Here is a 52,165-nt window from a genome sequence, read left to right as displayed (position 1 = left end):
AGCAGCGGGTCGAAGCCATCTTGGCGCAGATGCAGATCGCCCACCGACGCGATCATCTGCCGCAGCAACTGTCCGGCGGTCAGCAGCAGCGGGTCGCCGTGGCCCGCGCGCTGATCATCCAGCCCGCGCTGATCCTCGCCGATGAGCCCACCGGCAATCTCGACTCAGAAAACTCCGATGCGGTGATGAACCTGTTGTGCGAACTGAACCGCGCCGGCACCACCATCATCATGGTGACCCACTCAGACGAGGACGCCAGCTACGCCAGCCGCACCGTGCGCATGCGCGATGGCCAGATCGTCGCTGATCTGCCGGCGGAGGTGAAGCAGTATGCCTAATGCGAGCCTCTCTGCCCGCTTTGCCATGCTGGGCAACTACCTGCGCACTGCCGTGCGGGCGCTGTGGAAGCAGAAGCTGCATACTGGATTGAATCTAATGGGGTTGTCGGTGGGCTTAGCTGCCACCCTGTTGATCGTTCTGTGGGTCCGGTTTGAGCTGAGCTACGATCAGATGCATCCCAATGCCGATAGCAGCTACCGCTTGAGCTCAACCATTACCGAATATGGAATTTCACTGGCCATCGCTCCACCGGGTCTGATGGGACACTTCACTGACTGGCCTGAAATAGACCAAGCCACCTACCTCTATAAAACGATGGCCCCTATCAACCTATTCCTGTTGGATGAGCAGCCGCTCCAGCTTGAGCACTTTTATGGTGCCGATGTCCATCTCACCGATCTCTTTGCACTCTCACCTATCGCTGGCGATCTCCATCGCGTATTAACCGAGCCGAATCTACTCGCTCTGTCCCAGCAGCAGGCGCTGCGCCTATTTGGCCGTACCGATGTCATCGGTGAGACGCTGGACTGGCGCATCGGGCAGCCAATGACAGTAACCGCCGTGTTTGCTGATCTACCTGCCAACACCCATCTGGCAATTGAAGCTATTACCTACAAAGAGACGCTCCGCGCGCCCTATGGGGATCAACTCGAAACGTTGAAAACCAACCTCGGCTACCTGTATGTGCGACCCAATGCTGAAACCGACTTCAAACACTTAACAAGCAAAATGCTCGACCTATTTACTGAGCGTAAATACAACATCCAATTTGAGCTACAACCCCTCACCCACATCCACCTAAACTCCAACCGAATGCATGAGATGAAGGCCAATGGCTCGGCACAAGCGGTTTTTCTCGCTTCCGGGTTGGCGCTGTTTATCTTGCTGATAGCTAGCTTTAATTTCATCAATCTGAGCACCGCCCGTGCCGGACTGCGTGCCAAGGAGGTGGGTATACGCAAGGCGTTAGGAGTCAATCGCAGCCAATTGATTGGTCAGTTTCTGCTGGAGACCCTTTTGCTCACCGCCCTCGCCAGCTTGCTGGCCTGCATCTGGTTAGAACTGGCCCAGCCTCAGTTCAATCAAATGATGAACAGCACATTGACCATTCACTACTTCAGCGAGCTGGGTGTGATTTTGCTGGGTCAGTTCCTGCTGGTTGGCCTGCTTGCCGGCGCTTACCCCGCCTTCTATCTTTCCGCCTTCCAGCCTGCCCGCGTACTGTCTGGCGATCTCAATCGTGGCTTTGGTGCAGCGCGTTTGCGCAAGCTGCTGATTGGTCTACAAGGTGCCGTCAGTATCGGCTTGTTGATCACATCATGCGGCTTCTTTTCCCAGCTACAACTGATGCAAAACCAACCTTTGGGCTACGCCAAGGATGGCCGTCTACTGGTCAAGCAACTATCCAGAGAAGTGCTCCGTCAACAAGATGAGATCCACCGCACCATGGAGGGACTCGACAGTGTGAACAGTGCAACCATCCTCAACTCAGCTCCCACGGAGACCTACAATTCACGACCCACCATCCAAACCCAGGGGCTGGAGCTTGAAGGGATCGGGATGAAAATGGGCACCGCCAATCTGGCCGAGACACTGGGGCTGACCCTGCTGGCAGGACGGGACTTTAGCCACGAGTTTCGAGCCGACAGGTTTAATTTCCAGACTAAGACCTGCGGGGTGATCATCAGCCGTGAAGCCAGCCAATTGGCCGGATTTGCCGAGCCACGAGACGCCGTTGGCCAAACGTGGCAGTGGCAAGGCATGAACGATACCATCAAAGGCACCATCGTCGGCGTGGTCGAGCAATTCAAGATAGGTCCCGCGCAGGTGGACAGCGGCCCGATGTTTTTCACCCACAGCCAGAGCAATAGCCCACGCGCCGAGCTCTTGCTGCATCTTAATGAAAGTTTCAGCATGGCTGATCTGGATGAGATCCAGACTCGTCTGCAACAGCTCATGCCGATACATCCGATTGAGCTTAGCTTTCTCGACGCCGAGTTTCAGGCACTGTTCGATGCCCAGCGTCGCGAGCAAAACCTACTATTCAGCTTTACTATGCTGGCCATCGGCCTTACCTGTATCGGTCTCTTTGGCCTTGCTGCCTTCAGCTGTGAACGCCGCAGCAAGGAGATCGCCATGCGTAAGGTACTCGGCGGCAGTTACGCCAGAATCATCACGCTGATCAACAAAGAGTTTGTCGCTCTGGTGGCGCTGGGCAGTTTGCTGGCCTGGCCGCTGGCTCATTGGGGCCTGAGTCGTTGGCTGGAGCACTTTATCCATCGCGTAGATCTAGCCTGGTGGTGGTTCCCCGCGGCGACCGCAGTGGTACTGGCCATCACCGTCGCCACCGTCTCAGCACTGGCACTCAATACCGCTCGCCAGCGCCCGGCGCTGACGTTGCGGGATGAGTAGGGATTTAGGCAACGCCATTCCATTGAGATGCTGGGCACTGAGGCGCACAGCACGCTTTGCTGGAAATAGAGGCGTCACCTTTAGGACCGGGCTTCGATCAACACCGTAAGAAGCGATGGCCGAGATCCCGATGAGTTTTTTCGACAATAGAAACGACAATAAAAACAACAAGGAAGATGAATGATAAAAAGAAGAACTATGGCAGCGCTACTGACACTGCTCTGCCTTATCACTCCCGTCGCTGCGGCGGATGATCTGACCCAGCAAGAAAAGCTCTTTGGCCTGTCGCTGCTATGGAAGGAGCTGAGCTACAACTTTCCCTTCTTTGATCAGGTGCCGGATCTGGATATTGATCAGGCTTACCAAACGTTCATTCCCAAAGTTCTGGCGACGGAGTCGACGGCCGAGTATTACCGCGAGCTGGTGAAATTCGTTGCCCAGTTCGACGATGGCCATACGCAGGTGATCCCGCCCAGATCTTATCAGCGCCAATACCGTGCCAATGTGCCCATCCAGTTAACCGCAGTGCAGGGACAGGCGATCGTTACCGCCGTCTCCGGCGATCTCAGTGAACAGCTGCCCTTGGGCGCGGCCATCACCGCGGTCAATGGCTTGGCTCTGCAGTCCCACTTGGATAAGCACATTCTTCCCTACATCGCGAGCTCGGCCAGCCATGTTCGACAGAACATGGCGATCCGCTCGGCCTTCGAAGGGAGACCCGATACCGCTCTTGAGATCACCTTTCGCACGGTTGAGGGTGAGACAGGATCCGTCAGCGTCACGCGCCGTCACAAACTGGCCTGGGGAACGGCCTCCGTGTTGCAACAACCCAAGCGCAGCAAGGATCGCTTGGACTTTCGCATGCTCGACAATGACATCGGCTACCTGTCGCTCAGCACCTTCCGTGACAAGGCGATCGTCGACGATTTCCTGGCGATCTTTGCTGAGCTGAAAACCACCCAGGGACTGCTCATCGATCTGCGATTTAATGGCGGGGGCAACTCTCGACATGCCGATGAGATCATCCGTTATCTGGCCGACCGCAATACGACGGGCCGAGGCTGGAAGAGCCGGATCCACTCCGCCGCCTATAAGTCTTGGGGCGTGTATGGCGGTCAGTACGCGGAATATGGACAAGATAACGCTTGGCACCAAGGTAAACCCAGCACCTTAACAGCGAGATCGAATAATCACATTGTCCCGACCTATGTGCTGATCGGCCCAGGAACCGCCTCCTCCTCCGAGAACTTTTTGATCCACGCCAGTCAGCTTCAGCACATGACCACCATTGGCGAGAACACCTTTGGCAGTACCGGCAATCCGCTCATCTACGACTTACCCGGCGGTGGCAAAGCGCGCATTGTGTCGCTGCGCGCGACCTTTCACGATGGCCGTGAGTTTGTCGGCAGTGGGATCGCACCGGACATAGAAATAAAGCCAACGCTTGCCGATCTCTTAGCCGAGGAAGATGTGGTCTTGAATGAGGCGATCCGCCGCCTATCAGAACAACTGTGACTGACCGCTAAGCGCCCAACAGCGCCGGGCGCTGCTCCTGCGGGACAATCGTGCGCAGGAGCAGCGCACCTCATGAAGCCCTCACTGCGAGGGCTTCCCCATAACGGCCGCCCCACTTGCGCTTCGTTTGCACCAGTGACACTATCCCCCCCCAAACAAAGGCATTTATATTTAGGGATTTACATGAAAAGGACTTTCATCCTCACTGCAATGGCAGCCGTGCTGCTGTCGGCCTGCGGCGGCTCGGACAGCAAGGACACAAGTGTGCCACCGATCGACAAGGAAGCGGCACCGCTTGAAAGCCAATATCTGGGCCAGTGGTACTTGGCTGACAGCCCAGGGGAGGCGTTCATCTCCTTGGGCAAAGAGGCCATGGTGCTTTACCAATGGACGGAGACCGGCTGCTTCCAAGCCGATCCCTACACCTATCTGCAAAGCTATGGCGACGGATTTAATGCCCGCCACATCGATGGCAGCGATACCACCTACTCGGCTTTGGAATTGATCGATGAGAATACACTCGAGATCACCCAGGAGGGCGAGACGCTTCAATTTTGGAAAGATGAGCAGTTCTACATGGATACCGAGGGCTGCGATAACAAAACCATCACGGTGCAGCTGGAGTTGGCGGAGATCCCACGGCAGTTGAAGATCAACCGCGCAGCCACCGACGATCACTATGTTGAGCTCAGGATGGGGCTTGAGCTGGACATCAATCATGATGGCATGGCCTCGGTGGGCGATCTCGACATGCTCATTCAACACGTGAAGCGGCCGGACAACGCCGAAGCGTTTATTGATTATGAGGATCTCGCCGCCCACGTCTGGCACATCGGCTTTTCTCTGTTTCGCGACGGAGATGAACCGGTGAAGGTGATCACCCGCAGTCGCTTTGAGGGCAGCATCGAGCTGACCGGCAACACCCTAACCCTCACATTCAACCAGCAACATCACCCCTTGCTGTCTTGGCTCGATGAGCAAACCCCGATCCGAGCCTCCACCATGCTGTACTACCCGGAGCCACAAACGGAAAGCGTTTGGAATGGCGCCATCGATGGCCCCTGGAATTGGAGCAGCGATCTGCACCATGACAACTTGCCCGATGAGGGATATCAGGCGATCGACTACCTGAGAACTCAGCGCGATCCCGAGGGCGATCAGGAGGGCGAAAGTCGGTGGGTCGATATCCTGGCGGTGGACGTTCGGCTCGACTGAGTGCGCCCCTCCTCCCGCTCCACAGCAAAACGCCGCGACTTAGGTCGCGGCGTTTTTTCTCACTTTCGCAGCCAGACTCAGTCGTCAAACCCGGTATCTGCCACCAGTCGCTGGGCGTCAGCTTCAAAGCCGGCCCAGTCGGCGATCATCACCGAGTCCGGCTTAAAGCGACCCCAAGAGGCCACCAACTCGGACGCGGCCAGCGCTGCTCGGATGGGATATTCATCGTTCAGCGCCGGGTACAGTGCCTGGGCCGCATCACTGGCCAAATACTCGATAAAGGCCTGCGCCCCTTCGGGGTTGGGGGCGGAGTTGAGCACCACGGCACCGGACAGGTTCATATGGGCGCCACGGTCCTGCTGGTTGGCAAAGTTAATGTGCACCCGTTTGGCCAGCTCACGCTCCGTGTCATCTTTGTCCATGTAGCCAAAGTAGTAGCTGTTGGCCACGGCGTAATCGCACACGCCTTCGGCCACGGCGATGATCTGCTTCTTATCGGTGCCCTGCGGCTGGCGCACCAGATTGGCTTTGAGATCGATCAGCCACTGACGGGTGGCGGCTTCGCCGTTGGCGGCGATCATCTGGGCGATCATCCCGGTATTAAACGGGCTGCTGCCGGAGCGCATGCACACCTTGCCCTGAAACTCGGGCTTGGCCAGATCTTCCATGCGCAGCGCCACCGCGCCGACGCCGCCAAATTCGGTTTTGCGGGTGTAGATCGCCCGGGTGCGCAAGGTCAGGCCGAACCAGTGATGTTCGGGATCGCGGTACTGGGCCGGGATCCCGAACATCACTGGGCTGTTGATGGGCTGGGTTAGCCCCAGATCCACCAAAGCGGTCAGGCGGGAGACGTTATTGAGCAGCACCAGATCGCCCTGACCGGTGCCTTTCTCTTGCTCCGCTTGCAGCATGGCTTCCAGGCCGATGCGGGGCACATAGACGGCCTGGATAGCAACGCCGGTCTGCTCGGAATACAGGGATAAGATCGGCTCGATCATATGGGCCTGACGGGAGGTGTAAACGGTAAGCGGCGCAGGCGCGGCCAAGCTAGCGGTACTGGCAAGCAGCAGTAGCGCCGTAAACAGCGAACGCAACATGGGCACTCCGAAGTGAACAAATGAGTAAGGTTCAGAGCATACGGCCTCCCTTTGCCCGCCACCACTCAAGAAAAGTAAAGGCGTTGCGGAGTGTGATATCGAGGGGGCAGAGCCCAGCCGCAGGGCCGAGCCGGCGCACGCCGTGGCCTCGGTACCAGCTACTGCGCCAGCTCCAACAAGCTGCGGTTGCCGTTGTGGATGTAGAGCAGCGCGGTGAGGATCACCCCATTGGTGTTCAGGTTACGGCTGGTATTGATGCTACCGTCCGCCATCAACCCAGTCAGCCAACCTTTGGGCCGATGCAGCGCTTGCGCTTCTTGCCACAGCGCGCGGGCAAAGTCGTCATCCGCCAGCACCGCCCAAGCCAGGGCACACTTACTGCTGATCCGCTGACCCAGCTCGACCGCCTTGCCCTGATGATCCGTGCTGTGCCAGGGCTGCTGCAGATAGTGCAGGTTGTTGTAGATAAACCAGGGCGCCAGATTGACGGCATCTTCCCCATAGCAACGCACCTCGCCCGTTTGCTGCCAGTGCTGACGATGCGCTTGGTAGATCGCGCTGGCCGCCGGATACAGGCTCTTGGCCGCCGGGCCAAACTCCAATAGGGCCAAATAGTAGGGATCGCTGGTCAGAAATGGCCGCGGGCGGGGATCGGACGGCAGCGCGATCCCCGCCACCTCAAACTGCGCCTCAGCCTGACGGAAACGGGCCGCCGACACCGACTCTCCCCATAGGGCGATCGCCACCGCGGCGTATTGCTCGTATCCCAGTCGCCCCTCCTGATAGCGCCGCTCACTGCGCAGTCCGTGGCGCGCGCCCTGCAGCTCGCCGTCATTGGCCAACCACTGGGTTTGCCAGTGGGCCCGCACCATCGCCACCGCATCGGTATAACCCGGATAGCGCAACTGCAGTATGGTTAGCCAACCTAAGGTCCGACCGACATCCAGCACCGACCAGCCATTGCCATTGAGCGCCCGGTAGCGCTCCGTCGAGTGGGTGGGCAACACCGGCGTGGCCCGATCCGTGCTGTAGTTGCGGTTAGGCAGACGCTGACGATACAGCGGCAGCGTCACTAAGGTCTGCAGCAAACGTTCGATACGCCGATCAAACTCCGCCGCATCGATCAGGCCCAGTTCGTGCGCGGCGACCGTGCCCGCCATCACGCTGGCCACATCCCACAAGGTGGTCCGGCGATAGCCGGCAACCGAGTTGACCAGGCCGGTGAGCGGTTGGTATTCCCGGACAAAATAGCTCCAAGCGGTTTGTGCCATCGCCATGTGCTCAGCGCTCAAGTTGCGAAACTGACCTGCCGTCGGCCATAGTGGCTCGGGCGGTGGTGGCGGTGCCAAGTCATCCTCGCTCGTCACCTTGCTGCTTTCAGCGCGCACGGCCGAGTCGCTCGGCTCACGCTCAGCGACATTGATGCCATCGCCAGCGGAGATCTGAGAACGATTGCCCAGCCGCATTTCGACGGGCTCAGGCGCTTCGCTAGGCTCAGGCGCTTCGCTGGGCAGTGCCAACATCGGCAGGAGCAGCCCTAGCAAGACGCCGCCCCCAAACCTTTGTGCCCTTTTCCTTACGTCGCCTGTATCCACCGCAACCCGCCCCTGATGTTATGCCGTCCAATATCGGCAAATAGCCATATGACGCCACGCCATTGCCCTTTATGATAATAGCCAAATAGAAAAGGAGTTCACCTTATGAAACAGTTATTTGCTTATTTCATTCTCTGCTTCAGTATTGGCGCTTATGGCGCAGAGGGGGCCATCGCCTCACCGGAGCGTCACGCCAGGGACGCCGCGGTACAGGTGTTGGCGCAGGGCGGCAACGCCGTGGATGCGGCGATCACCACCGCCTTCGTCCTCGCAGTGACCTACCCCGAGGCCGGCAACATCGGCGGCGGGGGCTTTATGACCCTTTGGTTTGACGGTCAGCCCTACTTCCTCGACTACCGCGAGGTGGCCCCCGCTCAGGCCCATCGCGATCTCTACCTTGATGAGGATGGCGACGTGGTCGCCGAGGCCAGCACCGTCGGCCATCTGGCCGTGGGCGTGCCCGGCTCCGTCGCCGGTCTTTGGGCCGCGCACCAGCGCTTTGGCTCGCGGCCTTGGCCTGAGCTGGTCGCGCCCGCCATTGCCCTCGCCCGCGATGGCTTTCAGCCCGAACCACAACTGTTAGCGCGCCAACAACAAGCACTCAAACACTTCGCCGGCCGCACCAATTTCGCCGACTACTTCAGCCCCATGCACGCCGATCAGCGCTTCGTTCAGACCGAATTAGCCCAGACCCTGCAGCGCATCGCCGAGCAGGGCCGAGCGGGCTTCTACCAAGGCACCACAGCCAAGCTGTTGGCCGAGCAGATGAAGGCGCAGGGCGGGCTGATCAGCCAGGCCGATCTCAGCGACTATCGGGTCAAATGGCGAACCCCGTTGCAACACTCTTGGCAGGAGATGACCTTGATCTCCGCGCCGCCGCCGAGCTCCGGCGGCTTTGCCTTAGCGCAGTTGCTGAGCCTCAAACACCGACGCCAGGCCGACTTTGCCGATCATCCCATCGATTCTGCCGCTTACGTCCACTTGGTGGCCGAGATCGAAAAGCGTGTCTTTGCCGATCGAGCCGAATACCTGGGCGATCCGGACTTCACTCAAGTCCCTCTCGAACAACTGCTGGCTAAAGACTATCTGGCGCGGCGGGCGGCTGAGATCGATCCCAGCCAGATCAGTCCAACCCAAGGCATCGAGCCGGGCCTGGAGTCACCGCAAACCACCCACTTCTCCGTAGTGGATCAATGGGGCAATGCGGTTTCCAACACCACCACCTTGAACCTGAACTTTGGCAGCGGCGTGGTCGTGGCCGGGGCCGGCTTCCTGCTCAACAATGAGATGGACGACTTTTCCGCCAAGCCCGGCGTGCCCAACGCCTTCGGCGTGATCGGCGGGGACGCCAACGCCATCGCCCCCGGCAAGCGCATGCTCTCCTCCATGAGCCCCAGCCTGCTGCTGCGTGACGACAAGGTTGAGATGGTGATCGGCACCCCCGGCGGCTCCACCATCTTCACTTCGGTCTTTCAGGTGCTGGCCAACGTCTATGACGCCGGCATGCCGTTGCCACAGGCCGTCGCAGCTCCCCGCTTTCATCATCAACTCTGGCCCAGAGATGAGATCCGCCTGGAGCCCTATGGGACGCTACCGCAAGCCACGCAGCAGGCGTTGCAACAACAGGGCTACCGGCTGAGACAGCAAAGCTGGGACCTGGGCGATATCCAGGCGATCCAGCGCAATGGTACGAGCTGGTCGGCGGTATCGGATCCCCGCGGCCGGGGCGCCAGCGCGGTGGTGTCGTCCCAACCTTAAAGCGGTTGCCGCCAGCCATCGAACCACACTTTCACGCGTGCGGGGTTCTCCGTGGCACAAGCGATTGATCGTCGCCGGCCGTCACGGTTGGCCCTATACTCAAGGCAGATAAAGGCTGCGAGAATGATCCCATGAAATACCAGTGTCAGGTGCTGATCGCCCTACCGCGCAAACGGGTGATCGCCCTGTTTGATGATCCGGATAACCTGCCACGCTGGCAGCCGGAACTGCTCAGCTTCGAGCCCCTAGAGGGGATCCTAGGACAACCGGGCTCAACCAGTCGATTGCTCTATCGCATGGGCAAGAAAGAGGTGGTGATGCTCGAGACCGTTATCGAGCGTGCCCTGCCCGACCGTTTTTGCGCGCGCTACCAAGCCGACGGCGTCGACAACCGCTGTGATAATCGCTTCTTTGAGCAGGACAATGGCACCCTCTGGCAGATGGAGACCGAGTTTCGTTTTCATGGCTGGATGCGATTGATGTGCTGCGTCCCTTGGCTGTTTAAGCGCCAGACCCTAGCCAGCATGCAGAGCTTTAAAACCTTTGCCGAGCAGCAGGGCCGCTAGCCCTGCATCCCCGTGGCTCAGCGCTTACGCGCTCACCAGCGCGTCGCTTTCCAGCTCGTGATAGAGCGCCAGCAACTGCTCGGTCAATTTGTGCTTGGGCGCCAGTTGGATCAACGGCTGTTGCAACTGGTGCGACTCGCGCATCTTCACCGAGCTGGTCAACATCGCCTCAAACACCGGCAGCTCTCGCTGCTTTAGTTCATCCACCAAAGCTCTGGGCAAGCGCGCCTGGGGATTAAACTGATTCACGATGATCCCCTCCAACTGCAGCTTGGGGTTGTGATCGCTTTTGAGCTCCAACACATTGTCCAGCAAGCGCTCGATCGCCTGAGCAGAGAAGCTGTCGCAGTCGAATGGGATCAGCACCGAATCGGCGGCGATCAGCGCGGATTTCGAGTAGAAATTGAAATTGGGCGGGGTATCGATGTAGATCCGCTCAAACTCCTGCGACAAAGTATCGAGCGCGTCGCGCAGCTTGAAGATCTTATACCGGCTCTCCAAGTCCCGCTCTATCGCGGCCAGCGCACTTGAGGCCGGCAGCAAGCAAAGCCCCTCGACCTCGGTTTCATAGACAAACTCCTGCGGCGAGGCCCCCCGATTGAGCCAGCCGACGCTTTGCTTAAACAGATCCGCCACCGTGGGTTGATCCTGCCCCTCCTCGAAGCCGAGATAGTGACTGCTGTTACCCTGCACATCGAGATCGACCAGCAGGGTTTTATACCCCTGTTGCGCACTGATCGCCGCCAGATTGACGCTGATACTGGATTTGCCAACGCCGCCCTTCTGGTTAAATACCACCCGTTTCATCGCCCACTCCCTGGTGAAAATATCGCCAGGTAACGGTACGGGATCTGCGCGCCGCTGACCAGCATAAAAAAACGCGGCCGAAGCCGCGTTTATCACTGAATACCTAAGGCTTAACCAAACGCCCGATGCGCCAGACGATGGCGCCCCCACAGGGCAAACCACACCAGGGTCACGGCCAGCACATACAACCACATGCCGCCGATGGCCAGATGCGCCATGCCTTGCATCATCAAGATGGGCACCAGCGAGATGATCACCATGTCGGTGATTGAGCCGGGCACGTAGGCAATGGCGTAATCGTCCAATACCTTAGCCCGCATCTTAGGATCGATGATCCGCAACAGGGCGATCCCCATGCCTACGGTGCCGGTCAGCCAGCCCCAAGAAAACACCGCTTTCTCAAACCAGTTGTCACCGAAGATCCGCGGTGCCACCACCAGTACCAGAAACAGGTTGAACAACACGCCGATCAGCACCATCACGATCAACGGCAGGGCATAGTTCAGCAAGATGGTGATCTGAATGGCGCCAATACCGAACACGATCAGAAAATCGGTTGAGGCACTGGTGCCGTGTTGAAACAGCCGATCGTCAAAATATTCATTGCCGCCGCTGCGCTTAAGCAGTGCACGCACCGCCAACCCAAGCACAAAGGCCGTCACAAACGCCGGCACCTGCACCATCTCGTGAAAGCTGGACAGATAGACGGCGGAGTGCTGGCCGATCACCGTAACCAGCAAGATCAGTGAGCCATGCAAAGCCAGGGTATCCACCGAGATGGAGGACACACTGCTGCGCCCGACGCTGTCCTGCTCCTCCAGCGGCACCAGACCGCGACGCTGGATCGGGCTCATCTTGTCAAAGCTGCTGAAACCTTTGATCCAGCCACGCTTCAACCCAAAGTGCAGCAACATCATGCCGATCAAGATGGAAGCGAAGATCCCCACCGTGGCGGTGGTCAGCGCCAGCGTCAAGGCATCGGCCCAGCCCTGCCCCTGCAGCGCTTCACCCACCACCACGCCGGTACCGTGTCCGCCCATGAAGCCAGCCGAGAGCACCAGACCAAAGGCAGGCGGCAGATCCGGCCAGACAAACATCATCAGTCCCAGTCCGACCATGGCGACAAAGGCCCACTGACTGACGGTGGCGATCTGATTAAACGCCCACAGGGTGCCGGCACGACGCATCAATACCTGCATAGAAGGAAAGTCGGTGGACAGACCCAAGGTGCCGAACAGGGCCACGGTTAACACCGAGGCATTGCTGGCAAAGCCGGCACTCCAGGGCAGTAGATCGACGCCCGAGGGCCCCAACGCGAGCGCCAACAGGCCGGCGATTAAAGCCGCCGGCAGATACAGTCGCTGTAGTAGCACGACATTGGCACGCAGCCATTTCCCGGTCAGCAGTAAGCCGCCAGCGATCCCGAAATCGGTGAATAAGTCCCAATTGCTGAGCATTCAGACCCCTTTTCTTTTGTCCCGAACAGGCGAAAACCTGCTCAGTTTTAAGTGCAAAAGGGGCCGATCCTATCGCTTATCGATGAATCTGTCAGATTTCAGCTCACAGTTTTTCGCTGGTGCCATGGGTGTAAATAACCCATGCACCTTAATTTCATTACAAGGCAGTTACTTACATTCTTGCTAAGGCGCGATGCTTGGCGTTGCGGATCGCTTCCAGATCCACCCCTTTGCGAGGCGTGTCCAGCAACACCTGCCAATGTTCAACAGCGGTTTGATAGTTGCCCGCCAGATAGTTCTGGGTGGCCAAGAACAGACGCGTGGTGGGATCAGCATTGTCCAGACTCAGCGCACGTTGCGCCACGCTCATCACGTCCGCTGTCATTTGCTGATCCGACAGGTAATACATGGCGGTAGCACGGTGGCCGAGCAGCTCAGGATGCGGCCCAACGATCTCCATCAGTTTATCGAGACTGGTGATAGCGTGAGCATACTGGCCGTTGTTGAGGGTCGCTTGACCGAGCGAATACCACGCCATCACGTTCTCCGGCTCGCGTCGCAACACCTCCACCAACTGCTGGATCTCCCGTTGCGCCTCCATATTTTGCGAGTCCACTACCTGAGCAAACTGCCATTGTACGGGCTCGCCATACTGACTGTAGAGTGACATCGCCCCCACCAGGATGGTGGCGCTGAGCAAAAATGGCCACCCCTTCGCGGCCGCACCAAAGCGCAGAGTTTGGGTCTGACCCGAAACGTCCTGCAGCAAGGCCACCTCCAGCTCCTGGCGCTGACGTTGCATCTCAGACGCATCCATCTCGCCGTGCCGCTGGGCTAACTCCAACTCATCGAGACGCAACTGGAACAGCGCCAAGTTGGTGGACTGGCGCAATTGGCTTTCATCCCGATGCTGTTGTCGGTGATAGCGCACGTGGTGAAGCCACAGCAGGCTAAGAAGGGCGAGTGCAGCGCAAAGAGTGATAGACCAGATCAAATTCATGACGATTTTCCTGTCAGCGTAAGACGGTTTAGCGGCCATACGCTAAGCAATTGACTCAAATAAAAACGTGACTGCAGCAGCGTTTTATATTTTTACCAAGCATAAAAAACCACATTCGAACTCTTATATTAAAGCCTTGAAAAATAGCTTCAGTTGATCCCAATTACTAATTTGGCAATTCTGCCATTGGAAATAAAAAACGGGCGCTTGCTAATATGATCCCGCGTCGCAATAGGGTTATATGGCAGACCGAGTTTCGCCCCTATTCACTGCGTTAAGGAAGAGGACAATGATCCCTGAGATAGGCCATTTCTTTCTAATATTAGGATTCTTATTTTCGGTCGCGCTGGCGATCGTGCCAATGATCGGCGCGGTCCGTCAAGATCACTACCTGATCAGCTACGCCAAGCCACTCACCTATGCCATGTTTACCGGCTTTGCCGTGGCCACCGTGAGCTTGGGCTACTGCTTCTATTTCGATGACTTCTCGGTGGCCTACGTCGCCGGCCACTCCAATACCCAACTGCCGGTGATCTTTAAGATCGCCGCACTCTGGGGCGGCCACGAGGGCTCACTGCTGTTTTGGGTCTTCTCCCTGGCGATCTGGGCCCTGGCGATCGCCTGCTTCAGTCGCCGCCTGGAGGCGATCTACGTCGCCCGCGTACTGTCGGTGATCGGGATCATCACCGCCGGCTTTGCCCTGTTCGCGTTGATGACCTCCAATCCGTTCGACCGCCTGCTGCCGGAGTTTCCGCTGGACGGCCAAGATCTCAACCCCATGCTGCAGGACATCGGCCTGGTGTTCCACCCGCCCACCCTCTATCTGGGCTACGTTGGTTTCTCGGTCACCTTTGCCTTTGCCATCGCCGCGCTGCTCAGTGGTCGCCTCGACGCTGCCTGGGCGCGCTGGAGCCGTCCTTGGACTCTGGCCGCTTGGATCTTCCTCACCGCCGGCAATGCACTGGGCTCTTGGTGGGCGTATTACGAGCTGGGCTGGGGTGGCTGGTGGTTCTGGGATCCGGTGGAAAACGCGTCCTTTATGCCCTGGATCGTCGGTACCGCACTGCTGCACTCGCTGATCGTTACCGAGAAGCGCGCCACCTTCCGCAACTGGACCATCCTGCTGGCGATCTGCGCCTTCTCTCTGACCCTGCTGGGGACCTTTATCGTCCGCTCGGGGATCATCACCTCGGTCCACGCCTTTGCGGCCGATCCCTCCCGTGGCATGTTCATTCTGGTGCTACTGGGGATCACCATCGGCAGCTCGCTGCTGCTGTTTGCCCTGCGCGCCAGCGATCTCATGAGTCCGGCCCGGTTTGAGCTGCTATCGCGCGAAAGCGCGCTGCTGATGGGCAATGTGCTGCTGATGATCGCCACCGCCTCTGTGCTGCTCGGCACCCTATACCCGGTGCTGCTTGATGCCTTGGGCGGCGGCCAAGTCTCGGTCGGCCCCCCTTACTTCAATACCGTGTTTAACCCCATCGCGTTGCTGCTGTTTGTGCTGATGGGCGTCACCCTGTTTCTGCGCTGGCGCCGTACTGATGCGGCCACCCTCAAGCCTTTGCTGTTGCCTGGGCTGGTGTCGCTGCTGCTGGGGGGCTTTGTCGCCACCAAACCCATCGGCGGCTTCAACCTGTGGGTGATGGCCGGGATCGCCACCGCCTGTTGGCTGGTGCTGACCCACGGTTGGCATCTGTGGACCCAGCTGCGCGACGAAAAAGGGTGGAACCTCAACCGCATCAATCGCAGCTATGTCGGCATGTTGATCGCCCACTTCGGGGTGGCCGCCAGCGTGTTTGGCGCCACCATGGTGTCCCACTTTGAAACCGAGCGTTCAGTGCAGATGGGTCCAGGCTATGGCTCGGAGTTGGCCGGCTACACCTTTGTCTATGAGAAAACCCGTGAGGTGCAAGGCAGCAACTATGTCGCCGAGCAGGCTCAGATCCGCGTTACCGACGACAAAGATCGACTGGTGGCCGTACTCTATCCCGAGCGCCAGACCTATAACGTGCGCGGCATGACCATGACCGAGCCGGGGATCGACTGGGGCTTTAGCCGCGATCTGTATGTGGCGTTAGGGGATCCCATCGACGATGAGATGTACGCCGTTCGTATCAGCTACAAGCCGTTTGTGCGCTGGATCTGGATCGGCTCTCTACTGATGATGGGCGGTGCCACCCTCGCCGCCAGCGGCCACAGCTTCGCCCGGGCTCGCCGCCGTTCAGCGCAGCTCAAGCCCGCCACCGCCTGATCCGCGACCCTCACCTTTAAGCCGCCCTCGGGCGGCTTTTTATTTTCCCCTGCCACGCACAGCACCAGGCGCATCCCCTGCGCATCCCCTGCGTATGGCTGCCATCACAGCCTCGTCCCTATCGTCAGAACGAGTCGGCGCCCTGCACTTGCGCGCCTTGGCATGGCCCAGGCGGCCACTCCAGCTCGCCAGCGATGACCGTGACCGCGGCGCAAACCATGCAGCGACAGAAAGCGGCCCGTGTTGAGCCGTGCCCAGTATCCGGCGTCAAAGTCGGCCGATGGAAGAGCGAAGGGGCTAGTTAGCAGGAAGCTGAAGGCTGAAGGCTAATAGCTGGAAACTGAAAGCTGGAAGGCGGAAGGTGGAAGGTGGAAGGTGGAAGGTGGAAGGTGGAAGGTGGAAGGTGGAAGGTGGAAGCTGATAGCTGATAACTATTTGCTAATCCCTGATAGCTGATAGCTGATAGCTGATAGCTGAAAAAGAAGGGCTGAACCAAGTGGGATAATGGTTCAGCCCTTCGCGACTTGGAACAGCCGGCGCAGCTAAGGCGCCGGCCATTGGCATTACAACTTCATCAGCGCGGCGGCTTCATCGGCGTAGATCACCGCTTCGTTGATCAGGCCTTGAGTGTAGCGAGCGCCGTGCGCCCCCCAAGCCCCATCCTTCTCAACCTTATCCGCCAACTCACGCGCTTTACGCGCCAGACTCAGCACCTGAGCCTTCTCTGAGTTGCTCAGCTTGGACTTGCCGATGCCCCGGTCGATCTTCTTGACCGTGTCACGGACGTGCTGGTAGCCCTCTTTCACAGGCGTCTGCCACTTCACCACCTTGCCGTACACCTGCTCTTGGTCTTTAAAGTGCAGCGACTTGGGCAACTTCGACTGGATAGGCGAGTGACAGCCATTGCCATCCAGCAAGGAAGCGTCAGCAAACGCGGTACGACCACAGGTCCACATCAGATCCAGATAGCCCCGGTTTTCATCATCACGCGCGATGGTCCAACCTTTACTTGGCTCACGTGGCTTACCTTCCGGCGGATTCAGGGTCTTGGCGTCTTTATCGACCTTAATGTTCCAGATATGCGCCGCACGGACGTTATCGAAACCGGCCTGATCGGTAAATTGGATCTCAGCGAAGTTTTCACAAGAGCCCATATTCGGCATGTGACAACCGCGACAGCCGCCCGCCTGGTGGCCCTTACCGGAGTTAGCAAAGATCTCCCCTTGCACCTCGTGGCAGTCCTTACACTCCTTCTTCTGACGGGTGTAAGTGACGCTTGAGGTCCAATCATTACGGGTCACCTCGTGCGGATCGTGACAGGTAGCGCAGCGCATGCCCTTCTCATAGTGCGCAGAGAAGTACATTTGCGACCCTTCAGTACCGCAAGAGGGGCAAGCGGACTTAAAGTAGGAGTTGAACGGGTTACGCTCATCCGCATCTGCCGCCACTTCGTTCCAGACGAAACGTTGGTGACAGCGCTCACAGTTGGACGGCATGCCGCCGCCGTTGCCATCGACCATGTGGCCGCCAGCGCCGTGACACTCTTCACAGGAGATCCCGCGGGAGATGGTGGCGTCTTGCAGCTTCTTAGCATCGCCCAGCGCGTCGAAGAACTCTTCGGAGGAGGCGAAGTTAAACTTCATGGTGTGGCACACTTCGCAATATGAGGAAGCGGGCTGGAACATAAACTTGCCTTCGTTGCTCGAGCCATAGGAGGTCATCCCCCAAACATCCGAGCCTCGTCCGCCAACCGCGTTGAAGTCATCGATACTGGTGGGGAAACCCTCGACGTATTCCGCGATCTGCTTCGCCACCTCAGGGGTGATGTCCTCAGCCCAAGCGCGCGAGAACTGGTTGGTGCCCGCCACGATGGTGCCTGTGCCTTCCGACAGCAGACCGTCACGAACATGGTAGGTACCGCGCACCAGATAGGAATCGAGGAAGCCGTACTTGGTCCGCGGAGTACCGATGATGGCGTAGACCGACTTGGCATCCACGCCCTGAGGCAGGATCGAAGCTTGACTGGTTTCTGGGAATAACGGCGAGTTCAGATCCTTTAGACCGAACTTTTCGATCTCGATCATCTCATCCGGAAAGCGCAGCACATTGGCATGGCGCGAACGGGTCCACTTCTCATACTGGGCTGGGTGACATTCACCACAGGTTTTCGGGCCAACGTACTTATTGGGGAAATCCAGGAAGGTTTCCTTACCGAGACGGTAGGTCACCGCCACCCGCTCAAGTTCGGTTTGGTTCTCTGCGTATTGATCACCATTCCCAAAGTCAATGAACTCCTCCTGACGATCACTCAGATGGATCTTACCGACCAAACGTCCCTCTTTTTCGTATTGAAAAATAGGGTGGTTCTCCAACAAGAACTCCCAGTAGTCCTTTTCATACACCACATTCTCCGCCAGATCACGGGGGGCCTCTGCGGTAATATTTTTAGCCTGCGTATTCGCCAAGACACTGGCCGGCAACAGCAAGGCTGCCGACACAATGGCGGATACTGTCAATTTCATCAATCTCATCATTCATCCCTTTTACGATAACCGTATCACGCCCTCCTCCGCTAATTGTGAAACAAATTACAGAAGCGAACGCTAAGGTGAATATCATCGAACAGAAGATAAAAAAAGGTGATTGCCATCACGGCAAATGTGCCGTTAATAAAATTTTTATATAAATGTAGAGGATTAATCCGTGACCAAGATTCTTAATTGCCCAGACCAAAACACTCGGCGCGACGATTGTGGCATCTGTAATTAACGCACTCAGAATACTGCCCAAGACATAACCGGCTCAAGGACAAACAATCTCGGGATAAAAAGGAACAATTTTCACAATGTCGCCGCTGGCGAAGCCCTCTCCATGTCCCTGCCTTCGCCATAAAGAAAGCGAACCATTCAACCAGAACAACAAGAGACAAAAAAGCCCCGGCACTATCCATGCCGGGGCTTAGTGAGCGCAACTAAATCGTTAGAAGCGGTAGTTCAATTTCACCCAAGCCGTACGACCCGGCTCCGTCACCTTAAACAGCGGCTCAGAGCCGGGGATATCATTACCGGCACCAGATTTGCTCACGTGCTCGCTGTAAGCCTTGTCCAACAGGTTGTCCACCCCCAGCGTCAGCATCACCGTCTCGTTCGGCATCCAGCCACCGTAGAGCGACAGCACGCCGAACCCCGCGCTTTCGGAAAAGTCCTGCCCGGCGATGTTACCCTGATTGAGTGCGACCCTATCTTGCGCTGCAACGACGCGCCATAAGGCGCCAAAAGCCCACTGCTCGCTGTCGTAATTGAGGCTAAAGTTGGCCTCCAGCGGTGAGATCTGTCCCAGTGCCAGGTTATCGCTGTCGTTGTCGCCATGGGTATACGCCAAGGTATTGGTCAAACTCCAGTAATCGCTCAACAGCAACACCGCGCTGATCTCGCCACCGTACAGGGTGGCATCGACGTTGCGCGACACGGTCAGCATGCTATCAGCCACCGGCACCTTGGATTCCACCAGGATGTAGTCGCGCACATCACTGTAAAACAGCGATGCGGAGAGACTGTAGCGCTCGCGCTGATGGATCCAGCCCAGATCCAACTGAGTCGTGCGCTCCGGCGCCAGATCAAACGCTTTGGCCCCGCTCTGAGTGGCGTCGGCCTTCCAGATCTCCCAATGATCCGGTGCCCGCTCGACATAGCCAATGCCGGCATAATACTGATCGCCGCCGGTATTGAGCTCATAGCGGCCAAAGCCACTGAACAACTCCTCACTGCGTGAGCCCCCTTGGGCCACGTGCAGATCCGCCTGCCAATGATCCCAGCGCACGCCGGTATAGAGGATCCCCTGTGGCAGATAGAGATCGACCTCGGCAAACAGTCCCAGATCAGTGAACTCGGAGTTACTGCTGAGCGGCTTGCTCAGCAGATCATCCAAGCCGTTGTCCTGGGACGGATCGATAGTACGACTGCGATGACGGCTGGCGTTGTAATCGGTGCCGACCGCGGCGCCCCAGTGACGCTGAGTGGTCAGCTCCACCAGCAAGCGGCCACCATAGTTGTCTACCACCGGATTGGTACCACTGTTCACGCCCTGATCAAACTGATCCATGATGTGATCCACTTCGCTGTAGAACGCCTGTGCCTCCACATTGCGGATCCAATCATGACGATAACGCCGCTTCATCAGCAGGCTGACGTTTTCATTGGCGATCTTGCGCGCTTTATTGGCGCGATCGGCGTACTCGGCCTCGCCGTCAGACAGGCCGTAGCTAAGCTCAACCACGGTGTCTTGATCCGGTGTCCAGCCCAGCGCGCCACGGAAGTTGTTGCGTCGATAGCTGGATTGCACTTTATTGCCGTCACCATCCTGATAGTGCCCACCATTGGCATTGCTGGCGGTGACATCAAGATAATGCTGCTCCGCCCCCACCTTCACCTCGACGATCTCATCGTGGCGATCGAAGCTGGCACCGGTCAGGCTGATCCGCCCGCTGGCGCCCGACTCGCTGAGCTGATGATGATCTTTGTCGAACAGGATCATGCCGGCCGAATTGCCGCCACCGTAACGCACCGATTGCGGCCCCTTGATCACCGTGACCCGATCGTACGCTTCCGGGTACAGGTAGGCCGTCGGCGGATCCATCCGGCCACCACACGCGGTGTGCAGCATCATACCGCCAGCGCTGATCCCCAAGCGCGAACCGGCCATGCCACGAAAGCTGGGATCGCCACCGGCACCGCCTTTGCGGTTGACGTTAAAGCCCGGAATGGTTTTGAGGAAATCCGCACCATCATAGGCGGGCAAGGGCTGCCTCGGCTGCTTGGGATCGGTCACGATCATCCCCGGCAGCTCCATGTGCTCGGTGGTGATCACCATCACCTCTATCGGGCGCTCATTGTCGCCGTCTGCCGGCGCGGACTGCGCCCAGGCCGTCGGCGCCAAAGCCGTCAGTACGGCAAGCGCCAGCGGGGTTAAACCGACAAGACGGCCTGTTTCATTAATTTTTTTAGACATAACTCTCTCCTCCCGGACCATAGAGCGGACCAGGAACCACATAGAAAAATGATTAAACGTATGGGGTTAGAGCAGAGAGAGGGGGAGCTCGAGCAAAGCGCCCGGGCAGGTGCGTCGCAAAGCCTGCGCGAACATGGGCCCGGCCACGAAGCGGCGGGCGCTGCAGGCTCGTCTGCAACGTCGAACCCGCCGCCACAACAGATTGGGAGGCCAAGGGGCACTTGGCCGTGACCGGCTCTGCGGCCGCCGCACTGGCTTGCGTCGGCGGCGGCTCATCGGGCAGAAAGGATGGCCGCTCGGAGGCCGGACGCGGATCGCTATAAGCATGTAAGGGACACAGCTGCGACAGTACGCCCAACTTGTCAGCGTGGGCATTGATCACCGGCATGGCAGCCAGCAACAGCCAGCTCAAACCGGCCATTGCCAAGAACCATCGCTGTCCCTGTCGTGCCATCATCCGCCCAGATCCCTTTGGCTTATGTGGGTCTTAGCTTATTGCTGGATCTGGTCCCACAGGCTGGCACCTTTTTTCGAGCCACCCATGCCGCCCATGCCGCCCATGCCGCCCATGCCGCCCATGCCGCCCATGCCACTCATGCCGCCTTCGGAATGGTGACGCTGTTTCGGTCCTTGACCGGCCGCTTTCGCCGCTTCAATGATGGCCTCAGGATCCAGGATCTCCAGCAGCTCTACCTCAAACACCAGAGTCGAGTTGGGTGGGAAGGCGCCCATATTACGATCACCGTAAGCCAACTCAGATGGGATGCTGATCTTGTATTTTGAGCCCTCAGGCATTAACTGCAGCGCTTCGGCCCAACCTGGGATCGCGCGGCCAACAGTAAACATGTTCGGATCACGGTCTAAGGTACTGCCTATCACTTCACCGTCGACACTGCTGACTTGGTAATGCACCTTAACCATATCCTCGGCGGTCGGCTTTTCGCCTTTACCTTTGGTCATCACCTCGTACTGCACGCCGGACTCGGTTTCCGTTACGCCCGCTTTGTTCTTATTACTAGCCAAGTAAGCCAAGCCGGCCTCCAAAGCCTCTTTCGAGTTTTGCTCGATGCGCACTACGGCCAGGCGATTGAGTTCATCTGCCATCGCCACCAGAGCCTGCTCCATTTGCTCATCGTTCATTGCGTTATTGCCTTTAAAGGCCGCAAGGAAACCGTCGATCACTTGCTGTTGGTTCAACTCCAATCCCAGCGCCTGATGTTCTTGTACCTGACCGGCTAAGTGCTGCCCCAAAGACGCACCTAGGGTGTACGCGGCTTTATCGCCATCGAAATCCGCCAAGCACGCAGGAGAAAGCGCCATGGCCACACAAACAGCAGATACTTTAAACAACGATTTCATAGATATTCCTAACTTACTCAAACTCACATGGCGCACCCGGTTGGGTGCAAACGGTTACAAACAAACGATCAGCGCTGAGCCATCTTTTGCTTCGGCACTTCGAATGGATAACCATCCCGACGCCAGTTGTAGATCCCATCCGGCATCAACTTAATGTTGGTGTAGCCCAACTCCCAGGCCGCTTCGGCTGCGTAATCACTGGCCAGACACATCCGGTTGGCACAATAGAACACCATCAGCTGATCTTTCTCTTCGGGTAACTTGGACTCCCAGTCAGCGGTATTAATGAAGGTGGCGCCAGGCACGTGGCCGTCATCCCACAACTCCGGGGTATTCACATCAAAGAACAGCGCCTTGCCAGACTCCCATATCGCATGGGCCTCACGCAGGCTGATCTTCTGTGGCTTGGTGGCGTACTCGGCCTCCAGCAGGGCCCGATACTCCTCGACACTCATCTTCTCTTGCGCCTTGGCGACAACGCCGGTAGGCACGAAGAGCGCAGCGCTCAGCATCAAAACCAGAGATCTTTTCATTACTTTCCCTCGTTTAAAAAAGGGCGCCCCGCAGGGAGGGCGCCCAATGACTTTTGATGGATTACAGCTTCATCAGGGCTGCAGCTTCATCGGCGTAGATCACCGCTTCGTTGATCAGGCCTTGAGTGTAACGAGCGCCGTGAGCACCCCATGCACCGTCCTTCTCAACCTTATCTGCGATCTCGCGGGCTTTACGCGCCAGACCCAGAACCTGAGCTTTCTCGGAGTTGCTCAGCTTGGACTTGCCAATGGCACGGTCGATCTTCTTAACCGTGTCACGCACGTGCTGGTAGCCTTCCTTGACAGGGGACTGCCATTTCACAACCTTGCCGTACACCTCTTCTTGGTTCTTGAAGTGCAGAGACTTAGGCAGCTTGGACTGCACTGGAGAGTGACAGCCGTTGCCGTCGAGGAGCGACGCATCCGCAAACGCAGTACGACCACAAGACCACATCAGATCCAGATAACCGCGGTTCTCGTCATCGCGAGCGATGGTCCAACCTTTACCTGGGGTACGTGGCGCACCTTCAGGTGGGTTCAGGGTCTTCGCGTCTTTATCGACCTTAATGTTCCAGATGTGCGAGGCACGAACGTTGTCGAAACCGCCTTGGTCAGGGAACTGGATCTCAGCGAAGTTCTCACAAGAGCCCATGTTTGGCATGTGACAACCGCGACAACCGCCGGCCTGGTGGCCTTTACCAGAGTTAGCAAAGAATTCGCCCTGAACTTCGTGACAATCCTTACACGCTTTCTTCTGGTTGGTGTAAGTCACGTCGGAGGTCCAATCGTTCTTGGTCACTTCGTGCGGATCGTGACAGGTCGAGCAACGCATGCCCTTCTCGTAGTGAGCAGAGAAGTACATTTGCGAACCTTCCGTGCCGCAAGAAGGACATGCCGACTTGAAGTAAGAGTTGAACGGGTTACGCTCATCCGCTTCCTGAGCCGCTTCGTTCCAAACGAAACGCTGGTGACAACGCTCACAGTTGGAAGGCATGCCGCCGCCATTGCCGTCGACCATGTGGCCGCCAGCGCCGTGGCACTCTTCACAGGAGATCCCGCGAGCAATGGTAGCTTCCTGCAGTTTCTTAGCATCGCCCAGCGCATCAAAGAACTCTTCGGAGGAGGCAAAGTTAAACTTCATGGTGTGGCACACTTCGCAATAAGAGGAAGCCGGCTGGAACATGAGTTTTTCTTCGTTATTTGAACCGTAAGAGGTCACACCCCAAACGTTTGAGCCGCGCCCACCAATGGCATTAAAGTCATCGATGGTGGTCGGGAAGCCGTCCACGTACTCGGCGATCTTCTTAGCCACCTCTGGGGTGATGCTTTCCGCCCAGCCACGAGAGAACTGGTTGGTGCCCGCTACGATGGTACCTGTACCTTCAGACAGCAGACCGTCACGAACGTGGTAGGTACCACGCACCAGATAAGAATCCAGGAAACCGTACTTGGTCCGTGGAGTACCGATGATGGCGTAGACCGACTTCGCATCCACACCCTCAGGCAGAATGGAGGCAGGGCCCACTTCTGGGAACATCGGCGAGTTCAGATCCTTCAGACCAAACTTCTCGATCTCAATCATCTCATCCGGGAAACGCACGGTGTTGGCGTGACGAGAGCGAGTCCACTTCTCATACTGCGCAGGGTGACACTCACCACAGGTTTTTGGACCAACATACTTGTTCGGGAAATCCAGGAAGGTTTCCTTACCCAAACGGTAAGTCACCGCTGCACGCTCGAGTTCAGGATGACGCTCTGCGTATTTGTCCGCATCGCGGAAATCGATGAACTCTTCCTGACGATCGCTCAGGTGAATTTTACCGACTACACGTCCCTCTTTTTCATACTGAAAGATTGGGTGGTTCTCCAATAAGAACTCCCAATAATCCTTTTCGTAAACCACATTCTCCAACAGGTCGCGAGGCGGTGTGTCAGAGATGTTTTTAGCATCCGTGTTGGCCATCGCGCCCGAAGGCACCAACATGGCTGCCGCTACCAGCGCCGAAAGCGCGGAACCGACTATTTTTTTCATCATCTATCCCTTTTAATGCCAGGTAATTTCATTCAGCTTTTTTGAAGAGGCCATCCAAACCTCCTCAGTACATATGCCGAATGTCTTGATGAATATCCTTAAATTTCGTGCGCTTTGTGGTGATCATCATCACGAGCGCTAGCCATTTAATATAAAAGGATATAAATGCCGCACTGAACCACCACCGCCGCACACAAAGGAGGATTAACAAAGAAAAACCTTATTGTCCCGAAATCCCCAAATGCAAATTCAGCACATGCCATCTCAGCAATTTGGGGCAATTTGTCGCTTATTGTTCTATCCCTGATGCTGCTTGGCCAACTTTAACTGCTTCAACAAGAGTTCGACATCCACTTCTCGATTCATCCTTAGTGGCGCAATCTCCTCACCCGCCCGATCAAACAGCATTAATGCAGGCAACCCCAACAGCCCGAAATGGTCAAACAAAGCCTGATCATCCTCACTCATCGCTGTCAGATCAGCATAAATAAAGGTAAAAGGCGTCAATGCCTGCTGTACCTCAGGGGCGGGCAGCACCCGCTGCTTGATATTCTGACAACTGGCACACCAGTCAGCATACAGATCGAGTAAAACTGGCTGGCCTTCAGCCTGAGCCAGAGCCTGCTGCCAGGTCGCAACCGAGTGAACCTCGATGGCGGTATCCGGCCACTCTGCCCGAACCAATAAGGGCAGGGCACAAAACGCCAAAAACCACCTGTTACGACCCCACTTCATGAATGCTCCTCGGTAGAGGTTCGCCCTACAAATATTGTTCACAACGATTTCTCTCTCATAGATTGTTCGCACTACACCTTCAACAAAAAGGCGTTTTCATAAGGTAAAAAGATAAAAGTTGATGAATTAAACTCAGCAACGCAGATGGCCCAACAAATTAGCACCAAACCATTCATGCCAAGCGTTCGCACAAACTAAGGCTCGACCGGATGGATAGTCCAGCCCATCAAAAACCAAAGATGGAGGTCACAATTAACCCTGCTCACAATAAAAATTCTTCACTCATCAGCAATAAAGCTATGGCCTCACAGACAATTCTTAACCGCCCCCTTTAGGTTCCATAAACTCAACATGAAACTTTTGGTAATTATATCGACTATAAATAAGTGAACACGTTAAGACCGGCATGATCATCACAATAACCGACCAGCTCACACTCGACTGTCAAAATCACCACTTACTGGATCTGCGCTCTCAACAATGCACCACGCTCACAGAAGCCGAATCTGCAGTCTTGCTCGCGCTCTATCAGCATCAGGATACGGTCTGCAGCAAAGGCTTCCTGCTCGAAGCCGGTTGGCCCGAGCGCATTGTCGCCCCCTCCTCCTTGGTGCAATGCATCTGTACCCTGCGGAAAAAGTTGGAGCCCTATCCCCACCTGCTACTCAGGACGTTACCTAAGCAGGGTTACCAGCTCAGTATCCAGCCCATACTGGCGCCCGAAAATAAACAAAATGCCCCTCCGGCTCAACAAGCCACCACGGCACAGCAACCGCCACCATCGAACCCTCGACCCACTAGCCGTACCGAGCCCAAGCTCCGTACAGCGTACAATCAGCTAAGTCGGTTCAAATCTTCTTCGCGCGGACTGCTTGTTCTCCTGTTGCTCTGTGGGATCATCGCCTGGCATACCCAGGGTCCGCTGCCCAAGTGGGGCGGGGATCTCCGCTGGAGTGAGCAGATCATGACCTCACTGCAATTTGGGGCAGCCCAAGGCCCGATCACGCTTTATACTGAAGCAGACCGCTCTCAGGCGTTAATCAAAGGGCTACAAGCTCATTTACCGACACACCCTTGGCCGGAGCAAGCCCCCCACAGCTTTAACGCCTTCGGCTCCTTTTCTCCACATGGGCCTGTGTTAAACCTTTGCCCGGGAGAGTTCCAATCGCCCTGCTCTGGGCAGGACTTACTCAATATTGCCTTTCCACAAGGCCAAACATTCGAGTTAGACATGGCGGAGTTTATCGTTCTGGCGAAGGAGATGGCGCAACGCCACCAGTTCAACCGTATTGAGTTGCCGAGATCCGTGTTGGAGCTTGAGCAAACCAAGGGCCCTCTGACGGAGGAGATCTATCAAGCCGATATTTACTTCCCGGCGACGGATCGACTCACCATTCGCGCCGACTTGACCCTCTCCTTGGTGCACACCAGCAAGGACAAAGGCTTGTTTTCCGCCACACTGTGCCTGACCGATGAGGATTGCCTGACCACCCCGGTCAAATATCGCCTCGACGGCCGCTTCCAACGTTATGAAAAAAAATTGCCCAACGGCAAGGTCGAGCTCTTTCGCATTCGCGAGGTCGAGCGCGACCTCGAAAAGCCGACCAAGGTCACCGACGGCATGCTCAACTTCTATCGCACCGTTCGGCGCCACAGCTTAGAGCAGGGTGAGCTGTCGCTCTATCGATTGCAGCAAGACAAACACAGCGCCGTCTGGGGGCTCGACAATGGCCTCACGGCCTGGACCAAACGCACCACACTGCCGCTATAAGGGCTCAAAAAAGGGGGCGCCATACTCGGCGCCCCCTTTTTCACTGTTCTCATCGCTTACTGCGTCAAGATCCGAACCAGATCGCGTTCCAGACTGGTCTCAGGCTCACCGGCGATACGGCCGATCTCCTTGCCCTCTTGCGCAATGATGTAGGTCGGGATGGTGTTAAATTCGATCCCATCCAAGGACACATCGCCAGCTTGACGCTGCTTATCGACGCCAATGTAGCGTACCTGGATATTGGCGTTGTCCAAGGCTTTCATGATCTTAATGAATGCCGGGGTATAGACATGACAGGTCCCGCACCAAGTGCCTAGGATCACGGTGATCTCTGTGGCCTTGCTGTAGCCCTGCAGTGGCGCTAGGGCCTGGGTATCCACCTGATAATCGAGGTACGAGCGGCCCATGGGAACCAACTCAAAGATCATCCGATTTGCATCGAGCTCACCGGTCAGGATCGCTTCCTGCATCACCTCTCCGCCGTGCGGGTTGCCCTGCATCCCCCCCATCGCCGCATGCGGGTTTCCTTGAGCTTGTGGGGCGCTCATGTCCTGAGTACCAGACATGATGGAAAGCATTTTCTTATGATCGATCGGTGCTTCCGGCTGAGCCACAACCAAAGCCGGGACCAACATGGCCGCCAGAGAAACCGTGCGCAGAGTGTTCATGGTGCTCCTAATAAAAAGTGAGATCGCAAATAAATAGACAACCCAAATGAATATAGTTTCTTTACAGCATCAATAGCGTGAGCGTGATCACGCGCTGGTTCGCAGCCATCTCTGCCTCTTGCTCAATAATAGGGCACTGACCACAATAGGGCGATCACCCTTAAGAGCCCCCTATTATGAACAAACCTATTTCCGATCAACGCTTTTATCAACTGCGCATGGGCAAAACCACCCTAAGAGCTCTGCATGTGCTGGGGATCGCCGGTGCAGCAGGCGGCTTCCTTTATGGCCTGGACAGCGCGCTATGGCGTAACTGGTGGATCCTGGCCATGCTCAGCGGCGTGGTGTTGACGATCTGGGAGATCTGGCGTTCACCGCTCTGGCTGGTCCAACTCAAAGGGATCTGTACGCTGGGTAAAGTCGCACTGCTGGGGCTGTGTTATCCCTGGCCCGCACTGGCGCCCTATCTATTCAGCGCCATTTTGCTGCTGTCGATCTACATCGCCCACGGCCCCTCCCAGTTCCGCCATTATTCAATCAAACACCGCCGGGTATTGAGAGGCAAAGAGATCAAGGGATGATCAAGCCTTTGCCTATCGACTCACAATCCACTAACGTGAAGCAATGCTCAGTCACAAAACGTAACGTCAGCCAAGGAGTGCGGGATGTTTCAGTGGTACCCGAGTCATTATCGAATAGGCGCCGCTCCGGTGGTGACCCTGGCTATGGTGGTTATCGCCATCCTCAGCCGCGCACTGCTGCCCGGCTCCGCGCTGTTTACCTGGCCCTTGATGGCCACCTTGCCTCTGGTCTTAGTCCTGCACATGCTGTTGCTGTTTGACGAAGGCAGCATGACCAAGATGGATGCCTTTTTCTATGCCCTGATCCACCTGCCACTGGCCTTCGTGATCTGGACCTTTGCTCTGGTTTACGCCAATGGCGGCGATCTGCTCTGAGCCTTGCATCCGCTCGATCCTTGGCCTAAGGTGTGCGACCGTTTTCTCCGTCGCACCCGATCTGAGCAGGATCCGTTATGCCAAACTTTGTCTATAACCCACCCACCGAGCCCTTCCTGACCATCCTCCATCAGGACAACGACATTGTGGTGATCGACAAACCCGCCGAGTTGCTCTCCGTACCTGGCCGTGAGCCGGCACACAAGGACAGTGCCTTCAGTCGAGTGCAGAGCCAATTCGGTACCGTCTATGATGTGCATCGCCTCGATATGGCCACCTCCGGGATCCTGATCTTTGCCCTGCGCAAAGAGGCCGAGCGCGAGCTCAAGCGCCAGTTTCGCGACCGAGAAACCAGCAAGACCTACATCGCCCGGATCTGGGGCCATCCGGCCGAGCCCGAAGGCGAAGTGGATCTCCCGCTGATCTGCGACTGGCCCAACCGCCCCAAGCAGAAGGTGTGCTTCGAGGATGGCAAGCCCTCTCAGACCCGCTATAAGGTCCTGTCTCAAGACGACAACAGCAGCCTGGTCGAACTGACGCCGATCACCGGCCGCTCGCACCAGCTACGAGTACACATGCTGGCGCTAGGCCACCCCATACTCGGCGACAGCTTCTATGCCCATGAGCAGGCCCGTGACGCCGCCGATCGCCTGCATCTGCACGCCTACAAGCTCGGCATTGTCCACCCCGAGAGCGGCGAGCCGCTGCACCTCACCGCGCCGCTGCCGTTTTAACGCGCACTTTATGCAACCGGCGCCTTACAGGCGCCGACTGCACTCATCGGCCCAGACGCCGCATTGCACCTCGCCGATGTGTGCCCGTCCCAACAGCAGCATCAGCAAACGAGATTGACCGATCCCCCCACCGATCGTATGCGGCAGCTCACCGGCCAGTAACGCGCGATGCCACTGCTGGCTGAGCCCCCCTTCGCGCTGGGCCAGACGCATCTGACGACGCAGCGCCTTAGGATCGACCCGGATCCCCATCGAGGACAGCTCAAAGGCATCTTGCAACTGCGGATGCCAAACCAACAGATCGCCGTTCAGGCCCATGCCCTGCGCACACTCGCTGCTCCAATCGTCGTAATCCGGCGCGCGCACATCGTGCACCTGACCGTCCGCCAGCGGGGCACCGATCCCGATGATGAACACCGCGCCCTTATCCTGGCAGATCCGCCGCTCACGCTGAGCCGGCTCCAGCTCCGGGTAACGTTGACGCAGCGCCTCGGCGTGGATCACATACAACTGCTCAGGCAAACGGATCGCCAATTCAAATTGCTCAGCCAATGCCCCCTCAGTGGCCTTGATGCTCTGCCAGATCAGTTCCACCCGCTGACACAATCCCTGCTGAGTGCGCTCCTCACCGCTGAGCACCGCCTCCCAGTCCCACTGATCGACATAAACCGAATGCTTCGCGCCCAGCGTCTCCTCATCAGGCCGCAGGGCTTTCATCTGGGTGAGGATCCCCTCGCCTTGCGCAAACCGGTAGCGCCCCAGCGTGGCCCGCTTCCATTTGGCCAGCGAGTGCACCACCTCAAATCGCTTATCCGGGATCGCCTTCACCGCCACCTGCACCGCCTGTTCGGAGCCGGACAGCTCGTCCTGGATCCCCGATCCCAGCTCACACAGCATGGGCGCCTGCACCTCAACCAAGCCCAAGCGCTGGCATAATTGCTGACTGAAATACTGGCGGGCAAATTGGATCTGACGCTGGGTTTGGATATAGCTCTGTTTCATGGTGGCCTCGGAAAATGCAGTGTTGTTCTGCCAACTATCCTTCACCCAATTCGGCCACAAAACAATGGATCAAAAACCAAAAAGCCATACCCTATATAGATCCAACAAAAATATAAGGCGATAACCGATGGATCATCAAAATGAGGTACAAGAAGTGGCCCAACAGCAACGGATCGACAATCTCGACCGAAATTTGCTCAATGCGCTGCAACAGGATGCACGGACGCCGTATGCCGAGTTGGCCAAACGCTTCGAGGTGAGCCCGGCCACGGTGCACGTGCGGGTGGAAAAATTGAAGCAAGCGGGGATCATCACCGGCACCCAAGTGCTGCTGGCCCCTCGCCCGTTGGGGTATCAGATCTGCTGCTTTATCGGCATCAACCTTAAGGCCGCCGGCGACTACCCCGCCGTGCTGGCCAAGCTAGAAGCGCTGCCCGAGGTGATCGAGGCCTACTACACCACGGGGCACTACAGTATTTTTATCAAGATCATGTGCCGCAATATCGATGCGCTACACCGCTTGCTGGTGGATCAGATCCAATCCATCGAGCAGATCCAGTCCACCGAAACCCTGCTGTCGCTCAGCCAGCCGATCGCCCGTCAGATCCAGCCGTAAGCGGCAAGTCGGCTACCTATTGCCTACAACTGCTGAGGATCGCTAACAGCCGTTAAAGAACCCTCTCACGGTGCACCGAGATCCACTACGCTTTAGCGAAAGTGGGGCAAAAATAAGCCTGTTGACTCCGCACACTGGCGAAATAAATCCAGATGGATCACAAGTTAATACAAGTCATTGTTTGAAATATGACTTCGACGCTCAGCATAGGTAGAATCGCCAGTCATAATGGTATCGAAGGAGTTGATGCCCAGCCCGACTGTAAGCAAATGTAATCACTTAAGTTTGATTGTGAGCTTGCCTCAACAATTGTGATCGGGATAGCACTTTTTGTGTTCCGTTAACAATTTTTGGACAACTGTTGACCTGTTTTAGGTATTTTGTTCCCGCTCGCGCAGTAACAACACAGCTGCAGCAAGCGCACAGGAACTATAGCAGCCCAACGTGGCAAACAGGCACTGAGGCTGAATGTGGCAACAAAACGGACTTTGCCTATGCTTAACGGCGCATCCATTGATGTCTGCGCCAGAACTTTAGTGTTGAATCGCGCTTTCTAGGTAGCCCAAATGCAAAATCCGCACATCCTCATTGTCGAAGACGAAGCCGTAACCAGTAACACCCTGAAAAGCATCTTTGAAGCTGAAGGGTACAATGTCACCGTCGCGGTTGACGGCGAAGAGATGCACAACGCCCTGAAGACCAACAAAGTCAGCTTGGTCATCATGGACATCAACCTGCCCGGTAAGAATGGTCTGCTGTTGGCCCGTGAACTGCGTGAGAAAGACGACATTGCTCTGATCTTCCTGACCGGTCGCGACAACGAAGTCGACAAGATCCTGGGCCTGGAGATCGGCGCTGATGATTACATCACCAAGCCGTTTAACCCACGTGAACTGACCATTCGTGCACGCAACCTGCTGAACCGTATCGTTAATGCAGCGAAGAGCAACGAAGAGAAGCCACAGGTTGAGTTCTACCACTTCAACCAGTGGACGCTGGAGATCAACAGCCGCTCTCTGATCAGCCCTGTTGGCGAACCGTTCAAGTTGCCACGTTCTGAGTTCCGTGCCCTGCTGCACTTCGTCGAGAACCCAGGCAAGATCTTGTCCCGCGCCGATCTGCTGATGAAGATGACCGGTCGCGAGCTGAAGCCGCACGATCGTACCGTTGATGTGACCATTCGTCGCATCCGTAAGCACTTCGAAAGCCACCCGGAGACCCCGGAGATCATCGCCACCATCCACGGCGAAGGTTACCGCTTCTGTGGTGCCCTGGGTAACGACCAGTAAGGCCGACCCAGCCAAAAAAAACCGCCGAATGGCGGTTTTTTTGTATCCAGTCAACGCCGCATTCAACTGCGCTCGTTCAGATACTGCTTCAACAGAGCCACATCCCCGGCCAAATGGGTTTGGATCGCCTCAAACCACTGCGGGTGCTGCGCCGGCCACGCCGCCTCATCACCACACTGCAGACTCTGCGACAGCTCCTGGATCCGCTTCAGGCCCACCGAACCGGCGGCGCCCTTCAGTTTGTGCGCTTCACTGGTGATCACCGCTTTATCCGCGTCCGCCATCCCTTGGGCGACGGCCGCCAGATATTCTGGGGCCATCTGCTCAAACAGCACCACCGACTTCAATAGGGTGCCCGCACCAATGGCGGCAACGTATTGATCCAAAGTCGCGGTATCCAGATGTTGGTAACCGGCTTGCTCCATTTTCATTCTCCCACATCAAACAAATCGCCCTTGGGGCTGCGCTCTATCATACGGCCTTTTGTAACGACAACAAAAGCAACTTTAGGTCACTGTGTAAACAGACAAATAATGCTATCCTCGCGCTCAACCTGACCCATAGCTATTGAAGTAGAAAGATGCGAGCTGTCACCTTAGCGGTATTAGGTGCGCTGATCTGCGCCACGCCCACCCTGGCGGAAGAGATCCCCCTGTCCTCCGAACAACTGCGGACTTACACCCTGTTCAGTCAGGGCCAGCAACTGCCCCAACCTGTGGTGGTCTATCGCCTGGATCAGCGCCATCTGGTGCCCCTGCAGGCACTGAGTGCCGCCATCGGCATGGATATCCGGGTGGACCCCAAAGGCGCCAGCGCGACGGGGTGGATCAGCGGTGAAAACAGCAATTTCTTACTGGATCTGCAGGTCGATGAAGCCCGCCGAGGGTTCGAGCGTTTCGAGCTCGATCCCGCCCAGCCTTGGGGCCGAGACAGTGCCGATCTCTATCTGGACGCCGAGCTGATCAGCCAGATCCTGCCGCTGGAGCTGCGCTTTCATAATCAGTCCGGACGACTCAATGTCAGCAGTGAATACCCACTGCCCATTGTCCAACAGATCGAGCAGCAACACGCCAATGAGGCCAGCCTGGGTCAGCAGCAAAACTTCCACAGCGGCGGGTTAGATCCCATCCATCCCCATGACTACGCCGAAGCCAGTCCTCCGACCGTGCTCGGCTTTATCAACAGCGCACTGATCGGCGACGAACTGCTGACCCAAGACTACCGACTTGGGCTGATCAGCACCGGCGATCTGGCCGGGCAGAGCTACGAATTCAACTACACCAAGCTGGCGCAGCAACGCAGCGAATACCGCCTGCGCCTGTCGCGGGATCTAGGCGATGTCAGCGAGAGCCTGCCGTTTGATCTGGGCCAGTATCAGCTCGGCGACATCACCCAGTTTGGCGACAACCTGCTGGCAGGCACGCGCGAAGGCCTGGGCTTTGCGCTGGGTAACGCCCAGCAACAACGCTTTGGCGTGACCAGTCTGGAGGGCAATGCCCCGCCAGATTGGCAGGTCCATTTGTACCGTAACGGCGTCTTACTGGGCTTCACCCAAGCCGCCGATTCCGGCCGCTACCGCTTTACCGACGTGGCCCTGCTCGAGGGCGTCAACGTCTTTGAGCTGCACCTGTACGGCAACAATGGCGAACATCATGTCCGCCGCCAGACGGTCGACAACCGCCGCAACGTGCGCCGCGGTCAGTTCAGTTACCAGATCAACTACATAGATAACACCCGCTTTGTCTTTAATCGGCTCACCGACAGCGAGCAGGATGCACTGGGCGCGCAGCGCCAACTGGCCCTGCGCGCCAACTATGGTCTGACCGATACGCTGGATCTTGGCGTCAGCTATCAGCAGCAAAAACTGGAGCAGGACGAGTGGGGCCGCATCGTCTTCAATGACGTCAACTACTTCGGTGTCCACTTAGGCGCGGATCTGTTCGGAACCCGGGTGCAACTCGAGGCGATCAGCGATGACGAAAGCCAAACCGCCTATTTCGCTGGATTGAGCCGGGGCCTGGGAGCCAACCATCAACTGCGCCTGAGCCACCGCAATCACGGCGAATTGCAGGCGGACCGTACCGAGCAGGATGAACTGCCGCTCAATCATGAGTCCACCCTCTGGCTGGAGGGGCAGACCTGGCGCCTGGGCGGCTGGCAGTACGCCTTTGGCGGCAGTTGGCTCGACCCGCAGGAAGACGCCGCGCCGGACAGCTTCGGCCGCTTTGAAAACCGGCTCTCGACCCAACTGGGACCTGTGCACCTGACCCACCACTACCGCTATGACGCGCAGTACGATACCCGTCTGGAGCGCCAAAGCGGTGAAGTGTTGCTCTCCACGCTGGGCAATGGCTGGAACCTGTCCAGTCAGGTGGAGTACCAATTTGGCTATGGCGTCACCGATATGGAAACCCGGATGCGCTGGCGCCCCTGGTATGAGATCTACAACCAAACCCTGTTGTGGTATCAAAACCCACTCGAGCGCAAGAGTCGCTTTGGCATCGGCCACGAAGTCGCCTACCGCTATCGCTGGCTGACTCTGGGCCTGCAAGGCGGGATCGACACCCGTGGTGACTGGCAGATCAACACCACCGCCTCCTTCTCGCTCAACCACGATGACAATCGCGGCGCGCTGGATCTGACCGCCCTGCGCCCACAGCAGGCCGATATGGCGGTTCGGGTGTTTATCGACAGCAACAACAATGGCCGCTTTGATCGCAGCGATCAGCCGTTGGCTGGGATCAGCATCGACACCGCGCCCAGCTGGCCGCGCGAGGCCAGCGACGACAGCGGCGAGATCCTGTTGCGCCAGCTGCCCGCGCAAAACCGCTATCGCATCAGCATCGATCCGCGCAACCTACCGCAAGGTCTCGTGTTGCGCGACGGTCCGGTGGATGCCATGCCCCTGGTTGGGCAGCGCACCGAGGTTGAGCTGGCACTGGTCTGGCTGACCGAGGTGCATGGCCAGATCCAAACCGAGCAGGGCCAGATCGTCGATCAGCTTCGCTTTACCCTGACCGATCTGGATCGTCGTCCCGTGGCACAAGTCCGCAGTGACGACGACGGCCAGTTCCGCTTCGAGGTCAAGCCCGGCAACTACTATCTGGTGCCGGATGAGGCCCAGCTGCGGCAACAGCGGCTGCGCAGTCCTGTGCCGGTGTTCCCGCTCAATATCGGCGCCGACGGCGAGCAGCGCGATCCCTGGACCATCGAGCTGACCGCATTGGCTGGGAGTCCCTATCAGGCCAAAGACACCAAGGCTGGCAGCAACGCGGCAGCCCTGACGGCACCACTGAGCGCGGCGCAGCCTATCGTCGACGCCGTAGCGAACGCCGAACTGCCCGGGATCCTCAATCGCGCGGAGGCGTTGCCCACTCAACTGACGCCACTGGCTCGTATCAATGACAGTGACTTCGTCCTGCAGCTGGCCGCCAGCCGCGATACGTTCGATCTGGCCGCGCTGCGCAACCGCTATCCGGCCCAGTCGCTGCTGCAGATCACCGTGATGCGCGGCGGCAAACCGATGAACCTGCTGCTGGCCGGCCAGTACCCGAGCCGTCAGTCCGCCCAGCTGGGAGGCCGTGGGATCCCCAGCTCACTGAGCAATGGGACGCCGATCATCCGTCGTGTGGCGGATCTCAAGCGGGAAAGCCTGGATCCGCAGGACCGCCGCAACACTGCGCCCGCGGCTGACGCCCGTGCCCCGGCTGCCACGGGGATGATCAGCGCCCCAACCCCGGCCACACCGGTGCCGCCCGCCCCCAGTGGCGACTGGCTATCACGCCAACCGGATCAGCACGTGACCTGGCAGCTGGCAGCCACCCGCTCGGCCGACAGCGCCCAGGCGTTTATTCGTCAAAACGGACTAGAGGAAAAGGGTCAGGTGGTCGAACACAATGGCTGGTATCAAGTGTTATGGGGCAGCTTTGCCGATCGCGACAGCGCCTACGCGGCGCTGGACGCCTTGGACAAGCCCCTACAAAATCCATGGTTGCGTCCATTTAGTGCTCTGCGCTAGAGTCCCCGGCAAAATTCTGAACGCAGCTCGTCTATTGGCTCATTCGCTTTTTCTCAATGAGCCCTAGATCACAGCGTGTTATAATCCGCGCAAATTGAAGTATCAGGGTCGTGACCGATGACAGACAACCCCTCAGTGCCAACCCTTATGCCTGACGTGGCCAGCAGTGCCAAAGCCCAGATCAGCGGCACGCTCGACTGGGTCGGCATGAGTGAGATCGAGCTGCCGCTTACGGTAGTCACCGACGCCGATGAGCCGCGCCCGATCAGCGCCCGGGTCGAAGCCTTTGTCAACCTGCCAAAGGCCCATGCTAAAGGGATCCACATGTCCCGCCTGTATCTGGCGCTGGATAGACTGTCCCTGACGGATACCTTGAACTTGCACAGCCTCAAGGCGCTGCTGCAGGACTTTATCCGCACCCACGAAGACCTGTCAGATCAGGCCTTTGTGAAATTCCAGTTCGACTACCACATGCGCCGTCCCGCCCTGCTATCCGGCAATGAGGGCTGGCGCAACTATCCCGTGACCCTGACTGGGCGACTGGATAAGGGCCAACTGGCCTTAGAATTGGAAGTGGAAGTGGCGTACTCCTCCACCTGCCCGTGCTCCGCCGCTCTGGCCCGTCAATTGATCCAGGAAGCGTTCGAGCACCAGTTCCACGGTGAAGAGCGCGTCGATACCGAGCTGGTGCACCGCTGGCTTGGCAGCACCAATGGCATCGTGGCGACCCCACACAGCCAACGCTCGCTGGCGCAGATCAAGGTACGCCTGAACGAAACGCAGATCGCCCTGCCGATCCAAACCCTGGTCAATGCCATCGAGGGGGCGGTAAAGACCCCGGTACAAGCCGCGGTGAAGCGTGAAGATGAACAGGAGTTTGCCCGCCTGAATGGGCAAAACCTGATGTTCGTCGAGGACGCGGCTCGTCGCGTCAAGTTTGCTTTGGATGAACAGGCCCAGTTCGACGATTTCTGGCTACGAGTCAATCACTTGGAAAGCCTGCACGCCCACGACGCCGTGGCGGTTGCCACCAAAGGCGTTGAAGGCGGCTACCAGCCCTGCTAAGCCGTTGTTCGCAAGAAAAAGGGAAGCCCAGCGGGCTTCCCTTTTTTGATCGCACGGCTTGGGCGAACGCCAAGGCACGGGAGAGCCCGCCTCGGCGTTACCTGGCTCCCGGCGCTTACGCCTCTTGCAGCATATGCTGCCACAGCTGTGCCACTGCATCGCAGTGCTCCGGCCGCTCGGCCAGGGCTACCGGACCGGTCTGATCCGCCAGCACCTGATGATGATTGGTGTTGCGCAGCTCTTTGTAAGTTTCGCTGAGTAGGTCCGCCTGCTGTGGCGTCAACTTATCGACCATCAAGGCGGACTCCAGGATCCGCACATTATCCGACCAGGTCGCCAGCGTCGGTGAGCCATGGGCCTGGCTCAACACCAGATATTGGGTGATAAATTCGATGTCGGTGATCCCGCCCCGCCCCTGCTTCAGATCAAACCGCTCGGCGTTGCCCTTATCCAGATGATCACGCATCTTCTGGCGCATCTTCACCACCTGCTCCCGCAACGCGGCGAGATCCCGTGGGCGACATAACACCTCACGGCGTAAGCGGGCAAACCGCGCCGCCAGAGGATCGTCGCCATAGATAAAGCGAGCGCGCACCAGCGCCTGATGCTCCCAAGTCCAGGCATCCTCCTGCTGATAGCGCTCAAACCCTTCGATCGGGCTGACCAGCAAGCCGCTGCTGCCCGAAGGACGCAGCCGCATATCCACCTCGTACAGCACCCCGGACACCGTCCGGGTGGCAAACAGGTGCAAGATCCGCTGTGCCAGCTTGATGTAAAAGTGGCCATTGTCGATCGACTTGGCCCCATCGGTCGCACCACTTTGGCCCTGATGCAGGAACACCAGATCCAGATCCGAGCCGTAGCCCAGCTCCAGTCCGCCCAGTTTGCCATAGCCGATCACCGCAAAGCCGCGCTGGCCCGGGGCCAAACCGCTGGGCTGACCATGACGCTCGCTGATCTGCTGCCAGGCCAGATCCACCACCTTCTCGATGATCGCCTCCGCCAGCCAGGAAAGGTGGTCGCTCACCTTCATCACCGGCAGCACCCGAGTAACATCGGCCGCCGCGATCCGCAGCTGCTGCGCCTGCTTAAATTGGCGCAGCGCCTCCATCTGCAGCTCCAGATCCTCCTCCGGCACCCGCAGCATAAACTCACGCAGTTCGGCGGCGTAGCCTGCCGACGGCAGGGGCTGATACAGCGCCACCGGATCGATCAGCTCATCGAGCAAGATCGGGTAACGCGCAAGTTGCTGAGCGATCCAAGGGCTGGCGGCGCACAAGGTGGTGAGCTGACGACGGGCACCGGCCTTCTCCAGCAGCAGCTCGAGATAGGTGGTTCGGCTCAGGATCGGGGTGAGCACCGTCATCAACCGCTGCCACAGCGCCACAGAGCCCCCCTGCCGGGTCAATTCCTGCAACAGGTGTGGGATCAGCTTATCGAGTGCCTCGCGGCCACGCGGCCCCACCCGGCGACGGGCAAACTCGGTTTGTGCCGCCTGGAGCTCAGGCCACAACGCCGGATCCAGCCCCTGCTCCTGCAGCAGGGCCTCCCCATCCAGGCTGCCACTGTCGTCCTGCCACAGCAGCGGCAGGGAGCCCAGATCGCAGTCATCACTCTGACCATCGCCAATGGTGGCCTTAAACACCTGATGGATCCCCGCCATGGCCGCGGCGATCGCCTCCATCAAGGTCTCCACATGGTCATACCCCATCGCCAGCGCCAGCCGCAGCCGATCGTCCTCGCACTCGGGTAAGAGCTGGGTCTGTTTGTCGCCTTGCGCCTGCAAGCGGTTCTCCACCGCACGCAGCACGCGATAGCCCTGCTCCAGCTTATGCCGATCCCGGCTGGGGATCAGCCCTAAGCGATCCAGCTCCGCCAACACCGGCAACAACGCCTGACCCCGCAGCCCGGGCTCACGGCCGCCACGGATCAACTGATGGCTCTGCACCACAAACTCCACCTCGCGGATCCCGCCGCGCCCCAGCTTAATGTTGTGGGCCACCGCCTGCCGCCGCAGTTGGGTTTCGATCAGCTCCTTCATCCGGCGCAGCGCATCGATGGCGGAGTAGTCTAGGTAGCGCCGGTAAACGAAGGGGCGCAGCAGCTCATCCACTTGTTGCTGCTCATCCCCCTCTGGCCCCATCAGGCGCGCCTTCACCATGGCGTAACGCTCCCACTCCCGCCCCTGCTCCTGGTAGTAGTCCTCCATCGCCGCCAGCGAGACCACCAAAGGACCCGCCTCGCCAAAGGGGCGCAACCGCATGTCGACCCGATAGCAGAAACCGTCGGCATTCAACTGCGACAACAGGCCGATCAGCTTCTGCCCCAACCGGATAAAGTACTGCTGGTTATCCAACTGCTTGCGCCCGCCAACGGTTTGGCCATGCTCGGGGTAGCAGAAGATCAGATCGATGTCAGAGGAGAAATTGAGTTCGCCACCTCCGAGCTTGCCCATTCCTAGGATCATCAAGCGTTGCGGCGTACCATCATCACAGTGAGGACGGCCCCACAGTGGCGCCTGCAGCGTCACCAAGAAATCGCGCGTGGCGGCGATGATCTGCTCGGCCAACGCCGAGATATGCGCCAGCGCCTCGTCCACCGTCGCCAACCCCAGCAGATCGCGCATGGCGATGCGACACTGCTCCCGATTGCGGAAGCGTCGCAGGGCTTGGCTGGCCTCAGCCTCGTTGGAACAGGGAGCCAGCACCGCATCGAGCTGCGAGCGGTATTGGCCTGTGCGTTCGCTCTGGGCCAGGGCATCATCGACAAACAGCGCCTCTAGCCACTGCGGATCCCGGGCCAGTACATGCCCAGCAAACTCAGACAACGCCAGAGTCCGCACCAATTGCAGGCGTTGCGACTCACTCAATTGTGCCACTATCGTCTCATCGAGCCGCTGCCACTGGCGCTCAGCCTGTCGCCGTAACTCCGCGCTGAGCTTGTTGTCGAGTGGTACGCTGGTCATAATGTAACGTCCTGTTTAGCAATCATTTGGATGGAAGTTGTTGGCCCACTTTACCATGAGGCTAACGACAAAGAGGAGACGCAGCCATGAACTTGATGGAGTGGTTCGACAGCCTGCAACCGGCCCTGCCGGTGATCAGCATACTGACCGAATTGGCGGTGGCGGTACTGCTGTTCGTGCTCGCCCGCTTCAGCCATGGCTGGTTTTCCGGGGTCAACAGCACCGAAGAGCTGGCCGATCGGGATAACATTGCCTTTGGGATCAGCGTCGCAGGCGGCATGATCGCGCTGGCCATTGCCCTGTCCGGGGTCTTCCAATTGCCCCGCCAGCCCGAGCTTTGGCTCAACCTACTCTGGGTGTTTGGCTTAGGTCTGGCCGCGCTGCTGCTGATCCGCGCCGGACGCTGGTGGTACGACAAATGGGGCTTGAACCACGTCGATAAGCGCCAGTTGATCCTCGAGGGGAATGTCGCCATGGCGCTGGTGGATGGCGCGGTCGCGATCTCCATCGCCATGGTATTGAAGGGGATGCTGCTGTGGCTGGGCCATCTGAGCCTCACCGCCATGCCCCTGCTGATGTTTAACTTCTTTATCGCCATCTGTTTTCTGGTGCTGATCACCCGCCTGCTCGAGCGTCGTTACCGCCGCAGCAATCAAGGGGGCAGCCTGCAACGGGCGCTGGCACAAGATCATCGCCCTGTGGCACTGCGCCACAGCGGTTACCTGTTGGCGTCCAGCCTGACCATCCAAACCGCCGGCCACTTCCAGCCCTATCAGGCCAGCATGCCGATGATCACCATGGCCGCCTGGCTCGGCTGGGCCCTGCTGGGGCTCGCGCTGCTGATCGTGATCTCGACCCTGTTACGCCAACTGGTGCTGGCCAGGGTGAAGATAGGACTGGAGGTGGAGCTGCAGAATAACGCCGGGATCGCCGCCCTCGAAGGGGCACTGGTGTTTGCCGCAGCTTACCTGCTCAGCCAGTTGATCCAGCCATGAAACAACACCCCGAGTCAGAGCTCACCCCAAAAGAGCTGGGGATGATGGCGCTCTCGCTGCTTGCCGTGGCGGTCGTGCTGGCGATCGCCTTTAGCGATCCCTCCGCCGAAACCACCCGGGTGTTGATGGTGGTCGATCTGGTCATCTGCCTGATCTTCATCAGCCATTTTTTCTACGGCCTACTCCGCGCCGACGACCGTAAGACCTACTTTCGCCAGCACTGGATCGATCTGGTCGCCTCCATTCCCGCCATTGAGCCGCTGCGCTACGCCCGGATCTTCCAGATCCTAAGGGTGTTTCGACTGATCAAGATGAGCCGCTCGGTCCTGATCCCGATCCTGCGACAAAAACAGGAAACCACCCTAACCAGCCTGATGCTGGCCATGCTCACCATCATCACCTTGGCCTCGGTGTTGATCTTACTGGTGGAGGAGGGCGAGCCTGGTGCCAATATCGATTCCGCCGAAGCGGCGATCTGGTGGGCGCTGATCACCATCTCCACCGTCGGCTATGGCGACTACTATCCGGTCACCCTGGGCGGGCGCATTATCTCGGCCGTGGTGATCATCACCGGCGTCAGCTTCTTTGGCGTGGTCGCCGGCTATCTGGCCTCGGTCTTCGTCAGCCAAGACAGCGCCGAAGAACACGACAAGCTCAGCCAACTGGAGCGGCAGCAAGCCGCCCTACTCGACGAGATCCGCGCCCTTCGGCAACAACTGGCGCGCAATGATCAGCGTGGTGACACCCCCACTCACTCGGAGTCGGACGACAGCAGCTGACGCAAGAGCGTCAGTTGAGCCAAGCCATAACGGCGGTCGGCCTGCAGCTGAGTCAGCGCTTGGCGGGGGCGCAGGTCAAACTCGCTCAGCAGCGCGCGCATCCAAGGCGCCTGCTCGCTCTGGGCTTGTAACACCCGGCCTAACGGCTCAGCCGCGGCCAGCTCACCCGCCATCAGCCGGGCTTCATTGCGCTGCCAAGCGTGCAGCAACGCCCCTGGCTCATCCGCCCATTGCGTGACGATCTCGGCCTCCGGTTGCAGCCCGGCTAGGCGATAGCCCCGCGCCGCCTTGGAGTCCAGCCCCAAACGCAGCGGCTGCGCCGTCATCAGTTGCTCGGTCAAGTCCAGCAATACCGCCGGATCCCCCTGCACCAACTCCAGCTCCAGCTCGTTGATGGGATCGCTGAGCGCACCCGCGTGGATCTGGCCCTTATCCAATGCCAACTCGACCTCGCTGCCTTGCCAGCGCAATCGCGCAGACTCCCGCATAAAATCGGTTTGGAACTGAGCGAACAGCTGCTGCTGGATCCCTTGACACTGGCCCGGTGTCCACAGGGTTTCGGGAAACTGCGACAGATCTGGATGGTCGGATCCGATCGGCACATTGTACTCCGGCCGAGCGTGCAAGCCGCCCACCACCCGCCCTCGCGTCTTGAGCGTCTGCTCCCGCTGCTCACCACTGCGACGGATCCGCAGCCCCATATCCAAGCGTCTTAGCGCCAGATCCGGGGTGTCAAAATAACAATTTCCAAGATCTGAGCGGGTTATCACACTCAGCGCACCTGGCCATCGACATTGCGCCAATTCCGAAATTTGCTTGGGATCATTCAACAAAAGCTTGATCTCGATCTCCATGGACACTCCATTTTTCATAAACAATTCAGCGCGATGTCATTTGATTGTCACACTGTCATATAGCTGTCATATAACTGCCATAGATTACGGTTCGTCAAAATCCCCACTCTTGTCGGGTTCTGACTTAGACTAAGGTTTTTTATGCACCAGATTACGTGTTGCGGATTCTCTTCAAATGAGTATGATTCGCTCGCCAAACAATCAGGCACCATTCAGGATAAAGGCCATGCCGGTAAATTTCTTGGGCGTCTTCGCGAAGTCGCCAATTAAACCGCTTGAACAACACATTGCGAAGATCAGCGCGTCAGCAAAATTGCTGACTCCTTTCTTTGACGCCGTTTTGGCCAAAGATTGGGACACAGCCACCAAGCTGCAAAAAGAGATCAGCCAGCTGGAGCGTGACGCGGATACCCTCAAGCGCGAGATCCGCATGGGCCTGCCTAGCGGGATCTTCATGCCGGTACAGCGCACCGATCTGCTAGAGATGGTGACCCAACAAGACAAGATCGCCAACAAGGCCAAGGATATCGCCGGCCGCGTGATCGGTCGTGAGATGCTGATCCCAGAGCCGATGCAAGAAACCTTCCGCGCCTATGTGGAGCGTTGCATCGACGCCGTCCTGCAAGCCGATAAAGCCATTAACGAACTTGATGATCTGCTGGAAACCGGTTTCCGCGGTCGTGAAGTCAAACTGGTGGAAGAGATGATCCAGCAACTGGATACCATCGAAGACGACACCGACTCCATGCAAATTCAACTCCGTCGCCAATTGTTTCAGCTGGAAAGCGAGCTCAATGCGGTGGATGTGATGTTCCTCTACAAGATCCTCGAGTGGATCGGTGATCTGGCTGATCTGGCCGAGCGCGTCGGCGCCCGTCTGGAACTCATGCTGGCTCGTTCCTAACCCATACCCGATTTAAATAGGTTTCCTTAACAAGGTTTTACCATGGTAGAAGTACTGGTAACTAATGGCCCGTGGCTGATCCTCGCCGCGGCACTGTTTGGCTTTTTGATGGCCTTCGGTATCGGCGCCAACGACGTCGCAAACGCAATGGGCACCTCCGTGGGCTCCGGCGCACTGACCATCAAGCAAGCCATCATCATCGCGATGGTGTTTGAATTTGCCGGGGCCTATTTGGCCGGTGGCGAGGTGACCAACACCATCCGCAGTGGCATCATCGATGCCAGCTACTTTACCCATCAGCCTGAGTTGATGGTGTACGGCATGATCTCCGCGCTGCTTGCGGCGGGTGTCTGGCTGGTCGCCGCCTCCTGGTTGGGCTGGCCTGTTTCCACCACCCACTCCATCATCGGCGCCATCATTGGCTTCGCCGCGGTCGGCGTGGGCACCGAAGTGGTTGCCTGGGGCAAAGTCGCGGGTATCGTTGGCTCCTGGATCATCACTCCGGCCATCTCCGGTTTCATTGCCTACCTGATCTTCCAGACCGCGCAAAAGCTGATCTTTGACACCGATAAGCCGCTGGAAAACGCCAAGCGTTACGTGCCTTATTACATGGCCTTTGCCGCCTTTATCATGGCACTGGTTACCGTGACAAAGGGTCTGCGTCACCTGGGTATGAACTTCTCTACCCTGGAAGCCTACGGCCTGTCACTGGCCTTGGCTGCTGCCATCGGCATGATCGGTAAAGTGGCCATCAGCCGCCTGAAGTTCGATCCGAAAGCGGATCGTGACACCCAGTTTGGCAACGTCGAGAAGGTGTTCGGCATCCTGATGGTCGCCACCGCCTGTTGTATGGCTTTTGCCCACGGCTCGAACGACGTGGCCAACGCCATCGGCCCTCTGGCCGCTGTGGTTACCATTGTTCAAGCGGGCGGTGAGATCCCAGATAAAGCCCCGCTGGTATGGTGGATCCTGCCGCTGGGTGCCATCGGTATCGTCGCCGGTCTAGCCATCCTGGGTAAACGCGTGATCGCCACCATCGGCACCAAGATCACCCACCTGACCCCAAGCCGTGGTTTTGCCGCCGAGCTGGCTGCCGCTTCGACCGTGGTGATCGCCTCCGGTACCGGTCTGCCGATCTCCACCACCCAAACCTTGGTCGGTGCGGTACTGGGTGTCGGTATGGCCCGCGGGATCGCCGCGCTGAACCTGGGTGTGGTGCGCAACATCGTGGTGAGCTGGGTCATCACCCTGCCTGCTGGTGCGGCTCTGTCCATCGTGATCTTCACGGTGATCCGCACCATCATGAGCTAAATCCAGTCGCACGACAAAAGGGGCCGAAAGGCCCCTTTTTTGATCTTGCGAACAAAGTTCAAGCCTTTGTCACAGTCCGGACGCGCCAGCGACTGATTTTCCCGGTTTAAGGCTTGTCACCTCAGTGTCGATCTCCTAGCATGGGCTCCCCACAATTCGGGTCGAAAAACTATGTTAAAACGCATTACCACTCTGCTGTTGTGCCTGAGCGCCTTCAGCATCCAGAGTTTCGCGCAGGAAGCAAAGCACTCCGTCTCGGAAGACGTGTACATCTACTTACAAGCCGGTCCCAGCACCCAGTTTCGGATCCTGGGCAGCGTCAAAGCCGGCGAAGGCCTGACCTCATTGAATGAGAGCTCAGGTGATTTCAGCAAGGTGCGTGACAGCCAAGGCCGTACCGGCTGGATCCGCAGCGAGTTTCTCAGCGCCGGTCCCAGCTTCCGCACTCAGGTACCTAAGCTGGAAACGGCACTGGCAGACACCCGTGCCCAGCTGGCTAAGATCACCGCCGAGCGCGATGAACTGGCGGGCGCCAGCAGTCAGCAGCAAGAGGCCAATATCAGCCAACAGCGCCAGCTTGAGAGTGTCACCAGCGAGAATGAGCGTCTCAAGGCACAGGTCAGCACGCTGCAGAACAATGAGCGCTTTATCTGGCTCAAGCAGGGTGGCGCCATCGGCGGTGTCGGTCTGGTGCTTGGCTTGATCTTGGCGTATCTGCCACGTCCAAAACGTCGCAAGAAAAACGACCACTGGATGTAAGCTAAGCCACCTAGGTAAAGCTATCGAAAACAGGCCTTTCTGGCCTGTTTTCTGTTATTAATCCCAGCCGGTTCCGGCGTTTCATTTTCTTTCCTACCCAGCCCCTTTCTGCCCTTTGCCCTAGCACTACTTCCGCTCACACTTTGGCGATATACTGCGACCTCGATCCAAACATTGTATACAAAATGGAAACGCACCCTAGGCCGGTGCCGACGAGGAATGCCCATGTTTGATCCCAGTCCACTGCTCGATGCCCAGCGCCCCTCTCCCCCTCTGTCCGAGCTGTTTGACGCCATCAGCGCCAACTACAGCGTGGACGAATCCAGCTACCTGCAACACCTGCTCAAACTCGTGCCCGATGAGCCGGAGCAGATCGCTCAGATCACTGAGCGCGCCCACCAGATGGTGGCCAAGGTGCGTCAGTTTGAGAAGAAGGGGTTGAATGTCGGGATCGACGCCTTCCTGCAGCAATACAGCCTGGAAACACAGGAGGGGATCATCCTGATGTGTTTGGCCGAAGCGCTGTTGCGGATCCCCGATGCGGCGACTGCCGACGCGCTGATCGAGGACAAGCTGTCGGGCGCCAACTGGGGCAAGCACCTTAAGGGCAGCGACTCATTGCTGGTCAATGCGTCCACCTGGGGCCTGATGCTCACCGGCAAGCTGGTCACGCTGGATAAAAACGTCGACGGTTCGCCCGCCGGCCTACTCAGCCGTCTGGTCAATAAGATGGGCGAACCGGTGATCCGCCAGGCGATGTACGCCGCCATGAAGATCATGGGCAAGCAGTTCGTGCTGGGCCGGGATATCGGCGAGGCACTAAGTCACAGCGAAGACAACCGGGCCTTGGGCTATACCCACTCCTACGACATGTTGGGGGAAGCCGGCCTGACCCGGGACGACGCCGATCGCTACCTGCAGGAATACCGCCAGGCCATCGTCGCGCTGGGCAACCACAGTTACGATCCCAGCCAAGCGCCACGGCCCACCATCTCCATCAAGCTGTCGGCACTGCACCCGCGCTATGAGGTGGCCAACGAGCAGCGCGTCCTAGTCGAGCTCAAAGCCACGGTCCTGGCGCTGATCGAGCTGGCGCGACGCGTCGATGTGGGGATCTCCATTGACGCCGAAGAGGCCGATCGCCTTGAGCTATCGCTCAAGCTGTTTGAAGCACTCTACCGGGCGCCGCAGACTCAGGGCTGGGGCAATCTGGGACTGGTGGTGCAGGCCTACTCCAAACGAGCCCTGCCGGTCTTGGCCTGGGTGAATGCCTTGGCTGGCGAGCAGGGGGATCTGATCCCTCTGCGCCTGGTCAAAGGCGCCTACTGGGACAGTGAGATAAAGTGGGCGCAACAGGGCGGCTACGACGGCTACCCGGTGTTCACCCGCAAAGCCGGCACTGACGTGTCCTATCTGGCGTGCGCCCGCTACCTGCTCAGTGACGCCACCTTAGGCCGGATCTATCCCCAGTTTGCCAGCCACAACGCGCAGACCGCCGCCACGCTGCTCACCTTAGCCGGTGAGCGGGATTTTGAGTTTCAACGTCTGCACGGCATGGGGCAGGAGCTGTACGACACCTTGTTGCAAGAGGTTCCTGGCCTGAAGGTGCGGATCTACGCCCCGGTCGGTGCCCATAAGGATCTGCTGCCCTACCTGGTACGCCGCCTGTTGGAGAACGGGGCCAATACCTCCTTTGTCCACAAACTGGTCGATCCCAATACCCCGATCGACAGCCTGATCACGCATCCACTTCAGACGCTGAAGGCCGCCCCCAGCCTGGCCAACCATCGGATCCCACAACCGGCGGGGATCTTCGGTAAAACGCGCGTTAATTCAAAAGGACTGAATATGAACATAGCCGCCCAAGCCCAGCCCTTCTTCGCTCAGATCAAAGCGTTTCACCAACATCAGTGGCAAGGTGGCCCGCTGATCGACGGCGAGATCCGTCATCGCGGCGAAGCCCAAGCGGTGAGCAGCCCATTCGATAGCCGCACCACGGTCGGCCAAGTCCACTTCAGCCACGAAGATGAGATCGAAGAGGCGCTGGTGCGCGCCACTGCAGCCTTCCCCCATTGGGATGCACAACCCGTGGCGACACGGGCTGCCGCCATCGAGCGGCTGGCGGATCTGCTGGAAGACAACGAAGCGGAGCTGATCGCCCTGTGCACCCGCGAAGCGGGCAAAGGGCTGCAGGACGGCATCGATGAGATCAGAGAGGCGGTCGACTTCTGTCGCTATTATGCGGTGCAAGCACGCGAGATGATGAGCACCCCAACTCGGCTTCCCGGCCCCACCGGTGAACGCAACGAACTGATGCTGCAGGGCCGTGGCACCTTCCTGTGTATCAGTCCATGGAACTTCCCGTTGGCGATCTTCCTCGGTCAGGTGGTTGCCGCGCTGGTGACCGGCAACAGCGTCATCGCCAAGCCCGCCGAGCAGACCAACCTGGTCGCCTTCCGCGCCACCGAGCTGGCGCACCAGGCCGGGATCCCCGGCGATGTATTGCAACTGCTGCCGGGCCGAGGCGCAGAGATCGGTCCGCGCCTGACCAACGATGAGCGGATCAGCGGGATCTGCTTTACCGGCTCCACCGCAACGGCCAAAAGGATCAACCGCAGCCTGGCGGCACGCGAAGGCGCCATCGTTCCCTTAATTGCCGAAACCGGCGGCCAAAACGCCATGCTGGTGGACTCCACCTCGCTGCCGGAGCAGGTGATCACCGATGTGGTGCATTCCGCCTTCCAGAGCGCCGGCCAACGCTGCTCCGCCCTACGGGTCTTGTATGTGCAGGACGACGTGGCCGATCGGGTCCTGACCCTGCTCAAAGGCGCAATGGCCGAGCTGCATGTCGGCCTGCCCGCCCAATACAAGACCGATGTGGGTCCGGTGATCGACGCCAATGCCCGCGCCAATCTGCAGGCGCATATCGATCGGATCTGCCAGCAAGGCCGCTTGATCGCTCAAACCCCGCTTTCGGACGACTGTACCCACGGCCATTTTGTTGCCCCCACCGCGGTCGAGATCGATCACATCGACCAGCTGGAGCAGGAACACTTTGGTCCGATCCTGCATGTGATCCGCTATCGCGCCGCCGAGCTCGAGCAGGTGATCGCCCAGATCAACGGCACCGGTTTTGGCCTAACCTTCGGCATCCACAGTCGCAACGAAGGCAGCGCCCTGAAGGTGGCCCACGCCATCAACGCCGGCAACGCCTACATCAACCGCAACCAGATCGGGGCCGTCGTCGGCGTCCAGCCTTTCGGTGGCCAAGGCCTGTCCGGCACTGGTCCCAAAGCCGGTGGCCCCCACTATCTGACCCGCTTTATCACCGAGAAAACCATCAGCAACAACATCACCGCCATCGGCGGCAACACCACCCTGCTGTCGCTCGGCGACGGCTAACGCAACAGAGCGGGCACAAAAAAGCGAAGGCCGAGGCCTTCGCTTTGTGTGTATGGCGTCTTGCCGACTCTCAGTCGGCTGCACCCATACCGCGGAGCGTCAGCCTAACGCCGCTGAACGCCAAGGCCAGGCGGCTCTCAAGCGCCCTCAAATACTGCCCAGGGCCGGAATGCGAAACTTCTGCTCGTCCATCTCCAGCACGATCTCACTTGGCAAGATCTCTGTCACGATCAGGCCTGGCGCCGCCTCATCCCCCTCCTGCAACTCACGACCGTTGGCACGCAACCAGCGATCCTCAGGTCGAGTGGCGTAGACATGGGCGGTCACATCCAGATCCGGCAGCCGCTTCTGGAAGGCCCATGGCATCTGCCCCAGCTTAGGGATCGCCGTCGGCTCAACGGTACGCTCGGCAGGCTGCGCCGGCTGGCGCTGGGCCGCTGCCACGTCACGCTGCGCCTGCAAAAGCTTCTGCTGCAATTCAAAACTGAGCGCCGGCACGGGCTCAGACTCGGGCTCGGACTGAGCCGCGGTTGGCGTCGTCTCGGCCTCGGCCAACTCACTCTGTGCCAAGGCCGCCGCCAGCGCTTGCTGCAAGGCGCTCTGCGGCACTTCCGGCTCAACCGGTGCCTCGGGCTCGATATTCAGATCCGCCAAGGCCGCCTCAAACGCGCGTTGCAGCGCAGGCGAGGTCTCCGGCTCGGTGGGCGCCTCCGCTTCAACGCTCGGACGGGTTACCGCCGTACTGGCCGCTACCTCTGGCGAAGTCACGGCACCGGCGGCGTCCGCAGCGAGAGCGGGGGCAGGGGCGACTTCGACGCTGGCCGGGCTGGCGCTGGCTGCCTGCAGATCCACCGGCAGCGGCAAGGCAATTCGCCCGGCTAAACTCACTGCCGCCGGTGGCGCCACCTGACTGGCTGGAGACGCACTGGGCCAACTCACCCAGCCCAGCGCCCCACCCACCATCAGCGCTAGCAAAGGACTGATCCAGATCCCACGAAAGCGTCGCATCGGCTTATTGACCGGCAGTGCCGCCAGCAACGCCGGATCGACGCCGCCTTGCTGGGCTTGATCATGCCGATGCCGACTGACCGCATCCAATAACAAAGACATCAGCTCGACTCCTCGACCAAACGGGGGCCGGACGACGCCCCCAATAAACTTAACCGCTCCAAAGTCTGGCGCCCGGCCAGCCCATCCGCCTCCAGTCCCTGCTCACGTTGGAACTGACGCAAGATCCGCTCCAGCTCAGGATCGTAGCTCTGCAACAGTCGGGCTGGACGCTCATTCAAGGCAGCCAAACGGTTCTCCAGCCATTGGATCTGACCCAGCGGTGCCGCCGGCCCGATCAACCCAGGCAAGCTGCTTGGCGGTTGCCAGAGCAGGGTAAAACGGCCCTCAAAGTGGCGCACGAACCAGTCATGCTGCAACCATAACTGTTGCTCGCCTAGCTGCACCAACCAGCGACGTGCGTGCGGATCGTATTGCAGCAAGGCGGCATACCGAGGCCGCTGCTGCTCGTCACTCAGGCGGATCACCGCCGGCCGGCCCAGCGCCAGTAGCTGCTGCCAACTGCCGAGTTCATCCAGACAAGCGTGGTTCAGGGTCGCCGCGGCGCGGCAGGGATCGTGCGCCGGCACGGTCAGCCCATAGTGATGAAACAGGCCTTGCAGCGCCTGCAGCTCCGTGCCGGGCCACTGCGCCAGCTCCGTGGCCGCCACGGGCGTCAGCCCCGGAGCCGGGGCGGGCGCCGGGGCCAGCGCTTGCACGGTGACAAAGCCCAGCGCCGCGCTCAGCAGTGATGCCAACCCCCAGCCCCACGGACGACGCCGCACCCTTGGCAGATCCAACACTTCCGTCGCCGCAGCCTGTACGTCCGCCGCCGCCAACATCGGCTTCTGCTGGGCAAAGCCGCCCATCAGGGCACGTTCGCAGATCAAGTTGATCACCCGCGGCACGCCGCCACTGAGCCGGTGCACCGCCTTCACCGCCGACGGCTTAAACAGCGGCTGTGCCCGTCCCGCCACATTGAGGCGATGGGCCAAATAATCCGCCACCTCCTCTCGGGTCAACGGCAGCAGGTGATAGCGCGCGGTGATCCGCTGTGCCAACTGACGCAGCTCCTGGCGTCGCAGCAGTTCCTGCAACTCGGGCTGGCCGATCAAGATCACTTGCAGCAATTTGCGAGTATCGGTTTCTAAGTTGGTCAGGAGACGCAGCTGCTCCAGCACCTCAGCCTTAAGGTGCTGTGCTTCATCGATCACCATCAAGGTTTTGCGCCCGGCTTGGTGATTGGCCAACAAAAACGCGCTGATCCTGTCGGTCAGTTGCTTCAGGCTCGGCGCTTCGCCGTACGCGATCCCCAGCTCATCACACAGGGTCGCCAACAGCTCCGCTTCGGT

At 58.5% G+C, this 52,165-nt stretch carries 40 protein-coding genes (1 of these 40 only partly in view); 21 read left to right on the top strand and 19 right to left on the bottom strand.

Annotation, left to right across the window (positions count from 1 at the left end):
• The 4 genes from ABEA08_RS19155 to ABEA08_RS19140 form a co-directional block, all read left to right on the top strand.
• The coding region (locus ABEA08_RS19155; protein ID WP_345337018.1) for an ABC transporter ATP-binding protein at positions 1-338 on the top strand (338 nt) is incomplete at its 5' end.
• On the top strand, positions 331-2,751 hold the full coding sequence (locus ABEA08_RS19150) for an ABC transporter permease (RefSeq protein WP_345337017.1): 2,421 nt from the start codon (positions 331-333) through the stop codon (positions 2,749-2,751). The genes ABEA08_RS19155 and ABEA08_RS19150, both read left to right, overlap by 8 nt.
• A 198-nt stretch (positions 2,752-2,949) precedes the next feature.
• A complete protein-coding gene (locus tag ABEA08_RS19145; protein WP_345337016.1) occupies positions 2,950-4,266 on the top strand; it encodes a S41 family peptidase in 1,317 nt (438 codons plus the stop codon).
• 183 nt (positions 4,267-4,449) lie between these two features.
• Complete coding sequence (locus tag ABEA08_RS19140) at positions 4,450-5,481, top strand: hypothetical protein (RefSeq protein WP_345337015.1); 1,032 nt, start codon at positions 4,450-4,452, stop codon at positions 5,479-5,481.
• Between the two features lie 77 nt (positions 5,482-5,558).
• On the opposite strand, the gene ABEA08_RS19135 is transcribed toward ABEA08_RS19140, so the two are convergent.
• Positions 5,559-6,578 carry an extracellular solute-binding protein gene (locus ABEA08_RS19135; RefSeq protein WP_345337014.1) on the bottom strand — a complete coding sequence of 340 codons (1,020 nt, stop codon included), beginning with the start codon at positions 6,576-6,578 and terminating at the stop codon, positions 5,559-5,561.
• 158 nt (positions 6,579-6,736) lie between these two features.
• Positions 6,737-8,122 (bottom strand): DUF3131 domain-containing protein, encoded by a 1,386-nt coding sequence (locus ABEA08_RS19130; protein WP_345337013.1) that lies wholly within the window; start codon positions 8,120-8,122, stop codon positions 6,737-6,739.
• 156 nt (positions 8,123-8,278) lie between these two features.
• Between ABEA08_RS19130 and ggt the strand changes: the two genes are divergently transcribed.
• On the top strand, positions 8,279-9,931 hold the full coding sequence (ggt, locus tag ABEA08_RS19125; protein ID WP_345337012.1) for a gamma-glutamyltransferase: 1,653 nt from the start codon (positions 8,279-8,281) through the stop codon (positions 9,929-9,931).
• A gap of 131 nt (positions 9,932-10,062) precedes the next feature.
• Positions 10,063-10,497 (top strand): SRPBCC family protein, encoded by a 435-nt coding sequence (locus ABEA08_RS19120; RefSeq protein WP_345337011.1) that lies wholly within the window; start codon positions 10,063-10,065, stop codon positions 10,495-10,497.
• Positions 10,498-10,521: 24 nt separating this feature from the next.
• On the opposite strand, the gene ABEA08_RS19115 is transcribed toward ABEA08_RS19120, so the two are convergent.
• From ABEA08_RS19115 to ccmI, 3 genes are all read right to left on the bottom strand, one after another.
• Positions 10,522-11,304, bottom strand: a complete 783-nt coding sequence (locus tag ABEA08_RS19115; RefSeq protein WP_345337010.1) for a ParA family protein — start codon at positions 11,302-11,304, stop codon at positions 10,522-10,524.
• Positions 11,305-11,414: 110 nt separating this feature from the next.
• Positions 11,415-12,761 carry a sodium/glutamate symporter gene (locus tag ABEA08_RS19110; RefSeq protein WP_345337009.1) on the bottom strand — a complete coding sequence of 449 codons (1,347 nt, stop codon included), beginning with the start codon at positions 12,759-12,761 and terminating at the stop codon, positions 11,415-11,417.
• Between the two features lie 172 nt (positions 12,762-12,933).
• A complete protein-coding gene (gene ccmI, locus ABEA08_RS19105; protein ID WP_345337008.1) occupies positions 12,934-13,761 on the bottom strand; it encodes a c-type cytochrome biogenesis protein CcmI in 828 nt (275 codons plus the stop codon).
• A 289-nt stretch (positions 13,762-14,050) separates the two neighbouring features.
• Here ccmI and ABEA08_RS19100 point away from each other — a divergent pair, with 289 nt between their 5' ends.
• The gene (locus ABEA08_RS19100; protein WP_345337007.1) at positions 14,051-16,012 is read left to right on the top strand and encodes a heme lyase CcmF/NrfE family subunit; all 1,962 of its coding nucleotides are present in this window, start codon (positions 14,051-14,053) and stop codon (positions 16,010-16,012) included.
• A gap of 563 nt (positions 16,013-16,575) precedes the next feature.
• On the opposite strand, the gene ABEA08_RS19095 is transcribed toward ABEA08_RS19100, so the two are convergent.
• From ABEA08_RS19095 to ABEA08_RS19065, 7 genes are all read right to left on the bottom strand, one after another.
• On the bottom strand, positions 16,576-18,534 hold the full coding sequence (locus tag ABEA08_RS19095; RefSeq protein WP_345337006.1) for a cytochrome c3 family protein: 1,959 nt from the start codon (positions 18,532-18,534) through the stop codon (positions 16,576-16,578).
• A 457-nt stretch (positions 18,535-18,991) separates the two neighbouring features.
• Positions 18,992-21,019 (bottom strand): TonB-dependent copper receptor, encoded by a 2,028-nt coding sequence (locus ABEA08_RS19090; protein ID WP_345337005.1) that lies wholly within the window; start codon positions 21,017-21,019, stop codon positions 18,992-18,994.
• A 52-nt stretch (positions 21,020-21,071) separates the two neighbouring features.
• Positions 21,072-21,476, bottom strand: a complete 405-nt coding sequence (locus tag ABEA08_RS19085) for a hypothetical protein (protein WP_345337004.1) — start codon at positions 21,474-21,476, stop codon at positions 21,072-21,074.
• A gap of 35 nt (positions 21,477-21,511) precedes the next feature.
• A complete protein-coding gene (locus ABEA08_RS19080) occupies positions 21,512-22,378 on the bottom strand; it encodes an FKBP-type peptidyl-prolyl cis-trans isomerase (protein WP_345337002.1) in 867 nt (288 codons plus the stop codon).
• A 68-nt stretch (positions 22,379-22,446) separates the two neighbouring features.
• Positions 22,447-22,911, bottom strand: coding sequence for a rhodanese-like domain-containing protein (locus ABEA08_RS19075; RefSeq protein ID WP_345337001.1), 465 nt, complete (start codon positions 22,909-22,911; stop codon positions 22,447-22,449).
• A 61-nt stretch (positions 22,912-22,972) separates the two neighbouring features.
• Positions 22,973-24,943 (bottom strand): cytochrome C, encoded by a 1,971-nt coding sequence (locus tag ABEA08_RS19070; RefSeq protein ID WP_345337000.1) that lies wholly within the window; start codon positions 24,941-24,943, stop codon positions 22,973-22,975.
• A 297-nt stretch (positions 24,944-25,240) separates the two neighbouring features.
• A complete protein-coding gene (locus ABEA08_RS19065; protein ID WP_345336999.1) occupies positions 25,241-25,678 on the bottom strand; it encodes a thioredoxin family protein in 438 nt (145 codons plus the stop codon).
• A 406-nt stretch (positions 25,679-26,084) separates the two neighbouring features.
• On the opposite strand from ABEA08_RS19065, the gene ABEA08_RS19060 reads away from it, so the two are divergent.
• On the top strand, positions 26,085-27,449 hold the full coding sequence (locus tag ABEA08_RS19060; protein ID WP_345336997.1) for a winged helix-turn-helix domain-containing protein: 1,365 nt from the start codon (positions 26,085-26,087) through the stop codon (positions 27,447-27,449).
• A gap of 56 nt (positions 27,450-27,505) precedes the next feature.
• On the opposite strand, the gene ABEA08_RS19055 is transcribed toward ABEA08_RS19060, so the two are convergent.
• Positions 27,506-28,117: a thioredoxin family protein gene (locus ABEA08_RS19055; RefSeq protein WP_345336996.1), complete on the bottom strand. Its 612-nt coding sequence runs from the start codon at positions 28,115-28,117 to the stop codon at positions 27,506-27,508.
• Between the two features lie 176 nt (positions 28,118-28,293).
• On the opposite strand from ABEA08_RS19055, the gene ABEA08_RS19050 reads away from it, so the two are divergent.
• From ABEA08_RS19050 to rluA, 3 genes are all read left to right on the top strand, one after another.
• The gene (locus ABEA08_RS19050; RefSeq protein ID WP_345336994.1) at positions 28,294-28,698 is read left to right on the top strand and encodes a hypothetical protein; all 405 of its coding nucleotides are present in this window, start codon (positions 28,294-28,296) and stop codon (positions 28,696-28,698) included.
• Between the two features lie 84 nt (positions 28,699-28,782).
• Positions 28,783-29,073 carry a hypothetical protein gene (locus ABEA08_RS19045; protein ID WP_345336993.1) on the top strand — a complete coding sequence of 97 codons (291 nt, stop codon included), beginning with the start codon at positions 28,783-28,785 and terminating at the stop codon, positions 29,071-29,073.
• Between the two features lie 77 nt (positions 29,074-29,150).
• Complete coding sequence (rluA, locus tag ABEA08_RS19040) at positions 29,151-29,807, top strand: bifunctional tRNA pseudouridine(32) synthase/23S rRNA pseudouridine(746) synthase RluA (RefSeq protein WP_345336992.1); 657 nt, start codon at positions 29,151-29,153, stop codon at positions 29,805-29,807.
• Positions 29,808-29,831: 24 nt separating this feature from the next.
• On the opposite strand, the gene asnA is transcribed toward rluA, so the two are convergent.
• On the bottom strand, positions 29,832-30,809 hold the full coding sequence (gene asnA / locus ABEA08_RS19035; RefSeq protein WP_345336991.1) for an aspartate--ammonia ligase: 978 nt from the start codon (positions 30,807-30,809) through the stop codon (positions 29,832-29,834).
• Between the two features lie 127 nt (positions 30,810-30,936).
• Between asnA and asnC the strand changes: the two genes are divergently transcribed.
• Positions 30,937-31,425, top strand: coding sequence for a transcriptional regulator AsnC (gene asnC, locus ABEA08_RS19030; protein WP_345336989.1), 489 nt, complete (start codon positions 30,937-30,939; stop codon positions 31,423-31,425).
• A 566-nt stretch (positions 31,426-31,991) separates the two neighbouring features.
• Entirely contained in the window at positions 31,992-32,714 is a 723-nt protein-coding gene (arcA, locus tag ABEA08_RS19025) for a two-component system response regulator ArcA (RefSeq protein WP_345336988.1), read from the top strand.
• Between the two features lie 62 nt (positions 32,715-32,776).
• Here arcA and ABEA08_RS19020 read toward each other — a convergent pair whose 3' ends face one another.
• A complete protein-coding gene (locus ABEA08_RS19020) occupies positions 32,777-33,139 on the bottom strand; it encodes an Hpt domain-containing protein (protein ID WP_345336987.1) in 363 nt (120 codons plus the stop codon).
• A gap of 155 nt (positions 33,140-33,294) precedes the next feature.
• Between ABEA08_RS19020 and ABEA08_RS19015 the strand changes: the two genes are divergently transcribed.
• Both ABEA08_RS19015 and folE2 read left to right on the top strand, forming a co-directional pair.
• Complete coding sequence (locus ABEA08_RS19015) at positions 33,295-36,732, top strand: SPOR domain-containing protein (protein WP_345336986.1); 3,438 nt, start codon at positions 33,295-33,297, stop codon at positions 36,730-36,732.
• Positions 36,733-36,867: 135 nt separating this feature from the next.
• A complete protein-coding gene (gene folE2 / locus ABEA08_RS19010) occupies positions 36,868-37,797 on the top strand; it encodes a GTP cyclohydrolase FolE2 (protein ID WP_345337021.1) in 930 nt (309 codons plus the stop codon).
• 115 nt (positions 37,798-37,912) lie between these two features.
• Here the strand turns inward: folE2 and glnE are convergent, their stop codons facing one another.
• The gene (gene glnE / locus ABEA08_RS19005) at positions 37,913-40,762 is read right to left on the bottom strand and encodes a bifunctional [glutamate--ammonia ligase]-adenylyl-L-tyrosine phosphorylase/[glutamate--ammonia-ligase] adenylyltransferase (RefSeq protein WP_345336985.1); all 2,850 of its coding nucleotides are present in this window, start codon (positions 40,760-40,762) and stop codon (positions 37,913-37,915) included.
• A gap of 86 nt (positions 40,763-40,848) precedes the next feature.
• Here glnE and ABEA08_RS19000 point away from each other — a divergent pair, with 86 nt between their 5' ends.
• Both ABEA08_RS19000 and ABEA08_RS18995 read left to right on the top strand, forming a co-directional pair.
• Positions 40,849-41,757 carry a DUF350 domain-containing protein gene (locus ABEA08_RS19000; protein ID WP_345336984.1) on the top strand — a complete coding sequence of 303 codons (909 nt, stop codon included), beginning with the start codon at positions 40,849-40,851 and terminating at the stop codon, positions 41,755-41,757.
• On the top strand, positions 41,754-42,536 hold the full coding sequence (locus tag ABEA08_RS18995) for a potassium channel family protein (RefSeq protein ID WP_345336983.1): 783 nt from the start codon (positions 41,754-41,756) through the stop codon (positions 42,534-42,536). Before ABEA08_RS19000 ends, ABEA08_RS18995 begins: the two co-directional genes overlap by 4 nt.
• Here ABEA08_RS18995 and ABEA08_RS18990 read toward each other — a convergent pair.
• Positions 42,509-43,390 (bottom strand): CYTH domain-containing protein, encoded by an 882-nt coding sequence (locus ABEA08_RS18990; protein ID WP_345336982.1) that lies wholly within the window; start codon positions 43,388-43,390, stop codon positions 42,509-42,511. The genes ABEA08_RS18995 and ABEA08_RS18990 overlap by 28 nt on opposite strands.
• 226 nt (positions 43,391-43,616) lie before the next feature.
• On the opposite strand from ABEA08_RS18990, the gene ABEA08_RS18985 reads away from it, so the two are divergent.
• The 4 genes from ABEA08_RS18985 to putA all read left to right on the top strand — a co-directional run bounded on the left by ABEA08_RS18985 (position 43,617) and on the right by putA (position 49,766).
• Positions 43,617-44,294, top strand: coding sequence for a TIGR00153 family protein (locus tag ABEA08_RS18985; protein ID WP_345336981.1), 678 nt, complete (start codon positions 43,617-43,619; stop codon positions 44,292-44,294).
• Between the two features lie 42 nt (positions 44,295-44,336).
• On the top strand, positions 44,337-45,605 hold the full coding sequence (locus ABEA08_RS18980) for an inorganic phosphate transporter (RefSeq protein WP_345336980.1): 1,269 nt from the start codon (positions 44,337-44,339) through the stop codon (positions 45,603-45,605).
• Between the two features lie 171 nt (positions 45,606-45,776).
• The gene (locus ABEA08_RS18975) at positions 45,777-46,364 is read left to right on the top strand and encodes a TIGR04211 family SH3 domain-containing protein (protein WP_345336979.1); all 588 of its coding nucleotides are present in this window, start codon (positions 45,777-45,779) and stop codon (positions 46,362-46,364) included.
• Positions 46,365-46,589: 225 nt separating this feature from the next.
• Complete coding sequence (gene putA / locus ABEA08_RS18970) at positions 46,590-49,766, top strand: bifunctional proline dehydrogenase/L-glutamate gamma-semialdehyde dehydrogenase PutA (protein ID WP_345336978.1); 3,177 nt, start codon at positions 46,590-46,592, stop codon at positions 49,764-49,766.
• A 147-nt stretch (positions 49,767-49,913) separates the two neighbouring features.
• Here the strand turns inward: putA and ABEA08_RS18965 are convergent, their stop codons facing one another.
• Together ABEA08_RS18965 and ABEA08_RS18960 are read right to left on the bottom strand one after the other, a co-directional pair.
• Positions 49,914-50,876, bottom strand: coding sequence for a general secretion pathway protein GspB (locus ABEA08_RS18965; RefSeq protein WP_345336977.1), 963 nt, complete (start codon positions 50,874-50,876; stop codon positions 49,914-49,916).
• Positions 50,876-52,165: the 3' portion of an AAA family ATPase gene (locus tag ABEA08_RS18960; protein ID WP_345336976.1), read on the bottom strand. The gene runs 243 nt beyond the window's last position; only the last 1,290 of its 1,533 coding nucleotides appear in the window; the start codon falls outside the window, past its right edge — the gene reads right to left on this strand; it ends in the stop codon at positions 50,876-50,878. Before ABEA08_RS18960 ends, ABEA08_RS18965 begins: the two co-directional genes overlap by 1 nt.

Origin of the sequence: Ferrimonas pelagia (assembly GCF_039543565.1) — a bacterium.
GTDB classification, from domain to species: domain Bacteria; phylum Pseudomonadota; class Gammaproteobacteria; order Enterobacterales; family Shewanellaceae; genus Ferrimonas; species Ferrimonas pelagia.
Note: the sequence above shows the minus strand (reverse complement) of the source record. Positions and strands in the feature narration are given on the sequence as shown.

Excerpts from the sequence above, each read along its gene's own strand:
- ABEA08_RS19150 (WP_345337017.1), top strand. The coding sequence starts at position 331 with ATGCCTAATGCGAGCCTCTCTGCCCGCTTTGCCATGCTGGGCAACTAC.
- ABEA08_RS19145 (WP_345337016.1), top strand. The coding sequence starts at position 2,950 with ATGGCAGCGCTACTGACACTGCTCTGCCTTATCACTCCCGTCGCTGCG.
- ABEA08_RS19140 (WP_345337015.1), top strand. The coding sequence starts at position 4,450 with ATGAAAAGGACTTTCATCCTCACTGCAATGGCAGCCGTGCTGCTGTCG.
- ABEA08_RS19135 (WP_345337014.1), bottom strand. The coding sequence starts at position 6,578 with ATGTTGCGTTCGCTGTTTACGGCGCTACTGCTGCTTGCCAGTACCGCT.
- ggt (WP_345337012.1), top strand. The coding sequence starts at position 8,279 with ATGAAACAGTTATTTGCTTATTTCATTCTCTGCTTCAGTATTGGCGCT.
- ABEA08_RS19120 (WP_345337011.1), top strand. The coding sequence starts at position 10,063 with ATGAAATACCAGTGTCAGGTGCTGATCGCCCTACCGCGCAAACGGGTG.
- ABEA08_RS19115 (WP_345337010.1), bottom strand. The coding sequence starts at position 11,304 with ATGAAACGGGTGGTATTTAACCAGAAGGGCGGCGTTGGCAAATCCAGT.
- ABEA08_RS19110 (WP_345337009.1), bottom strand. The coding sequence starts at position 12,761 with ATGCTCAGCAATTGGGACTTATTCACCGATTTCGGGATCGCTGGCGGC.
- ccmI (WP_345337008.1), bottom strand. The coding sequence starts at position 13,761 with ATGAATTTGATCTGGTCTATCACTCTTTGCGCTGCACTCGCCCTTCTT.
- ABEA08_RS19100 (WP_345337007.1), top strand. The coding sequence starts at position 14,051 with ATGATCCCTGAGATAGGCCATTTCTTTCTAATATTAGGATTCTTATTT.
- ABEA08_RS19095 (WP_345337006.1), bottom strand. The coding sequence starts at position 18,534 with ATGAAATTGACAGTATCCGCCATTGTGTCGGCAGCCTTGCTGTTGCCG.
- ABEA08_RS19090 (WP_345337005.1), bottom strand. The coding sequence starts at position 21,019 with ATGTCTAAAAAAATTAATGAAACAGGCCGTCTTGTCGGTTTAACCCCG.
- ABEA08_RS19085 (WP_345337004.1), bottom strand. The coding sequence starts at position 21,476 with ATGATGGCACGACAGGGACAGCGATGGTTCTTGGCAATGGCCGGTTTG.
- ABEA08_RS19080 (WP_345337002.1), bottom strand. The coding sequence starts at position 22,378 with ATGAAATCGTTGTTTAAAGTATCTGCTGTTTGTGTGGCCATGGCGCTT.
- ABEA08_RS19075 (WP_345337001.1), bottom strand. The coding sequence starts at position 22,911 with ATGAAAAGATCTCTGGTTTTGATGCTGAGCGCTGCGCTCTTCGTGCCT.
- ABEA08_RS19070 (WP_345337000.1), bottom strand. The coding sequence starts at position 24,943 with ATGAAAAAAATAGTCGGTTCCGCGCTTTCGGCGCTGGTAGCGGCAGCC.
- ABEA08_RS19065 (WP_345336999.1), bottom strand. The coding sequence starts at position 25,678 with ATGAAGTGGGGTCGTAACAGGTGGTTTTTGGCGTTTTGTGCCCTGCCC.
- ABEA08_RS19060 (WP_345336997.1), top strand. The coding sequence starts at position 26,085 with ATGATCATCACAATAACCGACCAGCTCACACTCGACTGTCAAAATCAC.
- ABEA08_RS19055 (WP_345336996.1), bottom strand. The coding sequence starts at position 28,117 with ATGAACACTCTGCGCACGGTTTCTCTGGCGGCCATGTTGGTCCCGGCT.
- ABEA08_RS19050 (WP_345336994.1), top strand. The coding sequence starts at position 28,294 with ATGAACAAACCTATTTCCGATCAACGCTTTTATCAACTGCGCATGGGC.
- ABEA08_RS19045 (WP_345336993.1), top strand. The coding sequence starts at position 28,783 with ATGTTTCAGTGGTACCCGAGTCATTATCGAATAGGCGCCGCTCCGGTG.
- rluA (WP_345336992.1), top strand. The coding sequence starts at position 29,151 with ATGCCAAACTTTGTCTATAACCCACCCACCGAGCCCTTCCTGACCATC.
- asnA (WP_345336991.1), bottom strand. The coding sequence starts at position 30,809 with ATGAAACAGAGCTATATCCAAACCCAGCGTCAGATCCAATTTGCCCGC.
- asnC (WP_345336989.1), top strand. The coding sequence starts at position 30,937 with ATGGATCATCAAAATGAGGTACAAGAAGTGGCCCAACAGCAACGGATC.
- arcA (WP_345336988.1), top strand. The coding sequence starts at position 31,992 with ATGCAAAATCCGCACATCCTCATTGTCGAAGACGAAGCCGTAACCAGT.
- ABEA08_RS19020 (WP_345336987.1), bottom strand. The coding sequence starts at position 33,139 with ATGGAGCAAGCCGGTTACCAACATCTGGATACCGCGACTTTGGATCAA.
- ABEA08_RS19015 (WP_345336986.1), top strand. The coding sequence starts at position 33,295 with ATGCGAGCTGTCACCTTAGCGGTATTAGGTGCGCTGATCTGCGCCACG.
- glnE (WP_345336985.1), bottom strand. The coding sequence starts at position 40,762 with ATGACCAGCGTACCACTCGACAACAAGCTCAGCGCGGAGTTACGGCGA.
- ABEA08_RS19000 (WP_345336984.1), top strand. The coding sequence starts at position 40,849 with ATGAACTTGATGGAGTGGTTCGACAGCCTGCAACCGGCCCTGCCGGTG.
- ABEA08_RS18995 (WP_345336983.1), top strand. The coding sequence starts at position 41,754 with ATGAAACAACACCCCGAGTCAGAGCTCACCCCAAAAGAGCTGGGGATG.
- ABEA08_RS18990 (WP_345336982.1), bottom strand. The coding sequence starts at position 43,390 with ATGGAGATCGAGATCAAGCTTTTGTTGAATGATCCCAAGCAAATTTCG.
- ABEA08_RS18985 (WP_345336981.1), top strand. The coding sequence starts at position 43,617 with ATGCCGGTAAATTTCTTGGGCGTCTTCGCGAAGTCGCCAATTAAACCG.
- ABEA08_RS18980 (WP_345336980.1), top strand. The coding sequence starts at position 44,337 with ATGGTAGAAGTACTGGTAACTAATGGCCCGTGGCTGATCCTCGCCGCG.
- ABEA08_RS18975 (WP_345336979.1), top strand. The coding sequence starts at position 45,777 with ATGTTAAAACGCATTACCACTCTGCTGTTGTGCCTGAGCGCCTTCAGC.
- putA (WP_345336978.1), top strand. The coding sequence starts at position 46,590 with ATGTTTGATCCCAGTCCACTGCTCGATGCCCAGCGCCCCTCTCCCCCT.
- ABEA08_RS18965 (WP_345336977.1), bottom strand. The coding sequence starts at position 50,876 with ATGTCTTTGTTATTGGATGCGGTCAGTCGGCATCGGCATGATCAAGCC.